The organism is Ruegeria sp. BG3 (genome assembly GCF_056538485.1).
Window position 1 is genome coordinate 55,354 of the sequence record NZ_JBQFTE010000007.1, and the last position, 53,637, is coordinate 108,990.

Below are 53,637 nucleotides of genomic sequence, written 5' to 3' on the forward strand. Positions count from 1 at the left end.
CGCCAAAAAAGCGATCGAGCGTAAAACCGGCGCTCGGGGGCTGCGTTCGATCCTCGAAGATATCCTGCTGGATACAATGTTCGAACTTCCGGGCCTCAAGAATGTGACCGAAGTGGTTGTAAACGAAGAGGCCGTGACCTCTGACTCTCAGCCCTTGATCATCTATGCGGATGCCGTGCCAGAGTCGGCGTCAGCTGGCTAAGGGGTAAGGGGGCGCTGCCCCCGCCGCCCTTCAGGCGCCTCCCCCGAGGTATTTCCAGCCAGATGAACAGGGGATCCTTTACTTCATCTGGCCATAAAAATCCCGGAGCGCGAGGCAGAGCCTCGCAAAAATCTCATGACATTCAAATTCTTGGAGAAATGAGCCGTGTCCGCAATCAAGCGTATCTCTTCAGGTGGTGAATTCGAGGGCAAGGTCGGCTATTGTCGCGCCGTGGTAGCCGGAGGGTGGGTTCACGTTTCCGGCACTGTTGGGCAGGGTGAGAGCGTTGTCGAGCAATGCAGATCAGCACTGGACGTTATCGGAAAGGCCTTGGAGGAAGCTGGTGCAGGTTTCGCCGATGTTGTTCGCGTGACCTACATGCTGCCCGACCGGACAGAGTTTGCGCCTTGCTGGCCGGTATTGTCCGAGGTTTTTGGAGCCAATCCTCCAGCCGCGACGATGATTGAATGCGGTTTGATCGACCCCAAATACCGGATCGAGATCGAAGTGACCGCTTTATTGCCGCAGTGACGCAGTCACGCGGCGGGTACTGGACCTTGGCGCGCCTTTGGGTCATACCTTCTCGGGACCGAATTGCCGGAGGCAGATCATGGGCATCCTGAACACTCTTTTGCGGGCTGTAACTTGGTGGAATGGGGCAACCCTGAACACGCAGATTTTCACTGCGCGTAAAGGTGTTAAAGTTGGTGAGGACAATGAAGGCAACGTCTTCTATAGAACCGCCGATGACAGCAAACGCTGGGTGATATTCAATGGTGAGGCTGAAGCCAGCAGGGTTGATCCAGATTGGCATGGTTGGCTTCACCGCACCTGGGATGAGCCGCCGACAGACAAACCGTTGGCGCACAAGGCCTGGGAAAAACCGCATCAGGAGAACCTGACAGGTACCGCGCTTGCTTACACCCCTGCGGGGTCCTTGCATCGTGCGGAGCCTGTTGAGCGTAAGGACTACGAGGCCTGGAGCCCGGAATAAGACGAGGCGAGCGATGTCGACCCACAACTGGACCGAAGTATTCGTCGGCGGTGCCGTCTTGGCCTGTGCCGTCGCGTTTGGTGTTTATGCCAGCCAATCCACTGGCCTGTCGCAAGGCGGTACCGGATATGAGCTCGGCGCGTCCTTCCGGTCGCTGGAAGGGGTCAACGTTGGCACCGATGTGCGCCTTGCAGGCGTCAAAATCGGGACCGTAACCGATGTAACCCTGAACCCTGAGACCTACCGCGCTGATACGACTTTTTCGGTCGCGGATGGTGTTCTCGTGCCAGACGACAGCGCCATCGTGATTTCTTCCGAGGGGCTGTTGGGAGGTAATTTTGTTGAGGTTATGCCCGGGGGTTCTCCGTTCTATTTTGAGCCGGGTGATCAGATCGAAGATACGCAAGGCGCGGTCAGCCTGATCTCGTTGCTGGTGAAGTTCGTCGCCGGAGACGGCAGCGAATGATGCGTGCTTTGGCATTTGCCTTGGCGCTGGCCGCGACATCCGCGACGGCGCAGCAAACGGTTCAGTCCGGACCCGGCGCGATGTTGCGCGGCCTGGATAAGGTTAGTGGCCAGACCGTGGATGTTGAGCTGCAGACTGGTCAGACACAGGCCGTCTTTGGTCTGGATGTCGCTTTGGGGGATTGCCGCTATCCCGTCGATAACCCGACCGGGGATGCGTTTGCCTTCCTGACCATATGGGAACAGGGCAAGGCGGAGCAGTTGTTCGACGGCTGGATGATCGCGACCTCTCCGGCACTGAACGCCTTGGATCATTCGCGTTATGACGTTTGGGTGATCCGCTGTATCACCCCATCGGCGGACTGAGGCACTTCAGCTGCAAAGTCAGCGCTATCGCCAATCGCTTCTTCCAGCGCTTTTCTGTAGTCACTGCGGGGGATTTCGATCGCGCCGAGTGAGGCCAGATGGGCGGTCAGAAACTGCGTGTCGAACAGCTGAAAACCGGTCTGTCGCAGGCGGTCCACCAGATAAGCCAGCGCGATTTTCGAGGCGTCAGTGCGTCGTGAGAACATGCTCTCGCCAAAGAACGCTGCGCCCAGAGCAACTCCGAAAACGCCTCCGACAAGCTGGTCATCCTCCCATACTTCCAGAGAATGCGCTTGGCCTGCGTTGTACACCTGTCGATACAAGTCGCGCAGCTCGGCGTTGATCCATGTGTCCGTACGATCGGCACACCCGTCGACGACGCCTTCGAAATCCTGATTGATCGAGATGGAAAAGCCGCATCTGCGTATCCGCCGTGCAAGGCTGCGCGAGATGTGGAAACCGTCTAGCGGGAAAACCCCGCGGAATTTGGGGTCGACCCAGAACAGGTCCGGGTCATCTCGATGTTCGGCCATCGGGAAGATGCCGATCGAATAGCCATGCAACAAAAGTTCTGGTGACAGGCTCATGAGAAGCATCCAAGGGCCGGGCGGCGCGCGCCTACCGGCCCTGTGGGGTTAGTCGGCCATATTCTCCGCAAGCCAATGCTCCAGCCAGTGGATATTGTAGTCGCCGCTATGGATGTCCGGCTCCTGCAGCAGCGCGTGGAACAGAGGCACTGTGGTGTCGATACCGTCAACGATCAACTCACCCAAGGCGCGTTCCAGGCGGGCCAGAGCCTCAGCCCGGTCGCGGCCCTGAACGATCAGTTTCGCAATCAGCGAGTCGTAATAGGGCGGGATCGAATAGCCATCATAGAGCGCCGAATCCATCCGCACTCCCAAACCGCCTGGCGCGTGATATGCGCTGATCTTACCGGGGCAGGGCGAGAAGTTGGGCAGCTTTTCGGCGTTGATCCGAACCTCAATGGCGTGGCCGTTGATCTCAAGATCATCCTGTCCGAACGACATCGGCAGGCCCGAGGCGACGCGGATTTGTTCGCGCACCAGATCGACGCCAAAGATGCCCTCGGTCACCGGGTGTTCCACCTGTAGGCGGGTGTTCATCTCGATGAAGTAGAACTCGCCTTTTTCGTACAGGAACTCGATGGTGCCCGCGCCGATATAGTTGATCTTGGCCACCGCGTCGGCGCAGATCTTGCCGATCTTGGCGCGTTCTTCGGGGGTGATGCAGGGGCCGGGGGCCTCTTCGAACACTTTCTGGTGACGGCGCTGTAGCGAGCAGTCGCGCTCACCCAGATGGACGGCATTGCCCTTGCCATCACCGAAGACCTGAATTTCGATATGGCGGGGCGTGGTCAGGTATTTCTCGATATAGACCTCGTCATTGCCAAAGGCGGCTTTGCCTTCGGCACGTGCGGTCATGAAGGCGCTCTCCATCTCATCCGCGCTCATCGCGACTTTCATGCCGCGACCGCCGCCACCGGCGGTGGCTTTGATGATAACAGGATAGCCGAACTCCTCACCGATACGCTTGGCGTCTTCCAGCGTCGGAACGCCACCGTCGGAGCCGGGAACACATGGCACACCCAGCGCCTTCATCGTGTCCTTTGCGGTGATCTTGTCGCCCATCACGCGGATATGTTCCGCAGTGGGGCCGATGAAGGTGATGTCGTGGTCTTCGACGATCTGCACAAACTCGGCATTCTCGGACAGGAAGCCATAGCCGGGATGGATCGCCTGAGCACCGGTGATCTCACAGGCCGAGATGATGGCGGGGACGGACAGATAGCTTTGCGGGCTGGGCGGGGGGCCGATGCAGACCGATTCGTCCGCCATGCGCACATGCATTGCGTCGCTGTCGGCGGTGGAGTGGACGGCGACCGTCTTAATCCCCATCTCGCGCGCGGCGCGGATGACGCGCAGGGCGATCTCGCCTCGGTTGGCAATCAGGATCTTGTCGAACATGGGCCCGCCTTACTCGATGATGACCAGAGGGGTGCCGAATTCCACAGCGTCGCCATCGCCGACCAGAATGCGTTTCACGGTGCCCGATTTGGGCGCGTGGATGTGGTTCATCGTCTTCATCGCTTCAACGATAAGCAGCGTGTCCCCTTCGGAAACAGACGCACCGACCGAAATGAAAGAAGGCGCGCCGGGCTCGGGCTGCATGTAAACCGTGCCGACCATGGGCGAGGTTACAGCGCCGGGATGGCTGGCCGGGTCTTCCACGTCTGCGGCCGGGGCTGCGGGGGCTGCTGCAGGGGCCGGCGCGGCAGCGACAGGAGCTGCAGCTGCGGCCGGAACGGCGACCTGAACCGGAGCGGCAACCGCCTGCGTTGCGCGGCTGACGCGCACGTTCAGGCTGTCTTCCTCGCCATATTCGCGTTTAACCTGCAACTCGGTCAGGTCATTTTCGCGCAGCAGTTCGGCCAAGGCTTTGATGAACGCCACATCCGCTTCGTGTTTGGTATCTGTCATGAGTATCCTCGAAGGTTCCCCTTTGGCCCGTCTATATTTGTGCGGGCTTCGATCTGATTACGCAGGGTTATAAGCCAAGCGAGCAGCCATGAAAAGCGCCGTTTAAGCCTGAAAACAGGGGGGTTGGATGGTTTGTGACAGGCGGTTGTGCCTACAGAGGCATACCGGAGAGCTTTGCGACCAGTTCGGGCAGTTTGCGCGCGCCGAATTTTTCCAGCAGCCGGGCGCGGTAGGCCTCGATCGTGCGGTAGCTCAGGCCGAGCTCCATTCCGATTTCCTTAGCAGACAGGCCGCGGCAGGATAGGATCGCCACTTCGCGCTCGCGCACGGTCAGTTCCACCAGCGGCCGCTCCTCCGAGATGTCGGAAAAGCTCCAGATTCCATGGCGAAACGGATCATCAGGTGTCAGTGAGCGTCCACGCGCGCGGCACCAGAACAGGTCTCCGTTCCGGCGGCGCATGACCCGTTCGTCGGTGTAGTAGCCTGTGTCGCGCATCACCTGCAGGCTGCGTTGCCCGATTCTCTCCCAATCCGCGACCGAGGGGTAGAGATGCAGCAAGGGCATGTTGTTGTACTCGGCTTCATCCCCGCCAAAGGTCCGCGCAAATTGCAAATTGCACCGTCTGATGATGCGGTTCTCCAATTCGACAAGGCCGATGGGTGCATATTCAAAAGCTGGATCGCTCATACCCGTATGGTGGCGGTAAATGCTGGAAATGAGAAGGGGCGAAGCGCGTCTGGCGGTGTAACCGAGGACCGGATGCTGTTAATCTTGTCAATTCAATCTGAAAACTGATGCATAACCTCAGGAAAATGATAGGATAAACTGAAAACACGGCCAACCAAAGATAGCTAAACGTGACTGAGGACCTTGACCATGCGGGATTTGCTGACCGGTAGTCGGATCCGCGAAAGACGGCAGATCGCGGGTCTGAGACAGGCAGAGCTTGCGCGTCAGGTGGGGATCTCGGCCTCTTATCTGAACCTGATCGAACACAACCGCCGCCGGATCGGGGGCAAATTGCTGGTCGATATTGCCGCGGCGCTGGCAGTTGAGCCCTCCGTGTTGACGCAAGGGATCGAAGCGACCTTGATATCGGCGTTGCGCGAAGCGGCGGCCGATGCGGTGGGCCAGCAGGCCGAGATTGAAACGCTTGAGGAATTCGCAGGCCGCTTTCCCGGTTGGTCCGGGGTTTTGGCGCAAATGCACCGACGTGTGGTGTCGTTGGAACGAACGGTTGCAACCCTGTCGGATCGGTTGACCCATGACCCGCATCTGGCGGCCTCGATGCACGAAGTGCTCTCGACCGCAGCGGCGATTCGGTCGACCGCAGCGATTCTGGCCGACCCGCAGGATATCGACGCCGAGTGGCAGGATCGGTTCCACCAGAACCTTCATCAGGATGCCGAGCGACTGGCCGACAGTTCAAAGGCGCTGGTGACCTACCTAGACGAAAGCGATACGTCGAAAGACCCGCGTGGCGCACCGCTGGAAGAGGTTGAGGTGTTTCTTGATGCGCGCGGCTATAGCTTTCCAGAACTCGACGCCGGGGAAGGGGCAGAGGTCATAGATCTAGAGGGTCTAAATACCTCGGCTGCACGTAACCTTGCAGGGGAATGGCTCAAGCAGAGTGAGGCTGACGCCAAGGCCATGCCGCTTGATGCCCTCAAAACCACGCTTGCAGATGGTGATCCGAACCCTCTGGAACTGGCCCAGCGATTCTCGGTCGATCTGCCGACAGTGTTCCGACGCCTAGCCAGCCTGCCCGAAAAGGTGCTGAACCGCCCAGTAGGGCTGGTGATCTGCGACGGCTCGGGCAGTATCCTGTTTCTGAAGCCTGTCCCCGGCCTGTCACTGCCACGCCATGGCGAGGCCTGCCCGCATTGGCCGCTGTTTTCTGCGCTGAACCGGCCTCTGGTTCCGATCAGACGGCAGGTCGCGCAGCAGGGGCGTGCTGCTGCAATGTTCGAATGTCATGCTTATGCCTGGCCGCACGGCGTGTCCGGATATGATCAGGAACCCTCATATCGCGCGGCCATGCTGATACAGCCTCTGGTCGAAGCCGAGCCGAACCCTGAGACGACACGCGTCGGTCCAAGCTGCCGGATTTGCCCAAGCGGTGATTGCGGTTCTCGTCGCGAGCCGTCAATTCTGAGCGAAGGCTTTTGACAGGTTCCCGAACAACCGCTTAATCTGGCGATGACTGGTTCCGGGGTGGAGGCCAGTCATCGGGAGGATATACACAAATGAGCCGTAAGGTTCTGTTAATTGAGGATGAGCCCAACATCGCCGAGGCCATCCGGTTCTTGCTGACTCGCGAGGGGTGGCAGGTCGAGACACATGGCGATGGTGCTGATGCGCTTCAGGTCATTCAGGGCGCGCAGCCTGATCTGGTGATTCTGGACGTAATGCTGCCGGGCAAGAGTGGGATGGACATTCTCCGCGATCTGCGCGCCTTGGACGACATGCAGGACCTGCCGGTTCTGATGCTGACAGCGCGCGGGCAGTCCAGAGATCGTGAGATGGCCGAGAATGCGGGCGTCAGCCGCTTCATGACCAAACCGTTTTCCAACGCCGAGGTGCTGACCGCTGTACGCGATCTGCATGCGCAGGCGACGCAGTTATGACGTCGCCCGAAGGTCAGGACCGCACGTCGCGCGGTACGCGGCCTTCGTTGTTTCTGGAACGGCAAAGCTATCGCCGGCGCAGGCTGGCGGATTCGGCTCGGTTGCTGCCATTTCTGGGCGGCGCGTTGCTGGTGCTGCCGCTGCTTTGGCCGGACGCCGAGTCTGAAACCGGCGGTGTGCCGCTGTCCTCAGCCATCTCCTACATATTCGCCTGCTGGATCGGTTTGATTTTGGTCAGCCTGTTTTTTGGCTTCGTCGCCCGGCGCACCGGCGCGGATGACAGCTCTGAGGCGGACGCAGGCTGATGGCAACGCTTAACGTCCTGATTCTGGTCTGTCTGGGCTATGTCGTTCTGCTGTTCGGCGTGGCATTTGCCGCAGACAGGATGGCGGCGGCCGGACGGGGCAAATGGCTGCGCTCCCCTTTGATCTACACGCTGTCCCTCTCGATCTACTGCACAGCCTGGACCTTTTACGGCGCGGTCGGCAATGCGGCGCGGTCGGGGTTGGAGTTCGTGACAATCTATCTCGGGCCGACGCTGGTGATGATCAGCTGGTGGTGGGGGCTGCGCAAACTGGTGCGGGTCGGGCGCAGCCAGCGCGTGACCTCGATCGCGGACCTGTTGTCCTCGCGCTATGGCAAGTCGAACACGCTGGCGGTGTGCGTCACGATTCTGGCCGTGATTGGCGGCACGCCCTATATAGCGCTGCAATTGCAGTCGATTACCCTGTCTTTCTCGATCTTTGCCGAGGCCGACCCCTCGGGCCTCTATCGCGAAGGCTCCAGCGTTTTCTGGGTGGCGGCTGGGCTGGCGATGTTTGCGATTCTGTTCGGCACCCGCAACCTGGACGCCAATGAGCGCCACCACGGCGTGGTCACCGCCATTGCGGTCGAGTCAGTCGTCAAGCTGTTTGCGCTGGTGGCTGTCGGTATCTTCGTGGTCTGGGGCGTTGCCGGTGGCTTTGGTCCGATGATGGAGCGGATCGACGCCTCCGAGATTGGCAAATGGCAAGTGGATGCCGGACGCTGGACGACCTTTATTTTCCTGTCCGGCGCCGCCTTTGTCTGTTTGCCGCGCATGTTCCAGGTGATGGTGGTCGAGAATGATGACGAGGGCCATTTGCGCACCGCCGCCTGGGCCTTTCCACTGTACTTGCTGCTGATGAGCTTGTTTGTCGTCCCCATTGCCGTTGTCGGGCTCGATATGTTGCCGGAGGGGTCCAACCCGGATCTGTTCGTTCTTACCGTACCGTTGTCTCAGGGCAAGGACGGTCTGGCGATGCTGTCCTTTATCGGAGGGTTCTCGTCAGCGACCTCGATGGTGATCGTAACCGCCATGGCCCTGTCGACGATGGTGTCGAACCACGTCGTGATGCCGATCTGGCTGAACACGCATGAGCGGGTCGGGTCCGTGCCAGGAGACGTGCGCAACATCGTACTGATGGCGCGGCGTATCTCGATCGCTGCGATCATGGCGCTGGGCTATTTTTACTACAGCCTGTCTGGCGGCGGTGCGGCGTTGGCCTCGATCGGGTTGGTGGCCTTTAGCGGTATTTCGCAAATCCTGCCCGCGATGGTCGGTGGATTGTTCTGGCGCGGAGCCACCAGAACCGGTGCCCTGGCAGGTTTGACCGTGGGTTTTGTTCTATGGATCTACACGCTGCTTATTCCCGGAATGGGGGCGGCGTGGATGCCCGAGAGTGTGCTACTGAACGGACCATTTGGCATTGCATGGTTGCGACCTCAGGCCTTGTTCGGGATCGAAGGCATCGACCCAATGGTGCATTCCGTGATGTGGTCGATTTCCTTGAATGCCGTGGTGTTCTGCGTCGCATCCCTGCTGAGCTTTCCCAGCCCGTTGGAGAGGCTTCAGGGCGCGCAATTCGTCAATGTCTTTGACCACTCGGTCGCGCCGCGCGGTTGGACCGGGTCGGTTGCGCAAAGTGAAGACTTGATGATCATGACCCAGCGCATTCTGGGCACATCGCCCGCCCAGGAATTATTCCAACGCGAGGCCGAGCTTCAGGGCGGGCGCTCGCCCTTGCCCGAGCCAACGCCCGGATTTCTGGCCCGACTCGAGAGAGAGCTCAGCGGCTCGGTCGGGGCGGCCACGGCGCATGCGATGATCGGACAGATCGTGGGCGGTGCCTCGGTTTCGGTCGAGGACCTCCTGGCCGTTGCCGACGAATCGGCGCAATTGCTGGAGTATTCCAGCCAGTTGGAAGAGAAATCTGCCGAACTTAGCCGAACAGCACGCCAGTTGCGCGATGCCAACGCCAAACTGACCCAAATATCCGCGCAGAAAGACAGTTTCCTCAGCCAGGTCAGTCATGAATTGCGCACGCCCATGACCTCGATCCGGGCGTTTTCCGAGATCATGCGCGACACCGAAGGGCTGAGCAGCCAAGAACAGACCCGCTATGCCGCCATCATTCACGACGAGGCGCTGCGCCTGACGCGCCTGCTGGATGATCTGCTCGACCTCAGCGTTCTCGAGAATGGGCAGGTCAAGTTGAACCTTGGCGACGATACGCTGCGTTCGGTTCTGGATCGGTCGATCTCCAGCGCGCTGGCGGGCACGGATCAGCGGCTCGTTGTGCGGCGCAGCAAGGCATCTGAGCGTATCCCCTTGCAAACTGATCTCGACCGCTTGGGTCAGGTGTTTATCAACCTCATCTCCAACGCGCGGAAATACTGTGATGCCGATGAGCCCGTTCTGACGATCTCGGCGCATGATGTGGGCGGGCAGCTGGTTGTGGACTTCATCGACAATGGCAGCGGGGTGCCGCCTGAGGCGCGGTCGATGATCTTTGAGAAATTTGCCCGGGTCGGAGGGGATAAGGCCGGCGGTGCCGGGCTGGGTTTGGCGATTTGCCGCGAGATCATGCACCGTTTGGGCGGTGATATCACATATCTGCCGGGGCAGGGCGGCGCGGCGTTCCGGGTCAGCCTGCCTTTGGCCTACCGACAAGCGGCGCAATAGTTCGGTTTAAAGAAGTTCGTAACCTCTGCCGGGTTACACCAAGACTCACGACAAGAAATCGGATGGTACCGAAGCCATGGCACACACGGCCGGCGCCGCTCTGGCGCGCAAATTGTCATTGGGGCAGAGGGATCTGGGGGATCGACCCCGCTCGATCCTGCGAGCGTTGCGTCTGGGCTTTGCGCGGGCCGCAGGTGAGCGTTTGAATCTTCCGCTGGCTGTTATCGGGGCAAAACAGGCGGATCGGGCGCAGGCCGGGCTTGCGGCTACATTGGCCGAGGATTGGTTGCTGTTGAAATTTGCGGGACCCGACGGGGCGGCAGCGGCCTGTCTGGATTTGAACTGTGTCTCGGCCATCGTACAGACCCAAACCATTGGTGAGGTTGCACCGGACGCGCCCACCGAGCGGGGCTTTACGGATACGGACGCCGCCATGGCCGCACCACTGGTCGAGGATGCGTTGCGCCGTGCTGTCGGTCTGGTCGATGCGGCAGATCAGCAGGGGCTGACAGGGTATGAGTATGCCTCAAGGGCGGTGGATTTGCGCGGTCTGACCTTGTCGCTGGTGGCAGATAGCTACCGCGTTTTTGACCTGACTGTGGAACTTGGAGGCGGGTTGCGTCAGGGCCAGATCACGATCGTGCTGCCTGATCCGCCCGCGCCCGATGAAGCCGAGATTGAGCTGGACGTCGATACGGGCCCTCGATTGGAGCAGTCATCAGGCGTTGTCCGGGCCGAGCTGAACGCCGTGGTGTGCCGGATGAGGTTGCCTTTGGCGCATCTGTCGGTGCTTGAGGTGGGCAACCTGTTGCCGCTGACCGGCGCGCGGTTGGACCGGACCGAGGTTCTGACGATCGAACGCACCCGCGCCTCGGTCGGGCGTCTTGGTCAGTCGGGCGGGATGCGCGCCGTTCGGCTGAATGAAAACGTACCGCTGCCCGCGCTGGACACGTTGGAGACCGCTGAATTCATAGAAAGCCGACCGGCCAGTGTCCGAGGTGACATGGCTGACACAGGCGTAGATATCCTGTCCGACCCTCTCGATCTGGTCGCGAGCCCCACAGGCGTCGATCCCCTCGACGACGAACTGAGCCTTGTTGAACCCGATCGAATGGTCGCGGAAATCTCGCAACTGGCGGGCCTCGATGTCCCGGAGGATGGGGAGGTTTGATCTAGTCTGACGTGTTGCGCAACTGATCCAGAGTGGGGCGAAGTTGATCCAACTGATACCCGGCATTGGTAGTGGCAGTCAGAATCTCATCTGTGCTCATCTGGTCGCATTGACCCAAAGCCCAAACAACCGAGCAGCGCGTGCCCGACGCGCAATATGCCAGAACCGGGCCAGAGCTATTTTCGGCCATATTGCGTTGCCGGGCGACATTCTCGGGTGTCATGGTCTGGTGGGTCAGTTCCAGCACCTCGTATTCCAGCCCGGCTGCGCGGACCGCGTCTCCGATGGCATCGGATTGCATGATCTCGGGGACCTCAGCATTGGGTCGGTTGCAGATAACCTTGACGAAGCCGGCCTCGGCAATGGCGGGCACGTCCTCGACAGTGATCTGCGGGGACACGGCGTAGCGGGGGGTTATTGGTCGAATCTCCATGCCCATTGATTAGGCCGGGTTGGCCGCCCTGTCCAGTTGCGCGCGCAGTCCCGGTGCCAGCCGCATCCCCGCCGCCATCGCAACCAGAAAGATGGCGCTGCTGGTCCCGCCATAGGACAGAGCTGCCATGGCTGGGCCGGGGCATAAGCCGACCAGCCCCCAGCCTGCGCCAAACAGGACCGAGCCGAGGATCAACCCTCGGTCAAGTTCCGGCCGAGCAGCTGCGGGAAAGCTGCCGCCGGTAATCGGACGGCGGGTCTTGGTCATGCGCCACGCGACCAACATGGGCAGAATCGCGCCGCCCATGACGAAGGCCAGTGTCGGGTCCCACGTGCCGAAGATATCCAGCCAGCCCTGAACCTTTTGGGTATCCGTCATCCCCGACAGCAACAGCCCCGCGCCAAACAACGCGCCTGATAGCAAAGCGATCAACAGCCGCATCAGATCACCCCCAAACCGTGGCGGAACAGGGCCAAAACCACCGCTCCGGCAGCGATATAGATGAGGGTCGCAACAATCCCGCGTAGAGAAAACCGAGAGATGCCGCAGACCCCATGACCCGATGTGCAACCGTTGGCCAACCGCGTGCCAATGCCAACGAGCAACCCGGCCACGACCAGAAGGCCCAGATTTTCTGTCAGGTGAGTTTGAGGCTGTTCGCTCATCAGACGGCTCATGATCAGCGGCATACCAATCAGCCCCACGACAAATGCCAGTTTCTCGCGCCTTGCCGGGCCGTCGATTAAACCTCCCAGAATGCCACTGGCCCCCATGATCCGGCCATTGCCAAGCAGGTAAAGCGCAGCGCCGCAGCCGATCAGGATGCCGCCACAAAGGCCCCATATCCAGTCCGGGTTCATTCTATGTCCATCCTATACTGTTGGCGCGGGTCACAGCTTGTTGATCGGCAACTTCAGGAAAACATCGCCCTGTTCGTCGGCCGGGGGCATCTGGCCCGCGCGCATATTGACCTGAAGCGACGGCAGAATCAGCCGGGGTTTGGAGAGTGTCGCGTCGCGCGCATCCCGCATTTCCACAAACTCTTCGATGCAGCGACCTTGCCCGATATGGATGTTCAGCGCTTTTTGCTCGCCCACCGTCGTCTCCCACGCATACTCATCCCGGCCCGGAGCCTTGTAGTCGTGCCCTACAAAAATGCGGGTCTCATCGGGCAGAGACAGGATTTTCTGTATTGAAGCAAAAAGGGTCTCGGACGAGCCGCCTGGGAAATCGCATCGTGCGGTGCCGAAGTCGGGCATGAACAAGGTGTCGCCGACAAAAGCGGCATCGCCGATCACATAGGTGAGGCAGGCCGGCGTATGACCGGGTGTGTGCAGCACATCGCCTCGCATCTGTCCGATGTGGAAACTGTCGCCCTCGCGGAAGAGGGCATCAAACTGGCTGCCATCGCGCTGGAACTCGGTCCCTTCGTTGAAGATTTTGCCAAAGGTTTCCTGCACCTCGACGATGTGATGTCCGATCCCGATTTTGCCGCCCAGTTCCTGCTGCAGATATGGCGCAGCCGAGAGGTGGTCTGCATGCACATGGCTTTCCAAAATCCACTCGGTCTTGAGGTCTTTGGCGTGTACATAAGCGATGATCTGGTCGGCAGAGCTTGTCCCCGTCCGGCCCGAGGCATGATCGAAATCCAAAACGCTATCGATAATCGCACAAGCGCGGCTGCTGTCTTCGTGGACGACGTACGAGACCGTAAAGGTCTGGTCGTCAAAGAACGCTTTCACTTTTGGCTTCATGGTTTCCTCCACTTAGAAGACATATAGGAAAAACAGAATGTGATACAAGAGTCAGTTCGGCTTTTGATGTCCGTCAAGGCACGACATATGAAATTTGCCTAAACTTTAACCCAGACGCGCAGATTTGCCGAACAGGCTATTTTAGCGGGCAATAAACCGCCATCGTTTCCGGTAGCATCTTCGTGTCGTATCCGCGTTACCTATATCGGGGATACTGACAATTGGGAGGATCACAATGACGACAGATAACCTCTATTTCGAAGCGCAAGAGCTAGAGCAAAAACTTCAGAACGCGTGTCTGGATACCCGATTGGCGCTGCAGCCCAGTTTCAGCAAGATCGTAGATCGCATGCGTCAGCAGGGGATGCATGTTCCGTCGCGCATGCGCCGACTGGATGCGGCCCTGTGCGAGGACGCGATGGAAGCGCGGTTTGACAATTTGCCGATCTGATCGGTTGGGTTATCCCAGCGATATGCCAAGGATGACCAGCATCAGTCCCATGACCGACAGAAACAACGCCCCCAAGTTCCAGGGCAGAACACCCTGAACAACAGCGCGTAATTCGTCATCTGAAAGGCCTGCTTTGCGGGCCTTCATGACGCGCAGAATACACCAGACCAGACCGACAAGACCGGCCACTGACAGGGCGGCGCCGCCCCAGGTGATGATTTCGAACATGGTTGCCTGCCTCTGCTGGTGCCGTGTTTTTGCGCTTAGCGGATCAGCGCCCTGCCGACAAGCCCGCCCATGGGATTGGGTGCTTGCGACCCGGGCATCGGCGATGTATCCGGCACCATGCCCGATGTCTCAGCATCGCAATTCAGCCTCTGGGAGAGACTTACATGGAAGACATGACCGAAGATCAGGCCGCCGCCAACTATCGCGTGACAGCAGGCGAGCTGCGCCAGTTCATCGAACGGATCGAGCGTCTGGATGCCGAAAAGAAAGATCTGGCCGAGCAGCAGAAAGAGGTCATGGCCGAAGCGAAAGCGCGCGGTTACGACACCAAGGTCATGCGCAAACTGGTCGCTCTGCGCAAGCGTGACAAGGATGATATAGCCGAAGAAGAGGCGGTTCTCGAAATGTATAAGGAAGCGCTGGGTATGTAATGCAATGCAGCCCGTGTCAGGGCTGCAGTACCCTTACGCCCGGCATGGCGCGTAGTGCCGCGAGATCCTGTTCGTAGATCTCGGAAAACGCGCTGACCACATCGGAATTCCAACCCGAAATCTCAAGCTCTTCTTCGATCTGCGCCGGGTCGGCATGTTCATCAAACAGATGGGTCAGACTATCCCGCAGCATGTCCCGATCCTGCCACGCTATTTGTTCCAACAGTTGCGTCAGCTCTGCACGGCCCGCGTCCGTCAGCACAGAAGCAAGGAACGCGTATTCATGTTGCAGGGCCGCCTTGTCGGGTAGTCTGGCAAGCGTTCTGAGGATATCGCCCCAGACAAGCGGAGTGTCCTCATTCGCCCAGAGCGTGATCTGAACGTTCGGAGCTCTTTCTCGCAGGTCGTGGACCATGGTCAGCCAGTTCAGGTTGCTCAGGTCTGTGTTCCCCAGAACGGCTTTCCGCCGCTCTGCGGGCAGTGACATCAGCAATTTCGAGATGAAGCTCGCCGGGTTGACCAGCGCGAAACACAGCTCGATTTGATCCGCCTCTAGAACACGGTCCAGGAACGCAATCCGCTCGGCCGCATTTGGATAGAACTGCCCGTGCAGAATCGCGGCGCGTCTGGGGCCAAAAACCTTGTCGCTCGACAGGACAACGCGATCGCAGGTGTTGCGGTCGGGAAGAACCTCATTCAAGCCCATCAGGACATCTGGCAGAGGCACTCCGGTCGTCATGGAATCCGAGGCGACTTTCACGAACTGCCGCCCCTGCGCGAGGTCCAAAGGGATGACCCGCTGTTGGCTTAGAACCGCGGTGTTCGCCATTAGGGTTTCGATCAACCGGTCATCGTCGGTAAAGGCCACGCCTGCGTGGATAACAACCTGCATCTTCGTCCTGTTCTTGCCGGGCTCCTTGCTCCGGTGTTACAGCCTGCGCCTTCATCGGTAAATGCCGTAACTGACAAGCGGTTTGTTGGCTGCTGGAGTCATCGCAAATAAATCGAGGCGTGCCACCTGTCCGCAGAGGCTGGCTTGAAATACGGCTGCGCCTAGTGCGGCACCCTTTTGGCAAATCCCGGCAAGATGACCTATCCAGTCAAAACCTGCCGCTCGTAAATAGGGGAGGGGGCCTCGGCCAACGGATCATCCTCGGGCGGGCAGAGCAATACCGCGAAAACAATCAGCGCCGCCAACAGTGCCGTCTTCATTTCTACCAAAGCCCTTGATTTCATCACGCGTCCCTTCGCCTTGTAAGCCTCATTACCCATTCAACGCATCAGCTCCGAATTTCCGTCGAAAGATTTTTGCAGGTTTTTGTCTTTTTCCGCTTGCAGGCTCGCGCGGGAATTTATACATCCCTCCTCACTCAAAGGTGCGGGCGTAGCTCAGGGGTAGAGCATAACCTTGCCAAGGTTAGGGTCGGGCGTTCGAATCGCCTCGCCCGCTCCATTGAGTTAAGGTCTGCGGACCAACATATGTATCTGATGCGGGCGTAGCTCAGGGGTAGAGCATAACCTTGCCAAGGTTAGGGTCGGGCGTTCGAATCGCCTCGCCCGCTCCAGATACAAACCTTCCCAACTGGTCGATTTGGATTTGAACACGGTGCCTAAGCGTCTGTGTTTTGCTGTGGCCCGGATGTCTTTCGCTACCGGGCCGATTCTGCCGCTTCAAGAGTGCAGGTTCAGATCAAAACGCTTTGAACGTCATCGTGGTCAAGGATCGTTCGATGTTTGGAATCACCAGCAGGTGTTCGTTGATGAAATGGCCCACATCCTCGGTTTCGGGGATATAGAGCTTTAGCAGCAGGTCGTATTCGCCGCTTGTGGAATAAAGTTCCGAGTGAATCTCGCGCAGGGCGATCTCTTCGGCGACCTTGTAGGTGGTGCCGGGTTTGCAGCGGATTTGGATGAAAACGCAGGTGGACATGTGCCGGGCCTTTTGACTTGAGTTTCCGGCAGGCTGGCATGGCCCGGACCTGTGTGCAATCCCCTGCAACAGTTTGAAGCGATTGCGCTGCGGCCTCTGGATCAACCCGCCCAACCCCGTCTATAAGCTCCCTCGAAGCAAAAGGAATTCGCCCATGCGCAGCGCAAAGATCAGCCGTCAGACCGCCGAGACCGAGATCTCGGTCGAGGTCAATCTGGATGGCACCGGCCAGTATGACAACCAGACCGGCGTTGGCTTCTTTGACCATATGCTGGATCAGTTGGCGCGTCATTCGCTGATCGACATGACGATCCGCGCCAAGGGCGACTATCACATCGACGACCACCACACGGTCGAAGACACCGGCATCGCGCTAGGTCAGGCTCTGACGCAGGCATTGGGCGACAAGAAAGGCATCCGCCGCTACGGCGAGTGTCACTTGCCCATGGACGACGCGCAGGTGCGTTGTGCGCTGGACCTGTCCGCGCGCCCGTTCCTGATCTGGAACGTGGACCTGCCGACCCAGAAGATCGGCACCTTCGACACTGAGCTGGTGCGCGAGTTCTTTCAGGCGCTCAGCACCCATGGCGGCATCACGCTGCACATTGATCAACTGCACGGTTTCAACAGCCACCACATCGCAGAGGCTGCCTTCAAGGCCGTTGCCCGCGCATTGCGGGATGCGGTCGAAACCGACCCGCGCAAGGCGGATGCGATTCCGTCAACGAAGGGCGCGTTGTAGGCGTAACCCGAAAAGTGGGCACCGGTTTTCGGACAAGTTGCGCACAGAAAGGACTCAAATGCTCACCGCGATCATCGACTACGAGAGCGGCAACCTGCACTCGGCTGAGAAAGCCTTTCAGCGCATGGCGAAAGAGCTGGACGCGGGTGAGGTCGTTGTAACCTCGGACGCGGATGTCGTTGCGCGCGCGGACCGGCTGGTGCTACCCGGGGACGGAGCTTTTCCGGCCTGCGCCGCCGAGCTGCGTGGCCACAAAGGCATCTATGACGCGATGGTTGAGGCGGTTGAACAGAAAGGCCGCCCTTTCCTTGGTATCTGCGTTGGGATGCAGTTGATGGCCTCGAAAGGCCATGAATATACCGAAACCGATGGTTTGGGTTGGGTCGCGGGGGACGTGCTGCGGATCGAGCCTTCAGACGCCTCGCTCAAGGTGCCGCATATGGGCTGGAACGATCTGGTTTTGGATAGTGATCACCCGGTGTTTAACGGGGTAAAGTCCGGCGATCACGTCTATTTCGTCCACTCCTACCATTTCCGCGTCGCGGACCCGGCCCAGCGGCTGGCTTATGTGGATTATGGGCAGGATGTCACGGCCGTGATTGGCCGTGACACGATGCTTGGGATGCAATTCCACCCCGAGAAAAGCCAAGATGTTGGCCTGCGCATGATCGGCAACTTCCTGACTTGGGCGCCCTAGGGCGTTACTGAATGCGGGTCCAGGTCTGCCCCCGGCAGACCAATCCGCCTGCGACACAGCCTTTGACCGTCAGCTGGTTCTGGCTGTCCAATGTCATCTTCGAGTTGTAGGTCTTGTCGCGATCCGGGGCCCAGATCTTGCCGTTGTCATAGCTGCCACTGCCTTCTGCGACCATATCCCAGATGATCTGTTTGCCCAGGTTTTCATAGTCCAGAATCTGATCGCCGTTGCCATCAAAGGCGCTGTCGATGGTGCCGCAAATTGCGCTGCCGCATTCGCTGATCGACACGTGCAGGTACCCACCTGTGTCGCCGGGTTGTGTTTTCCACAGCCCATCCGCCGGATCTGCCGCCATCGCGCCTGTGGCCAGCGATGCAAAAGCAATCGAAAGTGCAAGTTTCTTCATGATAACCTCCCTGATTTGGGTTCACTCTGGCCCGGTGTCGGGCTTCGGGCAAGATTGACTTTGCGTCGCTAACCCGCTTGTGCGATACGCCGCCCGTGTAACATTCAGATAAGGCCGCCCGACATGATCCTGTATCCCGCCATCGACCTGAAAGACGGCAACGCTGTTCGCCTGCTGCGCGGAGAAATGGACAAAGCCACCGTTTTCAACGAGGACCCGGCCGCGCAGGCCCGTGCCTTTGTTGATGCAGGGTGCGAATGGCTGCACCTTGTCGACTTGAACGGTGCCTTCGCGGGCGAGCCGGTCAACGCCGCTCCGGTCGAGGCGATCCTGAAGGCCTGCGACGTGCCCGCCCAGTTGGGCGGCGGTATCCGGGACATGGCCACCATCGAGACTTGGATCGAAAAGGGTTTGGCGCGGGTCATTCTTGGCACCGTTGCTGTCGAAAACCCCAATCTGGTGCGTGAGGCCGCAAAAGCCTTCCCCGGTAAGGTCGCAGTGGGTATCGACGCCCGAAACGGCATGGTTGCCACCAAGGGCTGGGCCGAGGAAACTGACGTGCAGGTCACCGATCTGGCCCGCAGTTTCGAAGATGCTGGCGTTGCGGCGATCATCTATACCGACATCAACCGCGACGGCGCAATGCAGGGCCCGAATATCGAAGCCACAGCCGCACTGGCCCAAGCCGTCTCCATTCCGGTCATTGCCTCGGGTGGCGTCAGCTCATTGAGCGATCTCATCGCCCTGCGCGATTGCGGAGTTGAGCTGAACGGCGCGATCTCGGGAAGGGCGCTGTATGATGGCGCGATTGACCTGGCCGAGGCCATTCGCGCCTTGAACTAAATGTCCTACTGCGCGGCAGCCGAGGTCAGTTTCTTCAACGCACCGCGCATTTTCTCGATCACGGGCGAGTTTTCGACCTCGTCAAGTTCATCCATCGTCTCTTTTGGGTCTTCATAGGCCAGCCAGACCTGCCCGTTCGCATCCTCATAGGCCTGCACTTTTAGCGGCAGGAACAGGCCTGCACGCGGGTCGATCTGCATCGCGGGTGTCCCGAGGGCTGGGTTACCGAAGATCAGCACCTGATTGGGCGGAATCGGCGTGCCGACTTTTTCGGCACCGGCTGCGTGGTCGATGCGCGCGAAGACCGTTGCGCCTGCGTTGCCCACAGCGGCTTCGAGTGCGTCCAGCGCCTCGGGCACAGATTTTGCGGTTTCTACTTTGATGATATCGTCAGCCATTGCGGCAACTGCTCCTGTAAAAAGGAAAGTGGTGGTCAGAATAAGGTTTCGCATCTTATTGATCTCCTGATGAATTTGGGGACAGTTTTCACAGGTTTGAGAAGGGTGACAATCACAAGTCTGGCATCGGCGGGGCTTTGCCGGTAAGGGTGCGGGCAACAAAGGAAAGCGCATGCTGAAAACCCGTATCATTCCCTGTTTGGATGTCGCCGATGGCCGTGTGGTCAAAGGTGTGAATTTCGTGGGTCTGCGCGACGCAGGCGACCCGGTGGAATCGGCCAAGGCCTATGACTCCGCTGGCGCAGATGAGATCTGTTTTCTGGACATTCATGCAACGCATGAGAACCGCGGTACCATGTTCGATGTAGTTCAGCGCACGGCCGAGCAGTGCTTTGTTCCTCTGACCGTGGGTGGCGGCGTGCGTACCAAGGATGACGTGCGTGCCTTGCTTCTGGCGGGGGCGGACAAGGTCAGCTTCAATTCGGCCGCTGTCGCCAACCCGGATGTCATTGCCGAGGCGGCAGACCAGTTCGGCAGCCAATGCATCGTCTGCGCCATCGACGCCAAAACCGTCAGCCCCGGCAAATGGGAGATTTTCACCCATGGCGGCCGCAAGCCCACTGGCATAGACGCGGTCGAGTTCGCGAAAACAGTAGTTGCTAAAGGTGCCGGAGAAATCCTGCTGACCTCGATGGATCGGGACGGAACCAAGTCAGGGTTCAACCTGCCGCTGACCCGCGCAATTAGCGATGCGGTGGATGTGCCTGTGATCGCATCGGGTGGGGTTGGCAATCTGGACCATCTGGTCGAAGGCGTCACAAAAGGTGGAGCGAGCGCCGTACTGGCCGCCTCGATCTTCCATTTTGGCGAATACACCATCCGCGAGGCCAAGGAACACATGGCCGCCGCCGGTATCCCGATGAGGCTGACATGAGCATCTTGCACGATCTGGCCGCCACAATCGAGGCGCGCAAAGGGGCGGACCCAGAAAGCAGCTGGACGGCAAAGCTGCTGGCCAAGGGCCCTGAAAAATGCGCAGAGAAATTCGGCGAGGAGGCCGTTGAGGCCATCATCGAAGCCGTCAAGAATGACAAAGTCGGGCTGACGGCCGAGGCCGCCGACGTGCTGTATCACCTTCTGGTCATGCTGGCCTCGCGCGACGTTGCGCTGGACGATGTGCTGGCGGAGTTGGCGCGGCGTCAGGGCCTTAGCGGTATCGCCGAAAAGGCCGCTCGCCCAAAAAGTTAAGCTCAGTCTTCCGTCCGCGCCGAAGCGGTTCTATGATCATGTTTCACGGTCTATCGGGCGAGGGACATCACAATGATCAGAGCTTTGGCCTGCGTTCTGGCCCTCGTGACTTTGGGCGCCTGTGCGGCCCCGCCGCCGTCCACCGGGGATGAAGTTCAGCGTCTTGCTTCGGAAATCCAAAGCCTCGGCCCCGATATTGATCCGGCTGAGGCCAACCGGGCCGCCCGCATTGCGTATTCTTACACCGCGCAGCTGGTGCAGGAATACGAGATCACCGATCCTCCGTTGATCCACAATGCCAAGGTCAACAAGGGCCTGCGCCCGCGTGGGTTATGCTGGCACTGGGCCGAAGATATCGAGCGGCGGTTGAAGCAAGAGAACTTCCAAACGCTGGACATGCATCGCGCCATCGCCAATGCCGACAATCCGCTGCGAATCGACCACAGCACAGCCATTATCAGCGCGCGCGGCGAGTCGCTCTATGATGGCGTGGTTTTGGACCCGTGGCGTTATGGCGGGGTTCTTTTCTGGTCTCCGCTGCAGGAAGACACAAGATATGACTGGGTCCCGCGCGAGGTTGTCCTGGAAAAGCGCAGGCAAGAGCAGGTGGCCCGCCTCAAACCCTACCCGGCGCAGTGACGCTATAGCTTGGAAGAAATGATGCCGGTGCTGAAGCCGCCCATGCGCAGTTCTCCGAACAGGCGCTGATATTCGATCTTGGGGCATCGATTCATCACCACATCCACGCCGCGCGCCTCAGCTTTGGCGGCGGCCTCTGCGTGTTCAACACCGATTTGCATCCAGATGGTGCGCAGGGATGGGAATACCTCCAGCGCCTCATCCACGATCGGAGGCACAGCCTCAGAGCGCCGGAAGATATCCACCATATCAACATCTTCCGTGATGTCTGACAGGCTGGCGCGTACGGTTTGGCCGAACAACTGCTTTCCCGCATGGCCGGGATTGACCGGGATCACGGTAAAACCTTTCAGCGACAGATAGCGGGCGACGTAGAAACTCGGCCGCACCTCGTTCATGGACACCCCGACCACGGCAACGGTCTTGGTGCGCTTCAGAATGGATCTCAGGAACTCATCAGAATAGTCAACCATGCCGCTACCCTATGCGACGGCTGAAAAAGAAAAAAGCGCCCAAGAAACCTTGGGCGCCAGTTGTTGGAACGAGGGACAGTGAAATGACCCGCGGCAGTTCCGTTCCGCGGTCACTGTGACATTTAGGCATGTTTTGGTTAAAAAAAAGAGGGGGCGCGCATTTTTGTGATGACTTTTCACAAATGGCGGAAAGTAGCCTATTCTCGATACAGAATCTCAGGCCAGTTCCCTTCGGCCTGATGGATGTATTCCAACTGATCCTCACGCCATTTCCGCTCAATTTCAGGCGAAAACGTCAAGTATAGGCGCCCATCTACCACCTGCCAGGCCCCCGGATCGGTTCCCTTGAGGATGCCCTGTGCCATCGCGTAGGAACAATACCCCCCGAATTGAGGGGCAAAGGCGCGCGGATTCGACTCAAACAGCGCGCGGTTTTCGAGGGACGCGAAATGCCATTCGGCTCCCTTCCACGTCACTGAAATCTCGGGGCGGCCCTGCACGGGTATGTCGCCCTGAAAATAAGACACTGGATCATATCCCGCCATCGCAGCCCCCTCGGGCGCGAAATACACGGGCATGGGCTGCGCAAAAGCGGCAGAAGCGAGAAGAGTGGCGCTCAGCGCGCCAATGAGAGCGTGGCGGATTGGCATAGGTATAACGGAATCATGGACTCAGCGTCTCAATCTGCAACGTTTTGCGCTGCAAGACACCCCAGATGACGCGGTTGTGAACACCCCGAAGAGCGAGGATCAGTCAAAGATATCCTCGATCACATCCCAGGCCTCATCCATCACGCGCGAAAACAGTGTTTTCTTCTTTTTCTTGCGCTTGGATTTCGGCGGGGCGGTATGGGATACCGCATGTTTTCTGGGCGCGCTTTCGGTCACCTTGCGCTTGGGCAACATCTTGAGGTCATGCAAGGGCGCGCCGCAACTGGAGCAGCTCAGCTCATGCCGCTGCTTTCCCTTCAGGACAAGCGCCGCTCGGGTCCCGCAATAACAGCAGGTGGCGATTTTCGATGGGCCAGAAATGACGCGCTCCTATCCTGTGTACCGTGAGGCATATAGGGCAATCGCCGCCGCATTTGAGACGTTCAAAGATCCGAAACCACCGGCTGCGTCAATTTTCACCAGTTTGTCCACGGTTTCCTTGGTCTTTTGCCGCAATCCGGGGCCTTCTGCACCCAGCACCAGCGCCACCGGACGATTACGGTGATCCCCTATGGCGGCCTCGATCGTATCCTCGGCCTCGCCATCGAGACCCAGCACCAGAAAGCCCATGCCCTGCAACTCAACAATCGCGTCGGCCAGATTGCGGACCCGCAGATAGGGCTGACGCTCCAAAGCACCGCTTGCGGTTTTGGCCAGTGCCCCGGTTTCAGGCGCGGAATGGTGCCGAGTCCCGATCACAGCGCTGGCGCCCAGTACCTCGGCCGAGCGCAGAATCGCCCCGACATTGTGCGGGTCTGTCACCCGATCCAGCAAAATCACACGTGGGTGTTCGCGCCCGATACAGTTTTCGGCCAACCCGCCCCATTCCAGCGGCTTCACCTCAAGGGCGGCACCCTGATGGACTGATCCCTGATCAATCGGAGCGTTGAACTTCCGTGGATCGACCATCTCGGCCTCGGTGCCCGCAAAATCAATGGCTTCTGCCAGCTTGTCACGGGCATTTCGGGTCACAATCAGGCGCAATTTTTGCCGTTTCGGGTTCATCAGCGCATCGCGCACAGCGTGCAGACCAAACAGCCAAACCGTTTCCGAAGCGGCTGCTTTGCGCGCCTGTTCCTTTTCCACGACCCACTTGGGTTTCTTCATTTTATTGGCCTCCGGGCCGGGCGTTCGTTTTCCTGCGTCAAAGCGGTATTTTCCTGTTGACGCTCCTTTGGTGCGCTAGTAATCACGCCTCCACGTCAGGTGCAACGCCTGACAGTGGGCGACAGGCCGCAAGGTGTGGCAGGGGACTGTAACTCCCTCGCGGAGACGCACGCCTGGTTCGATTCCAGGGTCGCCCACCACTTTATCTAGCAAAAAATTATGGCAAATCTATCAGCGTAGACTGAGAAGCACTTCGATATCGCGGCGGCTCAACCGACGCAGAAGCGCCCTGTCTTCAGCCAGAAGAGACTCACCGCTTTCGATCTGTTTCTCAAGAAACGCGGCGATTTCGCTTGTTGGCTGATAATAAAGGTCGATCTGCTGTTTACTCAGATCTTCAACCAACTTCCGTAGGAGTTGTTTTTGCTTCTCCGAATCAAGATCTTTGCGCTTGTCTTCCAGCATGGCCGCTCGCTTCGTTTGTTCACATCCAAATTGTAGGACAGTGAGGGCGTTTGACAAAGTCGTACCGCGCGGCTTCTACGCAAGCCAGAGTTGGGTCGGTAAGCGTGACATCTTGCCAAAAAAGACGGGGCGCGCTGGAAACAAAGCGCGCCCCTATCTCAGGGAGGAGAAACCGATCTCGCGTTCGAAACACACCATGAACGCTAACTCGTTACAGTGTTGACTGTGGCGACTTTCGATTTTGCGTTCAGTGATGTTGTTCACAAAGCGCGCAAAATTTTCAAACCTGCCAGCCTTTGCAGTCATGAATAGCGTACTTGACTCTCGTTCCACAAGATTGGCCCAAATCAACCATTCATGCAGGAACAACATATTGTTTTTGCTTGAAAGTGGTGCCCCCACACGGACTCGAACCGCGGACCTACTGATTACAAATCAGTTGCTCTACCAGCTGAGCTATAGGGGCACTTTTTTAACTTGGTCCCTTGGTGCAGAGCCGGATCTTTTTCTCATTCAGATCAAGCCACAAAAGGCTAAGTATTAAAAGTTAAGACGCGACCTTGAACATTTTAGCCATGTTCACGGGGCAACGGCCAACTGGATGAGCAGGCGTATATGGCAAAATTTTTTGGCCCGCAACCCGCTAATTTACTCAGTTTGCAACGTTGTTCATACACTCCGATTTTAACTGGGGGCAGCCAATGGAACCGTTGGCATCCTTCCGTCGTAGCTTGATCGCATCGGGTCGAAAAATATAGGCTTTCGCCAAAAAACGGATGCTTGGCTCAAAGCGCCAATACGAGGTTCGCAATTGCCGCAACGAGGATAGCTGTGAAGGTCAGGACCATCCCGATCTGACGCAGAATCACGATCTGCGGGCTGCGGCCAAAGCCGTATGCGTGTAATAGGCGGCCGCTTAGCAGACAGAGCCCCAAGAGGTTCAGCATCAGCGCCCCGGCACCCTGAAGCTCGACCATGGTGATCAGCAGCAGGGCAAAGGGCGTGTATTCGATGAAGTTGGAATGCGTCCGGATCACCTTGAGCATGTCCGGCTTGCCACCATCGCCATAGGAGACCTTGTCACTGCGCCGCTGGCTGATGACCATGAAGCTCAGCACAATGTAAAGGATCGCCAACAAAGAGGCGTAGATTGGGGTGATGGACAGCATCGTGTTCCTCCTGAGTATGAAAAAGGCCGCCCGGTTCCCCGAGCGGCCCTTGTGCTTTTGAAAACTAAACTGGTTATTCCAGTTCGACCAGCAGGTCCTTTGCGTCAATTTGGCCGCCGGGCTGGACATGGATGGCAGAAACCACCGCGTCGCGTTCGGCGTGGATGCCGGTTTCCATCTTCATCGCCTCAATGGTCAGCAGCAGATCGCCTTCCTTGACTTCTTGGCCTGCGGTGACAGCAACGGTCGCCACAACACCTGGCATCGGCGCGCCGATATGGTTGGCATTGCCGACCTCGGCCTTCGGGCGGGCCTGTGTGGTGGCCGTTACAAGGCGGTTGGGCACTCGAATGACACGGGGCTGGCCGTTGAGTTCGAAGAACACTTTGACCTCGCCTTTCTCGTCGGTTTCACCAATGGCCTGACAACGGATTTCCAGCGTCTTGCCCGGATCAATCTCGGCCGTGATCTCTTCGCCTGGCTCCATGCCGTAGAAGAAGGTGCGGGTCGGCAGTGTACGCACCGGTCCATAGGTGCGGTGACGGCCCATATAGTCGAGGAACACTTTCGGATACATCAGGTAGCCGTTCAGATCCTCGTCATCGACCTCTTTGCCGTCCAGCTGCTTGGACAAGTCGGCGCGGGTGGCCTCGAGATCCACGGCGGGTACGTTCTTGCCCGGACGCTCGGTATTGGGGGCCTCATCCTTGAGGACCTTCTGAAGGATTGCAGGCGGGAAACCACCGGGAGGCTGGCCCAGGTTGCCGCGCATCATATCCACGACCGAGTCGGGGAAGGCCACATCGGTTGTAGGGCTTTCCACTTCCTCACGTGTCAGGCCCTGGCTGACCATCATAAGCGCCATGTCACCGACAACCTTGGAGGACGGCGTCACCTTCACGATGTCACCGAACATCTGGTTCACGTCAGCATAGGTCTGCGCGACCTCGTGCCAGCGCTCTTCCAGCCCCAGAGAACGCGCTTGCGCCTTGAGGTTAGTAAACTGGCCGCCGGGCATCTCGTGCAGATACACCTCAGAGGCTGGGGCCTGCAGGCTGGATTCAAAGGCCGCGTACTGGCCACGCACAGCCTCGAAGTAATCGCTGATCTCACGGATCGACTTGATGTCCAGACCGGTATCCCGCTCGGTATGGCGCAGCGCTTCGACCACGGTGCCCAGCGTCGCCTGAGACGTGTTGCCCGAGAAGCTGTCCATCGCGCAATCTACCGCGTCGACGCCCGCCTCGGACGCCGCCAGAATGGTGGCGCTGGCGATGCCTGCGGTGTCATGCGTGTGGAAGTGGATCGGCAGGCCGACCTCTTCCTTCAGCGCGCGGATCAGAATCTTGGCCGAGGCTGGTTTCAACAGACCTGCCATATCTTTCAGGCCAAGAATATGCGCCCCTGCATCGCGCAGCTCTTTCGCCATGCCGACATAGTATTTCAGATCGTATTTCGAGCGATCCGGGTCCAGAATATCGCCAGTATAGCAAACAGTGCCTTCACAGATCTTGCCGCTTTCAACGGCCGCATCCATCGCCACGCGCATGTTTTCAACCCAGTTGAGCGAGTCGAACACGCGGAACACATCGATCCCTTGCGAGGCCTGACGCACGAACTCCCGCACCACATTGTCTGGGTAGTTGGTATAGCCAACACCGTTAGCGCCGCGAAGCAGCATCTGCGTCATCAGGTTCGGCATCCCCTCGCGCAGGTCACGCAGGCGCTGCCACGGGCATTCCTGCAGGAACCGGTAAGCGACGTCGAACGTCGCGCCACCCCAGCATTCCACCGAGAACAGCTGCGGCAGGTTCGCGGCATAGCTGGGCGCGACCTTGATCATGTCGATCGAGCGCATCCGTGTCGCCAGCAGCGACTGGTGACCATCCCGCATGGTGGTGTCGGTGATCAGCAGCTGACGCTGGGCCTTCATCCAGTCGGCCACGGCCTGCGGGCCCTTTTGCTCCAGCAGGTTGCGGGTCCCCATCTGGGGTTCGGCTTTCTGGGCAGGAGCCTTGGCTTCTTTCAGATCGGCACGCGGCTCGGGGCGATCCTTAGTTTCGGGATGGCCGTTGACGGTGATATCCGCGATATAGGTCAGAACCTTGGTGCCCCGGTCGCGGCGCTTTTTAAAGGCGAACAGGTCTGGCGTCTCGTCGATGAACTTGGTGGTGTATTCATTCGACAGGAAGGTCGGGTGCTTCAGCAAGTTTTCCACGAAAGCGATGTTGGTAGAGACGCCGCGCACGCGGAATTCACGCAGGGCGCGGTCCATCCGGGCAATCGCCTTTTCGGGCGTCGGTGCCCAAGCGGTGACCTTCGTCAGCAGCGAGTCATAGTAGCGCGTGATTACGCCGCCCGCATAAGCGGTGCCGCCGTCCAGACGGATGCCCATGCCTGTGGCCGAGCGATAGGCGGTGATGCGGCCATAGTCCGGGATGAAGTTGTTCAGCGGGTCTTCGGTGGTCACACGGGTCTGCAGCGCGTGGCCGTTCAGGCGGATCTCATCCTGATTGGCTTTGCCAGTGGCCTCGGCCAGCGTCTTACCTTCAGCGATCAGGATCTGAGCCTGCACGATGTCGATGCCGGTAACCTCTTCGGTGACGGTGTGTTCCACCTGAACGCGAGGGTTCACTTCGATGAAGTAGAACTTGCCGGTGTTCATATCCATCAGGAACTCGACGGTGCCCGCGCATTCATAGTTCACATGGGCGCAGATACGGCGGCCCAGTTCACAAATCTCGGCGCGTTGTTCTTCGGTCAGATACGGGGCAGGGGCGCGTTCAACGACCTTCTGGTTCCGGCGTTGGACCGAGCAGTCACGTTCATACAGGTGGTAGATCTCACCGTGCTTATCGCCGAGGATCTGAACTTCGACGTGACGGGCACGGGTGATCATCTTTTCCAGATAGCCTTCGCCGTTGCCAAATGCGGCCTCGGCTTCGCGGCGGCCTTCCAGAACTTTCTCTTCCAGCTCATCCTCGGACAGAATCGGGCGCATGCCGCGTCCACCGCCGCCCCAGCTGGCCTTCAGCATCAATGGGTAGCCAATCTCGGCCGCCTCTTTCTTGATCGCGGCCATGTCATCGCCCAGAACTTCGGTGGCGGGGATAACCGGCACGTCAGCGGCAATGGCAACCTTTCGGGCACTGGCCTTGTCGCCCAGGGCGCGCATGGTTTCGGCCCTAGGGCCGATGAAGGTGATGCCGTTCTGAACACAGGCATCCACGAAGTCCGGGTTCTCGGACAACAGGCCGTAGCCGGGATGGATCGCGTCCGCACCCGATTCCTTGGCAACGCGGATGATCTCGTCAATCGACAGATATGCCGCGACAGGGCCAAGACCTTCGCCAATTCGGTAGGCTTCGTCCGCCTTGAAGCGGTGCAGGCCTAACTTGTCTTCTTCGGCAAAGACCGCAACGGTGCGTTTACCCATCTCGTTGGCTGCGCGCATCACGCGAATGGCAATCTCGCCGCGATTGGCGATCAGGATCTTCTTGAAATCGGTCATTTTGGGTCCCGGTCTTGGTGTTTCGGCCGTGTTCATAGGCGGAGAATACGCGCAGGTGTATCAGTGGTTCTGGGTATAACCGGCATGTTAACGCTCGCAAACGGCCATTGTTCGCGCGTTTCTTGTAGCGTTGCTGCGCCGCAGCATCAATCTTCGTGATGAATCGTCTTGATTTGGGTCAGGTCGGCAAGGCCCATCTGTCCCATATTTGCGAGCATATCCTGCCTTAACAGGTCAATCACGTGAGCCGGTCCTTTGGGGCCAAGTGCTGCCAGCCCATACAAAAAGGCACGTCCAAGCATGACGAAATCGGCCCCTTTGGACAAAGCGCGAAGGATGTCCAACCCGCCTTCGATACCGCTGTCGAAGATCAGAGGCAGGCTGGTGGCACTGCGAATCTCGGGCAGAACTTCGATGCTGGCGGGGGCACCGTCAAATTGACGCCCTCCGTGGTTTGAGACCCAAAGCGCATCCACCCCGGCTTGTTCAAGCATTTCGGCATCGTCGGGGCGCATGATCCCCTTGATCACGAAAGGCCCGTCCCACTGATCGCGCAATCGTTTGACGTATTCCATGTCCGGTGACGTCCGCAGCAAGTACCCGACATGGGCCGTGAGCGGCATCGATTTTGTGTTGTCGATATATTTGTCCAACGTGCGCATTTTGGGCATGCCCTGTCGCAGCATCCCAAACGCCCAAGCCGGGCGCTGCGCGACTTGGGCCAGCAATCTCGGCGTCAGCCTTGGCGGATGGGTCAGCCCTGAGCGTGTCTGACGCTCTCTTCGGGACGCGACAGGAACATCTGCCGTCAGGACTAACGTTTTAAATCCTACCTGTCGGGCGCGGGCTAGAAAATCTGCTCGAATCTCTGGGTCCCTAGGCGGGTAAAGCTGGAACCAGGCGTTTTCACCCAGATGAGGGGCCAGATCCTCCGGGGATTGGCTGGCCACCGTTGACAGTGTGTAGGGCAGAGAGGCCTGCGCAGCCGCACGCGCCAAAATGCCTTCTGCGTCCGGCCAGATCAGGCCCGACATGCCGATCGGCGCGATTCCGAAAGGAAGTGGGCAGTCCCGCCCCAAGAAGCGCGTGCTAGTGTCGTATTCCAGTTCACCCTTTAGAATCGAGGGGAGTAGTCGCACTGAATCCAGCGCTGTTCGGTTTCGGAGCATGGCCGTTTCGGTCCCTGTTCCGCTTTCGGTATACTCCCAGACAAAATGCGGAAGCCGTCGTCGGGCGCGGCGTTTCAGGTCGGCGATGCCGGGATAGGTGCTGTGCAGGTCCATGGCGTTTGATCCGACCTACACTGCGATTCGGCAAGGGGATCACGCCGCGTCAGGCCTATGTTTGAGCGATTTTGGCCCCGGACGTTCAGCCGCCGAGTCGGCATGACCATTTGCAACGCCCACCTGATTTCGACCGTTGTCCTTGGCTGAATAGAGGGCATCATCGGCCGCTCGCATCAAGTCTTGCGGCATCGTCCCATGTGCAGGGTAATGCGCTACCCCGACCGAGATCGTGATCCGCGGCAGGGATTTGTCGCCATATCTGACCGAGACGGCCTCGACCGCTTGGCGCAGAGTTTCAGCCCGTGTCACCGCATCATCAGGCGTGTTGTCGGGGAGAATCAGCATGAATTCTTCGCCACCGATGCGGCAGGCGATCTCATCGCGGTCGCACCCCTGTTCCAAGGCGGCGCCCACGGCGCGCAGAACCATATCACCCGCGTCATGCCCATGTGTATCGTTGAATTTCTTGAAATGGTCCACATCGACTGCAACTAGGCTGAGCGGTGCTCCGGTCTGCTGGCTGCGGCTGATTCCCCGGCGGAGGCTGTCGGTCATGTGGCGTCGGTTGAACAATCCTGTCAGAGGATCGCGCACTGATTGGTCATGCAATTGATCACGCATCCGCACATTGGCAATCGCCATGCTGATCTGTTCCGCGCAGAGCTGCGCCAGTTTCTTGCTGGCGTGAAAGGCCTCACACTTCCCCTCGTGTGCGCGCAGGTGCAACAGGCCGACCGTTTCGCCATGAGCGAGAATCGGAAAACAGAAATAGGCCCGCCCGTCATGGGGTTCGGCATGCTCGCAGACAAAATCAATCTCGGAGGCGCCAAATTCATAGGTCCGCCCACGGCGCAGGCCCCAACAACCCTCGGGGTGGATATGTGCCTTGTGGGTGCCGCCATTCCAGCTGGCGCACCCGTCCAGGACATCGCGCGAGTTGGAATAGACGTAAACGCTGCCCTCAGCCTCGGGTAGGATGTGGGTCATGAAACGTGAGACCATGTCGAACAGCTCATCCAGCGAGCGGCTGGATTGCAGCCATTCATTCAACTCGCCCAGCAGTCGGACCTCGCGCGCGAGGCGCAGTTGGTCATCCATCAACTCTCGTTCTTTCTGCGCGCGCACGTGCAGCACGCCCAACTGCCTGCGATTGTTGCGATGCACGATCAGGATCACCGCCGACAAGGCCAGCAGGACCACGGCACTGATCGCGATAAGAGACATTCGAACCCGATCAATGAACAGGTTCCTCACATCCGTGATGTCGGAATAGAACTCAATCGCGCCGAGGAATTTTCCGCTTTGAATCACAGGCGTATAAATTTCGGCGACGTGGCGGGTGTTGCTGTCCAGATTCTCCAACTGGTCGGCGTTCAGCGCGTCCACCTCGGCGATGGGCTTTTCCTCATGCTTGTAGAACAGGTTGCCCATGGCCACCACGTCCTTGAAATACGGTTTGGTATTCACCGAGCCGATATCGCCGTCCCGCGTGGACCAGAAAACCTCACCCGAGGAATCGAACAGTTTGAAGCGGTAGATATCCGAGGTTTCAGGCAGCAAGCTTAGAAAAGCCTCATCATGTTGGCTTAGGATATGCCGTTCAAAGCTGGTCTTGACGTCAAAAAGCTGGCTTTCCACTTTCTTTTCAAGGCGTAGGGCGTGATGGCGCAGATCCGATTCCAGCATCCGATCCACAAGCGGGGCAGGCAGAGTATATATCCCCCAACCGGCCAAAGCTGTCAGCGCGACCAACGTTGCCGTGCTGACAAAGACCTTTAGCTTGCCCATAAGGCGTTCTTTTGCCGTCTGTTCCATACCCGCGTTCTCCCACAAGGTGCGGAGCAGCATCGACGGGAGGTTTTGACAGAGTGTTAACTTCGTTGCATGTGGGGGCGTGAAAATGATTAAGATTTGTATGACCCCGAAGGAAAATTCTCGCGAACAAGCCGTGAACAAACCCTTTTCCTTTTGGCCCACCCAGCGTAGTTTGCCAATATGAGCAGTTTTGACGAAATGGACGCCTTCGAGGGCGCATCGCTATCAGCGCGGGCCATGGCCGCGCGGCCCATGCCCTATCTGGATGGTCTCAATCCCGCGCAGCGCGAAGCGGTTGAGCAACTGGACGGTCCGGTGCTAATGCTTGCGGGCGCGGGAACAGGTAAGACCAAAGCTCTGACCACACGGATTGCGCATCTTCTGACCACTGCCAAGGCGCGTCCGAACGAGATTCTAGCTGTGACCTTTACCAACAAGGCCGCGCGCGAGATGAAAGAGCGGGTGGGCCGTCTTCTTGGTCAGCCCGCCGAAGGGATGCCATGGTTGGGAACCTTCCACGCGATCTGTGTAAAGCTGCTGCGTCGCCACGCTGAGCTTGTCGATCTGAAGTCGAATTTCACCATTTTGGACAGTGATGATCAGCTGCGTTTGCTCAAGCAGCTTGTGCGGGTCGCCAACATAGATGACAAACGCTGGCCTGCGCGGATGCTGGCCGGAATCATCGACGACTGGAAGAACCGCGCTTTGACGCCTGACAAAGTGCCGGTTGCGGATGCCGGGGCTTATAACAACAAGGGTGTGGAGCTATACGCCCAGTATCAGACCCGCCTGCGCGAGTTGAATGCCGTGGATTTCGGTGACCTGCTGCTACACATGGTGACGATTTTCCAAACCCATCAGGACGTGCTGGAGCAATACCAGCGCTGGTTCCGCTACATCCTTGTGGATGAATATCAGGATACCAACGTCGCCCAGTACCTCTGGCTGCGTCTGCTGGCCGGAGGGCATAAGAACATCTGTTGCGTGGGCGATGACGACCAGTCGATCTATGGTTGGCGCGGTGCCGAGGTAGGCAACATCCTGCGGTTCGAAAAGGACTTTCCCGGCGCCTTCGTAGTGCGGTTGGAACAGAACTACCGCTCGACCCCACATATTCTGGCGGCTGCGTCGAATGTGATCCGTGGCAATGAAGGCCGTCTGGGCAAGGAGCTTTGGACCGATGCCGAGGACGGGGAAAAGGTTCGGCTGATCGGCCATTGGGATGGTGAGGAAGAGGCGCGCTGGATCGGGGAAGAGATCGACGCGATGCAGGGCGGCACGCGAGGTGTGCGTCCGATGAACCTCGACCAGATCGCTATACTGGTTCGCGCCTCACACCAGATGCGCGCGTTTGAGGATCGGTTTCTGACGATTGGTCTGCCTTACAAGGTGATTGGCGGCCCTCGTTTTTATGAGCGGATGGAGATTCGCGATGCCATGGCCTATTTCCGGCTGGTGGTCAGCCCTGAGGACGATCTGGCGTTCGAGCGGATCGTGAACACTCCCAAACGCGGTCTTGGTGACAAGGCGCAGCAGACGATTCAGGTTGTTGCGCGCCAAAACGGGGTGTCTCTGGTCGAAGGGGCACGGATCGCAGTTGAGAGCCAGTTGATCAAGGGTAAGGGCGGTAAGGCGCTACGTGAATTGATCGACGGGCTGGCGAGGTGGAATGCGCTGACGCGCGGGCCTCGGATCGAGGTCGATGACGACTCGGTCATTGACGACGGGGTGTCGCCTATTCGCTACGGCGCGCCTGAACACACGCATATCGAGCTGGCGCAGATCATCTTGGACGAATCCGGCTATACCGGGCATTGGCAAAACGACAAGACGCCCGAGGCCCCGGGCCGGTTGGAAAACCTCAAGGAACTGGTGAATCAGCTGGACAATTTCGAGAACCTGCAAGGGTTTTTGGAGCATGTCAGTCTGGTGATGGACAATGAACAAGAGGGCGACGGGGCGAAGGTCTCGATCATGACCCTGCACGCGGCAAAGGGGTTGGAGTTTCCTGCCGTGTTCCTGCCGGGGTGGGAGGACGGTTTGTTCCCCTCGCAACGCTCCATGGACGAATCGGGCCTCAAGGGCCTCGAGGAAGAACGGCGGTTGGCCTATGTGGGCATTACCCGCGCTGAGGAGGTCTGCACGATTTCTTTCGCGGCGAACCGGCGGGTGTTCGGGCAATGGCAAAACGCTATGCCATCACGGTTCATCGACGAATTGCCTGAGGACCATGTGGAGGTTCTGACGCCTCCGGGGCTGTTTGGCGGCGGGCAACCAGCCGCGACAATCGAAACACGCGCGGCTGAGGCGAATGTCTATAACTCTCCGGGCTGGAAGCGGATGCAGGCACGGCAGGGCCAGTATGGGATGTCCCAGCCGAAAGAAAGCCGGAATACCGTGATTGACGCCACTGCGATTGCCAGTTTCACCTTGGGTGAGCGGGTGTTTCACCAGAAATTTGGCTACGGCGCGGTTACCGGCATCGAAGGCGACAAGGTCGAGGTCGATTTCGACAAAGCAGGCGTGAAAAAGGTCGTTTCCCGTTTCCTGACGACCAAAGACGACGTTCCGTTCTGACCGCTAGAGACCTTCGACCAGCACCAGATTGGCCTTCGCTGTCTTGCGTCTGATCTTGGCCAGCTCGATATAGTCTGGGTCGTCTTTCCACGCTCGGGCTGCGGCCATGTCCGGGAACTCCATCAGCACGATACCTTCTTCTGCCCAACTGCCTTCGACGATCTCGACGGGTTTTGAAGAAATGGTCAGCAGGCGCCCGCCGTGCCGGTCAAAGATGGGCATGAAACCTTCAAGATACTTCTGATACCCGTCCGTGTCGTGAATGGAAATTTGGGCGATGAAATAGGCGGCCATGACGCACTCCTGAAAAAACGTAACTGCGCCGATCTTATTCCGTTTGCCCAAAATGCAAAAACGGCGGTTTCCCAGGGAGGAGGAAGGGAAACCGCCGTTCTTTTCTACATCGGGGCAGGGAGGAGGAGAGCCCCGATGTATCTGAACCCGGGTTTGAGCCCGGTATGAGGAAGACGCGGCGACGTCAGGGAGGAGGAAGACGTCACCGCGCGCTTTCAACACCGGGCAGGGAGGAGGAGAGCCCGGTGTGTCTAGGTCCGGCGTCGCAAGGCCGGTATTAGGTGCGGCGACGTCAGGGAGGAGGAGAGACGTCGCCGCTGATTACAGACCCTAAAGGGAGGAGGAAGGGTCTGATCTCGTGTGTTCCTCTGCGCTTAACGCGCTGTGAAGTCGTCAGCCGCCTGACGGGCCAGGCCGCGGATCATTGCGCGGCTCAGGCCGAGATCGGCTAGCTCGCGGTTGGACAGCGCGGACAGCTCACTTACCGTCTGGCGGTACAGGCGGTAGCGGGCAAAACGTGTCTTTGCGACCTCGATCATGGTGGTAATACCGCCAAAGTGAGTGCCTTTAAGTGCCGGTGTGTTTGTTGCCATTGCCATCTTGTTATTCCGTTCATTCTTGTCTTGCTGACCGGTGCCAGCGTTTGCTTGAGGATGAAAATAAGTGAATGCTGCGATTGCACAATAGCCCGCAACGTCAATGCTGCTATGCAGCAAATGCATGGATATCAGAGCCTTGTCAGTCGCGGTTTGAAATCACCCATGATTTTTTGGGGTTTGCGGGACCTTGGGCGCTAAGTCTTGGTCGAGCAAAGATTCCGTCTCATCATTCGACTTGCCCGGAGTTTGAGCGCAACTGCGAAAGTTTGTGCGTTTGATGGACGCTTTGTTTCAACTCGATCACGGGAAAGCGATCTTGGGTCCTGGCTTGGGAATTCGTGGGAGCAGATCAAAACGGCCACATTCCACGCTGTTTCCTTCTGTATGATTCTTTGTTTTTTGCGTTGCTGATGGGTCTCAGTCGGCAAAATTTCCAAGAATTTGAAATTTTTTTGGGAAATCATGGGTGATCGCGGGAGGTTCTTGGGGTCACCATATATAGCTATTGATTGACTTTGGATGTCGATATGAGGTGTGTGAGTTCTGAATTTGGCTCAAAATTCCCCTTGTTTTCATGGCTCACATCAGACCGTGCCCAAAAATTCCTATTGATTTCCATGAATTCCCATGTCATCCCTAATGCATCCGATGAGGACGAGGCAGCAGGGGCAGCAAACGACCCCAACCAAAAATAATCAGGTTTCATACAGGCATCTCGCTTTCATCACTCAAGAGATCCGGCGCGCGGGCGAGCAGACATCCCCCCAGGTGGCGCGTGCAGCTGGACATCCCGCACAGCGGGCCAATGCGGCGGGTTGATCAGTGGCAGCAGATCAACTCGCCGTTTTTCATCCGGGGGAACGTGAAATTCAAGTGGGGCGCAAGCGAAAGGGACAGTCGTCTTGGCGCGCAGGTTTAGAGGTGAAAGCCACCATAAGGTGGACACGAAGGGCAGGGTCTCGATCCCGGCCTCGTTTCGCCGTGTGCTTGAATCGTCTGATCCCAATTGGCAACCCGGTGACAATCCAGAGCTTGTGATTGTATATGGCGACCACCGCCGCAAATACCTTGAATGCTATACCATGCAGGCGATTGATGAGGTCGACGACAAGATCGACGCGCTGCCGCGAGGCTCGATGGAGCGTAAGATGCTTCAGCGTATGTTCCATGGTCAGTCCTTTCCCACCAATGTAGATGAAACCGGCCGTCTGGTTTTACCGGCCAAGCTGCGCAACAAGATCGACCTTGAGAATGAGGCCTTCTTCATAGCCGCCGGCGACACCTTCCAGATCTGGAAGCCCGAGACCTATGAGGTCGAGGAACTGGCCAAGGCTGAGGAATGGATGGACGATCTGCCGGATGATTTCGACCCGATGGTCTATCTCGATGGCGTTAGGGACGCGTAACGGCATGTCCGGCGCGGTCTCCTCATCTTCTAACCCACATATTCCTGTCCTGCTGCGCCCTTTGCTGGCGGCGGTGTCTCCGGTGGCGGGCACTTGGCTGGACGGCACATTCGGCGCAGGCGGCTATACACGGGGTCTGCTTGAGGCAGGGGCCGAGAAAGTGATCGGCGTGGATCGCGATCCGCTGGCGTTTGAGATGGCCGCAGACTGGGCGGGTGACTATGGCGACCGGCTGGTGATGCAGCCCGGAGTGTTCTCGCGCATGGATGAATATGCGCAGGATCTTGATGGGGTTGTACTGGACCTCGGGGTTTCGTCCATGCAACTGGATCTGGCCGAGCGCGGCTTCTCCTTCATGAAAGACGGCCCGCTCGACATGCGCATGAGCCAGGAGGGTGAAAGCGCCGCCGATTTGGTCAACACCGCGACCGAGGCGCAACTGGCTGACATCCTGTTCCACTACGGTGAGGAGCGTGCAAGTCGACGTATCGCCAAGGCGATTGTCAAAGCCCGCGCCGAGGAGCCGATCACCACGACCTTGCGTTTGGCCGAGATCATCGAAGCCTGCCTGCCGCGCCCCAAGCCGGGACAATCGCACCCTGCGACGCGCAGTTTTCAGGGCCTGCGGATTGCAGTGAACGCCGAATATGATGAGTTGTTTAAAGGTCTTATGGCCGCCGAGCGGGCTTTGAAGCCCGGCGGGCAACTGGCCGTTGTGACCTTTCATTCCATCGAAGACCGCATGGTTAAACGGTTCTTCCAATCTCGGGCCGGTAAGACGGGTCGTGCCAACCGGTACGCGCCCGAGATGGAACAGGAACTGCCGCAGTTCACGCTCAAGACCCGCAAGGCCGTCGGGCCGGATGAGCAGGAATTGCAGGAAAACCCGCGTGCGCGCTCGGCCAAGCTGCGTGTCGCGATCCGTACCGAGGCTCCGGCGGGGGAAATTGAGGCCCGCGCCATCGGGATGCCGCAACTTGGGGGAAGGGCAAGATGAAGAGTATTCTATATGTGTTGACCGCTCTGTCCGTTTTCGGATTGGCCTTGTGGGCCTATCAGGAGAACTACCGGACCCAGCAAGTTGTAAAGGAAATGCAGGCGCTTCAGGGTGAGATCGGCGTGGCGCAGGTTAAGCTGGCGGTTCTGAACGCCGAATGGGCCTATCTGAACCGCCCTGATCGTTTGCGTGAGTTGGCTGATTTGAATTTCGAACGCATGGGCCTGTTGCCCTTGCGGGCCGAGCAATTTGGACGTGCGGACCAGATCGCCTATGCCGAGGACCCCGACCTGCCGGTTGTTGACCCGATCGAGCTGCAGGCGATCACCGATATTCAGGCTTTGGGTGAGGTGCAGATTCCATGACCCGTACCCCCCTGCGCCCTCTGGCCCGCGTTCTGGATGCCCGCGCGAAGGGCGAAAACCCAAAGGTCATCGAGCGCGAGAATATCCGCCAACGCCATGAAAAGATGAAAGACCGCGCCCGTGCTCGTGCCGAGGGGCGTCTTTTGGTTTTGGGCCTGTTCTTCTTTTGCGCCTTCTCGGTTGTGGGTGTCCGCATGGGCATGCTGGCCACATCCGAGGCGCAAGAGCCGTTGGCCAGCGCGCCCGGTGCTTCGATTGCCATGCAACGCGCCAATATCGTTGATCGCGAAGGGCGTATACTGGCGACCAATCTGGACACTTATTCCGTCTACGCGCAGCCGCCTTTGATGATTGATCCGATTGCGGCAGCCGATCAACTGGTCGCGATCTTTCCGGATCTGGACAAAGAGCGTCTGGTCAAGGACTTCACCGGTAAACGCAAGTTCCTGTGGATTAAGAAACGCATCTCGCCCGAGCAGAAGCAGGCGGTGCATGACATCGGCGATCCGGGCATCCTGTTCGGGCCACGCGAAATGCGCCTCTACCCGAATGGGAAGCTGGCGGCGCATATTCTTGGCGGCTCGGGTTTTGGCCGCGAAGGTGTGAGCGCGGCCGAGGTAATCGGTGTTGCTGGGGTTGAAAAGAAGTTCGACGACTACCTGCGAGACCCGGCCAACGGCAGTAAGCCGCTGCAACTGTCGCTCGACCTGACCATTCAGGCAGCGGTCGAGCAGGTGTTGTATGGCGGGATGAAGATCATGAACGCCAAAGGCGCCTCGGCGGTTCTGATGAATGCGCATACGGGCGAGGTAATCTCTGCCGCGTCTTTGCCGTCCTTTGACCCCAATGACCGTCCGCGCCCGCCGACATCGGGCTTTGATCCCTCGGACAGCCCTCTGTTCAATCGTTACGTGCAGGGTGTCTATGAACTTGGATCGGTCTTCAAAATCTTCACCGCCGCTCAGGCGGTGCAGCTTGGCTTGGTGAATTCTGACACCATCATCGACACCTCCGGTCCGATGAAGATCGGCCGTTTCCCAATTGGTGAGTTCAACGGCAAGAACTATGGTAAGATCAGCGTGGCGGATGTGATCGTCCACAGCTCGAACCGCGGGACTGGACGGTTGGCTTTGCAAATCGGTTCGAAACGCCAGCAAAGCTTTCTGGAAACGCTGGGCATGTTCGAACCCACCCCGTTCGAGATTGTTGAAGCCGCTGGCGGTGCGCCCCTCAAGCCCAAGAAATGGGGTGAGTTGAGCACGGTCACTATCTCTTACGGCCACGGTCTGTCGACCAGCCCGATGCATCTGGCGGCGGGGTATGCGGCGATTGCCAATGGAGGGCACTATGTCAGCCCGACGATCCTGCGTCGCAATGGCCCTCAATACGGCCCACGTGTGATGTCGGAGAACACAGCGCGTCAGGCGCAGAAGATGTTGCGCAAAGTGGTGACGGACGGCACGGCCAGTTTTGCCGAGGTCAAAGGCTATGATGTAGCGGGCAAGACCGGTACCGCTGATAAACCCAAACCGCGTGGCGGGTACTATGATGACAAGGTGATCGCCACCTTCGCGACCATCTTCCCGGCCTACGACCCGAAATATGTGCTTATCGTCACTTTGGATGAACCCTCCATTCTGGCTTATGGAGAAAAGCGCCGGACTGCGGGCTGGACGGCAGTGCCCGTGGCGGCGGAGTTGATCGGCCGTGTCGCGCCGTTGTTGGGCTTGCGTCCCCGGCTTGAGCCTGAGGCGGGCGCTGCTATAACCCTGACCTCGAATTAGGGTGCCAGAGAACAGGTGGGTCATGGGCGCAAGAACAAAGAAACTCAGCCAACTGGCCCTGACAGCGCGCGGAGGCGCGAATCCCGACATCACCGGGCTGGCCGTCGATAGCCGCGAGGTCAAAGACGGTTTCCTGTTTGCAGCGCTTCCCGGTACGCGTGTCCACGGGGGTGAGTTTATCCAATTCGCTCTGCGCATGGGCGCTGCTGCTATTCTGACCGACGCTGAAGGCGCGCAGATCGCCGACGCCGAACTGGCCGCATCCGATGCTGCCTTGGTTGTGGTTGAAGACCCGCGCCAAGCGTTGGCCGGCTCAGCCGCGCTTTGGTTCGCTGCGCAACCGCAGACCATCGTGGCGGTGACCGGAACCAATGGTAAAACCTCGGTTGCCACATTCGTTCGCCAGATCTGGGCTGAGCTTGGCCACGCCGCCGTCAATCTCGGCACCACCGGGGTCGAAGGCGCATGGACCGCGCCGCTGGCCCATACCACGCCCGAACCAATCACCTTGCATCGCTGTCTGTCCGAGGCTGCCGAGAACGGCGTGACCCATGCAGCGATGGAGGCGTCCTCGCATGGGCTGGAACAGCGGCGTCTTGACGGAGTGCATCTGACCGCTGCTGGGTTCTCGAACTTCACGCAGGATCATCTGGACTATCACGAGACCTTCGAGGCGTATTTCGCGGCCAAAATGGGCCTTTTCGACCGGGTATTGCCTGAGGACGGCACCGCAGTCATCAACCTGAGCGACCCGAAGGGCGCGCAGGTGCGCAAGATCACTGAGGCGCGGGGGCAGTCTGTGCTGACTGTTGGGCTGGGTGAGGCTGACCTGTGCTTGATGAACCAAAGGTTTGACTCGACCGGGCAGGATTTGCGGTTCTCGTGGCAGGGCAAGACCTTCCAGACGCGCCTGAACCTGATCGGAGGGTTCCAGGCCGAAAACATCCTGCTGGCCTGTGGACTGGTCATCGCAGCAGGCGACGATCCTGAGCGGGTTTTTGAAACCCTACCGCATCTGACAACGGTCCGGGGTCGCATGCAATTGGCCGCAACCCGCGACAATGGCGCGGCGGTATTTGTGGACTACGCCCATACGCCGGATGCGGTCGCCACGGCTTTGAAAGCGTTGCGCCCGCATGTGATGGGACGTCTGATCGCGATCGTTGGCGCCGGCGGAGATCGCGACGCAACCAAGCGCCCGCTGATGGGAAAGGCCGCCGCCAACCACGCGGATATCGTCTTTGTCACTGACGACAACCCGCGCAGCGAAGACCCGGCCTCTATCCGCGCCGCCGTGATGGACGGTGCGCCAGAGGCGACCGAAGTAGGTGATCGCGCCGAGGCTATTCTGCGGGGTATTGACGCTTTGCAACCCGGCGATGCGCTGCTGATTGCAGGCAAAGGTCATGAAACAGGTCAGATCGTAGGTGATCAGGTGCTACCTTTTGATGATGTGGAACAAGCGAGCATTTCCGTGGCTGCCCTAGACGGGAGGGTCGCATGACACTCTGGACTGCGGCAGAGGCCGCCGCCGCGACCGGAGGGCGCGCCACCAGTGATTGGACTGTGGATGGCGTGTCGATTGATACGCGGACTTTGCAACCGGGCGACCTGTTTGTCGCGTTGAAGGCCGCGCGCGACGGCCATGATTTTGTAGCTCAGGCGCTGGAGAATGGCGCTGGAGCAGCTTTGGTGTCTTGCGTCCCTGAAGGGTTGTCCGAAGATGCGCCTTTGCTGATTGTCGACGAAGTGCAATCCGGGCTGGAAGCACTCGGACAGGCCGCTCGTGCCCGGACCGAGGCGCGTGTGCTGGGCGTGACAGGGAGTGTTGGCAAGACCTCAACCAAGGAAATGCTGGCCACCATTCTGGAAACGCAGGGCAAAACCCATGCCAGTGTCGCCAGCTACAACAACCATTGGGGTGTGCCTCTGACATTGGCACGGATGCCGCAAGACACTGAATTCGCGGTGATTGAGATCGGGATGAACCATCAGGGCGAGATTGCTCCGTTGGCCCGTCAGGCGCGCCCGCATGTGGGTTTGGTGACGACGGTGGCCGCTGTGCACCTTGAAGCGTTCGAGTCCGTTGCAGGGATCGCTCATGAGAAAGCGGCTATTTTTGAAGGGTTGGAGCCTGGTGGTGCAGCCATCGTGAATGCCGATATCGAACATGCGGGGATATTGCGCCAGACAGCACAAGGCCTTGGCGCTGGAATCGTTGAGTTCGGTCGGCAGGCTGCAAACTACAAGCTGACCGAAGTGACGGCTGGACCAGACTCCGTTCAAGCACGGGCTGAAGTTGGTGACACCCTGTTTACCTTCGACGTCCAATCGGCAGGCACTCATTTTGCGATGAATGCGCTGGGCGCGTTGGCTGCTTGTGTTGAGATGGGTGTTGACCTGGATCAGGCAATAGACGGTCTGCGTCAATGGTCGCCAGTCAAGGGGCGCGGGGTTCGGGAGACTCTGCCGCTGGCGATTGGCGGTCAGATCGAATTATTGGACGACAGTTACAATGCCAACCCGACCTCGATGGAGGCTGCGCTGGACGTGTTGGCCGCCTCGAACGGAACGCGCCGTATCGCCTTTTTGGGCGATATGAAGGAGTTGGGTGCACAAGAGGTGGCAATGCATGCTGGCATGGCCGAAGTGAGCGCGATGACGCAGGTTGATCAGGTTCACTGTATTGGCCCGTTGATGAAAGCGCTGCATGAGGCTTTGCCGGGTACAAAGAGGGGCCTGTGGTTCGAAACCAGCGCCGAGATGGCGGAACACCTGCCGGAATTGATCGAAAGTGGCGATACCGTGCTGGCGAAAGGCTCGCTCAGCATGGCGTTGGCCCGGATTGTTGACGGTCTGCGGAAAATGGGGCAAGGGGGCGCGCTTGACGGGTAACGCGCCCGTGCGCCTCGTGTGAGAAAGGTACTGTAATGCTGTATTGGTTGACCGCCCTGTCGGACGGAGGGGATTTCTGGAACCTCTTCCGCTATATCACGTTCCGCGCGGGTGGGGCCTTTTTGACGGCGCTGATCTTTGGGTTTCTGTTTGGCAAACCTCTGATCAACGTACTGCGCCGCAGGCAGGGCAAAGGCCAACCGATCCGTGATGACGGTCCCGAGGGCCATTTTTCCAAGGCCGGAACGCCGACCATGGGGGGCTTGCTGATCGTAGGGGCGCTGGTCACGTCGACGTTGCTCTGGGCACGCTGGGACAATCCTTACGTCTGGATGGTGCTGTTCGTGACGCTGGCTTACGCGGCGATCGGGTTTGCCGATGACTATGCCAAGGTGTCCAAGCAGAACACCAAAGGCGTGTCCGGCAAAATGCGCTTGGCGCTGGGGATCATCATCGCCGTGTTGGCCGCCTTCTGGGCGTCTTTGCATCATCCGGAGGCTTTGCAGAACCAATTGGCTGTGCCGATTTTTAAGGATACGCTGGTCAATCTGGGGATCCTCTACATCCCGTTTGCCGTTATCGTGATTGTGGGTTCTGCCAATGCTGTAAACCTGACCGATGGGCTTGACGGTTTGGCCATCATGCCCGCGATGATTGCGGCCACGACGCTGGGCATTATCGCTTATGCGGTGGGTCGCGTCGACTTTACTGAGTATCTAGATGTGCACTACGTGCCCGGAACGGGCGAGATTCTGATCTTTACCTCTGCCCTGTTCGGCGGTGGCCTTGGCTTCCTGTGGTATAACGCGCCGCCTGCGGCTGTGTTCATGGGCGATACCGGATCGCTGGCTCTGGGTGGTGCGCTGGGCGCGATCGCCGTGGCGACCAAGCACGAGTTGGTGCTGGCCGTGGTTGGCGGCCTGTTTGTGGTCGAGGCGCTGAGTGTGATCATTCAGGTTCTCTATTTCAAGCGCACCGGTAAGCGCGTGTTCCTGATGGCTCCGATCCATCATCACTATGAAAAGAAAGGCTGGGCGGAACCCACCATCGTGATCCGGTTCTGGATCATTTCGCTGATCCTCGCGATGATTGGGTTGGCGACACTGAAAGTCCGGTAGCCCTCCCGCCGGGTTCAGAGGGCCTGCGGCCCTCTTGCCACCTGTTGGGCCCGGCTCGCGCTGACGCGCGAGCCTGAAAGCGCCCTTGCCATTGGGATTTTCTTCGGTGCAGTGTGGCGCGCATTCAAGTTGAAAGAAGGGGGGCGGCATGATCCCGGTCAAAGGTTTCTCAGGGCAGAAGGTCGCCGTTTTGGGCCTTGGCCGGTCGGGTTTGGCGACGGCGCGTGCGTTGCGTGCTGGTGGGGCGGAGGCGATCTGCTGGGATGACAATCCAGCCGCGCGCGAGACTGCTGAAGGTGAGGGGTTTCAATGCCTTGATCTGCGCCGCCACGGGGCGTTTGATGAGATCGCCACGCTGATCGTCTCACCCGGTATTCCGCATCTTTATCCTCAACCGAACCCGGTGGTCGCCGCCGCGTTGGAGGCCGGCGTGCCGGTGGACAACGATATCGGCCTGTTTTTTCGATCCTTTGCGGGGCCGGAGTGGAACAACTACGACACACCGCCGCGTGTGATCGCGGTGACAGGATCGAACGGTAAATCGACCACGGCGGCCCTGATCCATCACATCCTGTCCGAGGCGGGGCGTGAGGCACAGTTGGCGGGCAATATCGGGCGTGGTGTGTTGGATATAGACCCCGGAGGCGATGGATCGGTCGTCGTGCTGGAGCTATCGAGCTATCAGACCGAGCTGGCCCGCGCATTGACGCCTGATGTAGCTGTTTTCACTAACCTATCGCCGGACCATCTGGATCGCCACGGCGGAATGGGTGGCTATTTCGCCGCCAAGAGACGACTCTTTGCCGAGGGCGGGCCAGACCGTGCTGTGATTGGCATTGATGAAGCCGAAGGCGCATTCCTGGCGGGGCAATTGGCCGAGGGTCCGGCGGATGACCGGGTGATCCGCATCTCGGTTGAGCGCAAACTGACCGGTCCGGGGTGGCAGGTCTTTGCCCGCAAGGGCTTCCTTGCGGAGTATCGCAAAGGGCGGCAGACCGGGTCGATCGACCTGCGAGGCATCAAGGGATTACCGGGGTCGCACAACCACCAGAACGCCTGTGCTGCCTATGCCGCTTGCCGGTCTCTGGGTCTGGCGCCGCGCGTGATCGAGGATGCCTTGCACAGCTATCCGGGCCTGCCGCATCGCAGTCAGATCATCGCCGAAGCGGGTGGGGTGACTTTCGTGAACGATTCCAAGGCGACGAATGTGGACAGTGCGGTGAAAGCTCTGAGTGCGTTCAAGAAGATCCGCTGGATTTGCGGCGGGTTGGAGAAAGAAGGCGGTATCGACGCCCTCAATGGTGCCTCAAATCAAGTGATCAAGGCCTATGTGATTGGGCGCGAGGCGGCGGGCTTTGCCATGCAGCTAGAGGTCGAGGCGCAGGTCTGCACCACAATGGCCGCTGCCGTTGAGCAGGCCATAGCCGACAGCGAGGCTGGGGAGACCGTCTTGCTGGCCCCTGCAGCCGCCAGTTTCGACCAATATGACAATTTTGAGCAGCGCGGGGATGACTTCGTGGCGCAGGTTCAAAAACACCTTAATGCCTAGCCTGTTTGCAATTCCTTGCCGATTGGGCGACAGTTTGCGGGTATCGGCTTGAAGCCGTTTAAGAATTTGCTTTTCTGCTCGGAAATTCAAAAAGAGGTCATGAATATGCCTAACCCGAAATCCCTTCTGATCGTCCCGGCTCTGCTGCTGGCTGGGGCTTGCACGAATACAGGCGCAAACTACGTGCCCGTTATTGATGGCCCGGTTGGCCCCAACTACCAGTCAGACCTGCTGCAATGTCAGCAATTGGCGGCCTCGCAAGCGGCGGTTGATGGGTCGACGGCGGGTAACGCGGCGATTGGTGCGGCCGGTGCTGCGGCAACTACGGCGATCATTCAGGACAGCAGCGACAATCTGGGTCGCGCTGCTGCGGCGGGTGCTTTGATCGGGGCCGGGGCTGACGTAATCGCGAAGAACCAGAACAAGGAAGTCATTGTGCGCAACTGCATGCGCGGACGCGGTTATAACGTCGTCGGCTAAGGCCGCGCAATTGATCGTGTCGGCTGAGGCCGCGCAGTTGGTCGTGTCGGCTAACGCGCGGAAATGGCCTTTCCGGCGGCGTGGCCCGAGGACCACGCCCACTGGAAGTTGTAGCCGCCAAGCCAACCGGTGACGTCTACAGCTTCACCAATCGCATAGAGGCCGGGGACATCCCTGGCCTCCATCGTTTTTGACGACAGGTCATCTGTGTCGATTCCACCCAGAGTGACCTCAGCAGTGCGATACCCTTCGGTCCCCGAGGGGGTCAGCTGCCAATCGGACAGCGCCGAGACTAGGTCGTTCAGCGCCGTGTCCGATTGGTCGGCAAGGTTGCCCTTCATTGGGATATGTTGGGCGAGGTGATCCACCAACCGCGATGGCAAGTGCCGCGCGAGTTCGGTGGTCAGCGCCTTGCGCCCTCCGGCTTGTCGCTGATCGCGCAAAAGATCGAACAAGGGCAGATCCGGGATCAGATTGACGCGGATCGCTTCTCCCTTATGCCAATATGACGAGAGTTGCAGCACGGATGGTCCGCTGAGGCCGCGATGGGTGAACAGGAGTGCTTCGTCAAAACTGGTGCGGTCGTTGGAGAGACGTGCGGGCAGAGAGACGCCAGACAGATCCTTGAACCTCCCGTCCGAGAAGGTGAACGGAACCAGCGCAGCGCGGGTTTCGGTGACGCGCAGATTGAATTGCTGCGCGATGTCATAGGCCAGACCTGTCGCACCCATTTTGGGAATCGACTTGCCGCCAGTTGCCAGCACGAGATTGCGGCAGGTCAGGCTGTGCCGCGCACCTTCGCGATCGACCTCCAGCGCAAACCCGGCTTCGGTCTTGCGCAGCGCTTTGACCTCGGTCCGTAGCCATAAGTCAGCCCCTGCGCGGGTCATCTCATCCAGCAGCATCTGAACGATCTGCTTCGAGGAATCGTCACAAAACAACTGCCCCAGCGTTTTCTCATGCCATGCGATGCCGTGACGCCCGACCAGATCGATGAAATCCCATTGCGTATAGCGCGCCAAGGCGGATTTGCAGAAATGCGGGTTTTGCGACAGGAAATTGGCAGGCCCCGCATACATATTGGTGAAGTTGCAACGCCCGCCGCCCGAGATGCGTATTTTCTCGCCCGGCGCTTTCGCGTGGTCGATCACCAACACGCGCCCGCCGCAATGCGCTGCGCACATCATGCCAGCTGCTCCGGCACCAAGGATGATCGTATTGTAAGTCATGCGCTGCGCATGGCGCGGATTAGCCCGGATGGCAAGCTCTGGTAAGACACCTGCGCAAAAATACAGCGTGTACAAAGGCCAGCTTCTGTCAGGAGAAAGGCGCAGTTTCCGCAGCCGAGAGCGCCTGAACAGCAACAGATTCGTGTAATTTGATTCAGTGTGAGGTCTGCCATCTGTTACATTGGCCTATGTAACGGTAGAAAAGTGCCAAGTTCCGAGTTGTTTCCCGTATTACGGAGTGTATCCAAACCATGCCGACCAATGTTTTCGGCGCGTTCCGAACCGATACTGATCTGTCTGCGAATGACGTTACCTTCGATCCAACAGGCGTTGTCTTCGAGATTTCGGCCTACAGCCAGATCACCATCGAGGATGGGGCCGATGCTACAATCATCGATGGTGATGATCAGAACAACGAGTTTCCAAACGATCCAACGCAGACCTTCAACGGCAATGTGATCTTCTGGGACTTTACCATCGAAGTCACTGACGGCACCAATACCTACCAGATCGGTATCTTCGACTATGACATCGACGGCAATGGAAACTCGAACGTCATCAACGCGGAATCCGGGTTCTTCATTGGGTTTCTTGATGGCTCTGTTCCACCGCTGAACACACCTCTGACCGTCAACGGGGTTATCGACAACGGCCCCGATATAGATGTTGATACGGTTGTGCCGTGTTTCGTTTCGGGCACTTTGATCGACACGCCTGATGGCGCGAGATTGATTGACGATCTGACCCCAGGTGATTTGGTTCTCACTCAGGACAACGGCGCTCAACCGATCCGATGGATCGGCAAGCAGAGCCTCGACAAAATCGATCTGACGCTGAAACCCAAGCTAAGGCCGATCCATATCGCGCAAGGTGCTTTGGGACAGGGCGTTCCTGCGCGTGATCTGTATGTCTCGCCACAACACCGCATGCTGGTCAGGTCAGCCATTGCTGAGCGCATGTTCGCCAAAGATGAGGTCTTTGTCCCGGCCTGCAAACTGCTCGATCTGCCTGGCATTTCAGTGCAGACGGGAGGCGCGACGGTTACGTATATCCATCTTCTCCTTGACCGCCATGAGGTCATCTTTGCCGAGGGCGCGCCGACGGAAAGCCTGTTCACGGGTCCCGAAGCGCTTAGGGCGATCGGGAAGGATGGGGTCGAAGAATTGCGGCAAATTTTCCCGCAACTCTTTGTCAGTAGCCACCAACCAGAACCCGCACGTCTGGTCCCTAGACGTGGGCGCCAAATGCGCAATCTGGTGCAGCGTCACGTGAAAAACGGTAAGCCAGTGGTTCAAAGAAAGGCTCGGGCTAGCAGGGGCGGATGACATCTCGTTAAGGCGCGGTTTTTCGTTTGCACGGCTCATTTCCCTAGCCCAAACGCCAATTTCACTGTAGACTCTCAAACAGATCCCGAAAACGGGACGCGAGTGAGGCAGTAAGTGGCGGTATCTCATGACTGAGATGGTGTATGGCGCGGTTCAGGACCAGCGCGGGGAACCGATTCTACCAAAGTGGTGGCGGACGATTGATCGCTGGACAATGTCTTGCGTTCTGATCCTGTTTGTCATCGGATTGTTGTTGGGGCTGGCCTCATCGCCGCCTCTGGCCGGGCGTAACGGGTTTGATCCGTTCCACTATGTTGAACGGCAGGCGCTCTTCGGCGGATTGGCGCTGATCGCGATGTTGCTGACCTCGATGATGTCTCCGACGCTGGTGCGGCGTTTGGCGGTGCTGGGTTTTCTGGGGGCCTTCGTGGCGTTGGCGTTCCTGCCGGTCTTCGGGACGGATTTCGGAAAAGGCGCTGTGCGCTGGTACTCGCTGGGCTTCGCCTCATTGCAACCGTCCGAGTTTCTCAAGCCTGGATTTGTGGTCGTTGCGGCTTGGCTGCTGGCGGCCTCGCAAGAGATCAATGGCCCTCCGGGGCGGTTGTGGTCGTTTGCGCTGTGTATGGCGATTGTTGGCATGCTGGTGATGCAGCCTGATTTCGGGCAAGCCTGCCTGATCCTATTTGGCTGGGGCGTGATGTATTTCGTGGCCGGAGCGCCGATGCTTTTGCTGGTTGGCATGGCCGGAGTGGTCGTTCTGGGCGGAATGTTCGCCTATTCCAACTCGGACCACTTTGCACGCCGCATCGATGGATTTTTGAACCAGGAGGTCGATCCGACCACTCAGCTTGGCTACGCCACCAACGCCATCCGTGAGGGCGGTTTGTTTGGTGTTGGCGTGGGGGAGGGGCAGGTCAAATGGTCTCTGCCTGATGCGCATACGGATTTCATCATCGCTGTGGCGGCCGAGGAATATGGTCTGATCCTGGTGCTGATCATCATCGCGCTTTATTCGATCATCGTTGTGCGCTCGCTGATGCGCCTGATGCGTGAGCGGGATATGTTCATCCGTCTGGCTGGCACTGGCTTGGCCTGCATGTTTGGCGTTCAGGCGATGATCAATATGGGTGTGGCCGTGCGCCTGTTGCCTGCAAAGGGCATGACACTGCCCTTCGTCAGCTATGGCGGCTCATCCCTGATCGCGGGTGGTATTGCGGTCGGCATGTTGCTGGCCTTCACACGCTCACGTCCCCAAGGTGAGCTGGGTGATATTCTGCGCGGACGAGGCTGATGAGCAAACCTTACCTGTTGATTGCGGCTGGCGGCACCGGGGGCCACATGTTCCCGGCGCAGGCTCTGGCTGAGGCGATGTTGCAAAAAGGCTGGCGCGTGCGCCTGTCGACCGATCCCAGGGGCGCTCGCTATACCGGAGGCTTCCCGCACACGACCGAGATTGTCGAGGCGTCCTCGGCAACCTTCGCACGCGGCGGTCTGGCCGCAAAAGCGATGGTGGGGCCGAAGATTGCGGGCGGTGTGACAAGCATGGCCATGCAAATGCTGCGCGACCGTCCGGATGTGGTTGTAGGCTTTGGCGGCTACCCGTCGATCCCGGCGCTGGGCGCGGCAACGCTGCTGAAACTGCCGCGTATGATCCATGAACAGAACGGCGTTTTGGGGCGTGTGAACCAGCTCTTCGCCACACGCGTGGCCCAAGTGGCCTGCGGTGTTTGGCCGACCGATCTGCCCGAAGGGTCCAGCGGCATTCACACTGGTAATCCGGTCCGGGCCTCGGTGCTGGAGCGGGCCGGTGCGCCCTATATCCCGCCCGGTGAGTATCCGATGTCGGTTCTGGTGATGGGCGGCAGTCAGGGTGCGCGGATTCTCAGCGATGTGGTGCCCGAGGCAATTGCCGCTCTCCCGGAATTTCTACGCGGTTTTATCCGCGTCTCGCATCAGGCTCGCGATGAGGATGGTGAGCGTGTCACGGCCTTCTACGCCGATCACGGTATTCGCGCTGATGTGCAACCGTTCTTTGACGACGTTCCGCGCCGCATGTCGGATGCGCAGCTTGTCATCAGCCGTTCGGGCGCATCAAGCGTGGCCGACATCTCAGTCATCGGTCGCCCGTCGATCCTGATCCCTTTCGCCGCCGCCGCAGGGGACCACCAAACCGCCAATGCTCGAGGGCTGGTGCAGGCAGGCGGGGCAATCATGATCCCCGAAAAGGCGCTTGACGTTCCCTCACTGACCGAGCAAATGACCACGGTTTTGACCAACCCCGAAGCCGCACAGAAAATGGCCCATGCCGCCCTCTCGACAGGAGCCCCCGACGCCACCGAGCGGCTGGTCGCCCTTGTTGAGCAACTGGCGCAGAAGGAGACCACATGAACCCCGCAACCAAACTGCCGCAGGACGTAGGACCGATCCATTTCGTTGGGATCGGAGGGATCGGGATGTCGGGGATCGCCGAGGTGTTGCTGAACCTTGGCTACCGGGTGCAGGGGTCGGACCTGAAGGCCTCAAAAATCACGGACCGTCTGGCATCTTTGGGGGCCGAGATTTTTGTGGGCCAAGAGGCCGAAAACTTGCAGAACGCCGCCGTGGTCGTCACCTCGACCGCGATCAAGCCGGGCAACCCGGAACTGGACGAAGCGCGCGCGCAAGGTCTGCCGGTTGTCCGTCGCGCTGACATGCTGGCGGAACTGATGCGCCTGCGCTCGAACATCGCTATCGCCGGGACGCATGGCAAAACCACAACGACCACAATGATGGCCGAGCTGATGGTGGCCGGAGATTTCGACCCTACGGTCATCAATGGCGGCATCATCCACGCCTATGGCTCCAACGCGCGCATGGGGCAGGGCGAATGGATGGTGGTCGAGGCCGACGAATCCGACGGCTCGTTCAACCGTCTGCCCGCAACCATCGCCATCGTCACGAATATCGACCCCGAGCATATGGAGCATTGGGGTGATTTCGATACGCTGCGCGACGGGTTCTATGAGTTCGTATCGAACCTGCCCTTCTATGGTCTGGCGGTGTGCTGCACGGATCATGCCGAAGTGCAGGCGCTGGTCGGCCGCATCACCGACCGCCGCGTGCGCACCTATGGCTTCAACGCGCAGGCCGATGTGCGGGCCGAGAACCTGACCTACAAGGGCGGCGTCGCGCATTTCGATATCCATCTGCAATATGAGGACAAGGTGATCGAAGGTTGCACCCTGCCGATGCCGGGTGACCACAATGTCTCGAACGCGTTGTCCGCTGTTGCGGTGGCGCGGCACTTGGGCATGAAAGCATCCGAAATCCGCGAGGCTTTGGCGAATTTCGGTGGCGTCAACCGCCGCTTCACCAAGGTCGGAGAGGTCGACGGTGTCACCATCATCGACGATTACGGCCACCACCCGGTCGAAATCGCCGCCGTCTTGAAAGCCGCTCGCCAAGCGACCGAGGGCCGCGTGATCGCCGTTCACCAACCGCACCGCTATTCGCGTCTGTCCAACCTGTTCGACGATTTCTGCACCTGCTTCAACGACGCTGACGTGGTCGCCATCGCTGATATCTTCGCCGCCGGAGAAGACCCGATCGAAGGTGCTTCGCGCGATGATCTGGTGCAGGGCCTCATCCGTCACGGCCACCGCCATGCGCGGGCCTTGTTGGACGAAAACGATCTGGAGCGTCTGGTCCGCGAACAAGCCCGCCCCGGTGACATGGTCGTGTGTCTAGGCGCCGGGACGATCAGTGCATGGGCGAACGGGTTGCCGGAACGGTTGCAAAGGAAACAGGCTGTTTGACGGCTGATCTTATTTGCTGCACAACCTGAAGGTGTGCGACCTATTGCCAAGACCACGTCCCAGGAGGGGACAATGGACTATTCGACCATGTTTGCCGCCCTTTGGGTGATTAGCGCCACCATCGTGGCTTTGCTGCCGATGCGACTGCAATTCCCTCCGGGGATTGTCCTGTTGACCTGCGCGCCTGGAATGATCATCTGGCTGGGTTATGACCATGGATGGGTCTGGTCGGTTCTGGCCTTGGGAGGTTTCGTCTCGATGTTTCGCAACCCGATCCGCTATTACTGGCGCAAATGGGTGCGCGGGGAGGTGATGGAATGACCCTCTCTCTTGCCCTCGCAGCCCTGTGGGGCCTTGTTGCGAACCTGCTGGCGATGATCCCCAGCAAGGACAACCACTGGACCCGCGCCTACATCTTGATCGCGGTCGGTATCCCTCTCCTTGGATATGTCACCTACGAGAACGGCCCATGGGTAGGGCTGATAGTCCTCGTGATGGGTATGTCGATCTTGCGCTGGCCGGTGATCTATCTGGGGCGGTGGCTGCGTCGGCGAATTTGACCGTTTTACGGCGGTTACATGTTGCCAACTCCCTCTGAATCCGCGAGTTAGCAGCTATGACTGTTCTTCCTGTGCCTCGTGGCAAACTGTCCGAAAACCGAAGTCTCAGCGACCTGACATGGTTGCGTGTAGGCGGTCCGGCTGACTTTTTGTTCCAACCTGCGGATGTTGAAGATCTGCAGGGCTTTTTGCGCGAGCTACCCGATGATGTCGTGATCTTTCCGATGGGAGTCGGCTCGAACCTCATTGTGCGCGATGGCGGTTTGCGCGCGGTGGTGATCCGGCTGGGCCGGGGCTTCAACGGGATTGAGATCGAGGGCACTACTGTCACCGCAGGTGCTGCGGCGTTGGATGCGCATGTGGCACGTAGAGCGGCGGATGCTGGTGTGGATCTGACCTTTTTGCGCACGATTCCGGGGTCAATCGGTGGGGCCGTGCGCATGAACGCAGGGTGTTATGGTAGCTACACGGCGGATGTTCTGAAAAAGGCCACTATCGTCACACGGCAGGGTGAGTTGATGGACCTTGGCCCCGAGGACCTGAACTTTCGCTACCGTCAATCCGACCTGCCTGATGGCGCGGTGCTGATCTCGGCAAGTTTCGAAGGCCCCGAAGGTGACCC

General features: G+C 58.9%; 60 protein-coding genes and 4 tRNA genes (2 of these 64 cut by a window edge). 38 read left to right on the plus strand and 26 right to left on the minus strand.

Annotated elements, in window-relative coordinates; genetic code table 11:
* From clpX to ACR0AI_RS12145, 5 genes are all read left to right on the plus strand, one after another.
* A protein-coding gene (gene clpX / locus ACR0AI_RS12125) for an ATP-dependent Clp protease ATP-binding subunit ClpX (protein ID WP_170374874.1) crosses the window boundary here: on the plus strand, positions 1–202 show its 3' end. The gene continues 1,067 nt to the left of window position 1, outside the view; the window shows 202 of its 1,269 coding nt (coding positions 1,068–1,269); the start codon falls outside the window, past its left edge; its stop codon occupies positions 200–202.
* Between the two features lie 165 nt (positions 203–367).
* Entirely contained in the window at positions 368–733 is a 366-nt protein-coding gene (locus ACR0AI_RS12130) for a RidA family protein (protein ID WP_480674578.1), read from the plus strand.
* Between the two features lie 79 nt (positions 734–812).
* The gene (locus tag ACR0AI_RS12135) at positions 813–1,196 is read left to right on the plus strand and encodes an NADH:ubiquinone oxidoreductase subunit NDUFA12 (protein WP_480674576.1); all 384 of its coding nucleotides are present in this window, start codon (positions 813–815) and stop codon (positions 1,194–1,196) included.
* 13 nt (positions 1,197–1,209) lie between these two features.
* Positions 1,210–1,662 carry an outer membrane lipid asymmetry maintenance protein MlaD gene (mlaD, locus tag ACR0AI_RS12140; RefSeq protein WP_480674575.1) on the plus strand — a complete coding sequence of 151 codons (453 nt, stop codon included), beginning with the start codon at positions 1,210–1,212 and terminating at the stop codon, positions 1,660–1,662.
* Positions 1,659–2,027, plus strand: coding sequence for a DUF2155 domain-containing protein (locus tag ACR0AI_RS12145; protein ID WP_480674573.1), 369 nt, complete (start codon positions 1,659–1,661; stop codon positions 2,025–2,027). The genes mlaD and ACR0AI_RS12145 overlap by 4 nt, the downstream gene beginning before the upstream one ends.
* Here the strand turns inward: ACR0AI_RS12145 and aat are convergent.
* From aat to ACR0AI_RS12165, 4 genes are all read right to left on the minus strand, one after another.
* Positions 1,982–2,614, minus strand: a complete 633-nt coding sequence (gene aat / locus ACR0AI_RS12150; RefSeq protein WP_480674571.1) for a leucyl/phenylalanyl-tRNA--protein transferase — start codon at positions 2,612–2,614, stop codon at positions 1,982–1,984. The genes ACR0AI_RS12145 and aat overlap by 46 nt on opposite strands.
* A 48-nt stretch (positions 2,615–2,662) precedes the next feature.
* Complete coding sequence (gene accC, locus ACR0AI_RS12155; protein ID WP_170460778.1) at positions 2,663–4,012, minus strand: acetyl-CoA carboxylase biotin carboxylase subunit; 1,350 nt, start codon at positions 4,010–4,012, stop codon at positions 2,663–2,665.
* 9 nt (positions 4,013–4,021) lie between these two features.
* Positions 4,022–4,525 carry an acetyl-CoA carboxylase biotin carboxyl carrier protein gene (gene accB, locus ACR0AI_RS12160; RefSeq protein WP_480674568.1) on the minus strand — a complete coding sequence of 168 codons (504 nt, stop codon included), beginning with the start codon at positions 4,523–4,525 and terminating at the stop codon, positions 4,022–4,024.
* Positions 4,526–4,676: 151 nt separating this feature from the next.
* A complete protein-coding gene (locus tag ACR0AI_RS12165) occupies positions 4,677–5,213 on the minus strand; it encodes a LuxR C-terminal-related transcriptional regulator (protein WP_170460784.1) in 537 nt (178 codons plus the stop codon).
* A 189-nt stretch (positions 5,214–5,402) separates the two neighbouring features.
* On the opposite strand from ACR0AI_RS12165, the gene ACR0AI_RS12170 reads away from it, so the two are divergent.
* The 5 genes from ACR0AI_RS12170 to ACR0AI_RS12190 all read left to right on the plus strand — a co-directional run bounded on the left by ACR0AI_RS12170 (position 5,403) and on the right by ACR0AI_RS12190 (position 11,307).
* On the plus strand, positions 5,403–6,695 hold the full coding sequence (locus tag ACR0AI_RS12170; RefSeq protein WP_480564510.1) for a helix-turn-helix domain-containing protein: 1,293 nt from the start codon (positions 5,403–5,405) through the stop codon (positions 6,693–6,695).
* A 77-nt stretch (positions 6,696–6,772) separates the two neighbouring features.
* A complete protein-coding gene (locus ACR0AI_RS12175; protein WP_170468096.1) occupies positions 6,773–7,153 on the plus strand; it encodes a response regulator in 381 nt (126 codons plus the stop codon).
* The gene (locus ACR0AI_RS12180) at positions 7,150–7,458 is read left to right on the plus strand and encodes a hypothetical protein (RefSeq protein WP_480564512.1); all 309 of its coding nucleotides are present in this window, start codon (positions 7,150–7,152) and stop codon (positions 7,456–7,458) included. The genes ACR0AI_RS12175 and ACR0AI_RS12180 overlap by 4 nt, the downstream gene beginning before the upstream one ends.
* Positions 7,458–10,136, plus strand: coding sequence for an ATP-binding protein (locus tag ACR0AI_RS12185; RefSeq protein WP_480674566.1), 2,679 nt, complete (start codon positions 7,458–7,460; stop codon positions 10,134–10,136). The genes ACR0AI_RS12180 and ACR0AI_RS12185 overlap by 1 nt, the downstream gene beginning before the upstream one ends.
* A gap of 76 nt (positions 10,137–10,212) precedes the next feature.
* Positions 10,213–11,307 (plus strand): FliM/FliN family flagellar motor switch protein, encoded by a 1,095-nt coding sequence (locus ACR0AI_RS12190; protein ID WP_480674565.1) that lies wholly within the window; start codon positions 10,213–10,215, stop codon positions 11,305–11,307.
* A 1-nt stretch (position 11,308) separates the two neighbouring features.
* Here ACR0AI_RS12190 and ACR0AI_RS12195 read toward each other — a convergent pair whose 3' ends face one another.
* From ACR0AI_RS12195 to ACR0AI_RS12210, 4 genes are read right to left on the minus strand one after another with little or no spacing between them, the layout of a single operon-like run.
* On the minus strand, positions 11,309–11,740 hold the full coding sequence (locus ACR0AI_RS12195) for a protein tyrosine phosphatase family protein (protein ID WP_480674563.1): 432 nt from the start codon (positions 11,738–11,740) through the stop codon (positions 11,309–11,311).
* Between the two features lie 9 nt (positions 11,741–11,749).
* Positions 11,750–12,181, minus strand: coding sequence for a DUF6691 family protein (locus ACR0AI_RS12200; protein WP_480674561.1), 432 nt, complete (start codon positions 12,179–12,181; stop codon positions 11,750–11,752).
* Complete coding sequence (locus ACR0AI_RS12205) at positions 12,181–12,600, minus strand: YeeE/YedE thiosulfate transporter family protein (RefSeq protein ID WP_170691783.1); 420 nt, start codon at positions 12,598–12,600, stop codon at positions 12,181–12,183. Before ACR0AI_RS12205 ends, ACR0AI_RS12200 begins: the two co-directional genes overlap by 1 nt.
* Positions 12,601–12,630: 30 nt before the next feature.
* A complete protein-coding gene (locus ACR0AI_RS12210) occupies positions 12,631–13,494 on the minus strand; it encodes an MBL fold metallo-hydrolase (protein WP_480674559.1) in 864 nt (287 codons plus the stop codon).
* Between the two features lie 235 nt (positions 13,495–13,729).
* Here ACR0AI_RS12210 and ACR0AI_RS12215 point away from each other — a divergent pair, with 235 nt between their 5' ends.
* On the plus strand, positions 13,730–13,945 hold the full coding sequence (locus ACR0AI_RS12215) for a hypothetical protein (RefSeq protein WP_170468079.1): 216 nt from the start codon (positions 13,730–13,732) through the stop codon (positions 13,943–13,945).
* Positions 13,946–13,954: 9 nt separating this feature from the next.
* On the opposite strand, the gene ACR0AI_RS12220 is transcribed toward ACR0AI_RS12215, so the two are convergent.
* Positions 13,955–14,173, minus strand: coding sequence for a hypothetical protein (locus ACR0AI_RS12220; RefSeq protein ID WP_170374911.1), 219 nt, complete (start codon positions 14,171–14,173; stop codon positions 13,955–13,957).
* A gap of 164 nt (positions 14,174–14,337) precedes the next feature.
* Here ACR0AI_RS12220 and ACR0AI_RS12225 point away from each other — a divergent pair, with 164 nt between their 5' ends.
* Positions 14,338–14,604, plus strand: coding sequence for a DUF2312 domain-containing protein (locus ACR0AI_RS12225; RefSeq protein ID WP_170374913.1), 267 nt, complete (start codon positions 14,338–14,340; stop codon positions 14,602–14,604).
* A 16-nt stretch (positions 14,605–14,620) separates the two neighbouring features.
* Here the strand turns inward: ACR0AI_RS12225 and ACR0AI_RS12230 are convergent, their stop codons facing one another.
* The gene (locus ACR0AI_RS12230; protein WP_480674556.1) at positions 14,621–15,496 is read right to left on the minus strand and encodes a hypothetical protein; all 876 of its coding nucleotides are present in this window, start codon (positions 15,494–15,496) and stop codon (positions 14,621–14,623) included.
* 486 nt (positions 15,497–15,982) lie between these two features.
* On the opposite strand from ACR0AI_RS12230, the gene ACR0AI_RS12235 reads away from it, so the two are divergent.
* Positions 15,983–16,057, plus strand: a tRNA-Gly gene (locus ACR0AI_RS12235).
* A 37-nt stretch (positions 16,058–16,094) separates the two neighbouring features.
* Positions 16,095–16,169, plus strand: a tRNA-Gly gene (locus ACR0AI_RS12240).
* A gap of 125 nt (positions 16,170–16,294) precedes the next feature.
* On the opposite strand, the gene ACR0AI_RS12245 is transcribed toward ACR0AI_RS12240, so the two are convergent.
* A complete protein-coding gene (locus tag ACR0AI_RS12245) occupies positions 16,295–16,534 on the minus strand; it encodes an Lrp/AsnC family transcriptional regulator (protein WP_050602861.1) in 240 nt (79 codons plus the stop codon).
* Positions 16,535–16,688: 154 nt separating this feature from the next.
* Between ACR0AI_RS12245 and hisB the strand changes: the two genes are divergently transcribed.
* Both hisB and hisH read left to right on the plus strand, forming a co-directional pair.
* Positions 16,689–17,276, plus strand: a complete 588-nt coding sequence (gene hisB, locus ACR0AI_RS12250) for an imidazoleglycerol-phosphate dehydratase HisB (RefSeq protein WP_170374919.1) — start codon at positions 16,689–16,691, stop codon at positions 17,274–17,276.
* A gap of 58 nt (positions 17,277–17,334) precedes the next feature.
* The gene (hisH, locus tag ACR0AI_RS12255; protein ID WP_480674554.1) at positions 17,335–17,973 is read left to right on the plus strand and encodes an imidazole glycerol phosphate synthase subunit HisH; all 639 of its coding nucleotides are present in this window, start codon (positions 17,335–17,337) and stop codon (positions 17,971–17,973) included.
* A 4-nt stretch (positions 17,974–17,977) separates the two neighbouring features.
* Here hisH and ACR0AI_RS12260 read toward each other — a convergent pair whose 3' ends face one another.
* Positions 17,978–18,379 (minus strand): DUF2147 domain-containing protein, encoded by a 402-nt coding sequence (locus ACR0AI_RS12260; protein WP_170374923.1) that lies wholly within the window; start codon positions 18,377–18,379, stop codon positions 17,978–17,980.
* A gap of 123 nt (positions 18,380–18,502) precedes the next feature.
* Between ACR0AI_RS12260 and hisA the strand changes: the two genes are divergently transcribed.
* On the plus strand, positions 18,503–19,222 hold the full coding sequence (gene hisA, locus ACR0AI_RS12265) for a 1-(5-phosphoribosyl)-5-[(5-phosphoribosylamino)methylideneamino]imidazole-4-carboxamide isomerase (RefSeq protein ID WP_480674552.1): 720 nt from the start codon (positions 18,503–18,505) through the stop codon (positions 19,220–19,222).
* 5 nt (positions 19,223–19,227) lie between these two features.
* Here the strand turns inward: hisA and ACR0AI_RS12270 are convergent, their stop codons facing one another.
* The gene (locus tag ACR0AI_RS12270) at positions 19,228–19,674 is read right to left on the minus strand and encodes a DUF302 domain-containing protein (protein ID WP_480674550.1); all 447 of its coding nucleotides are present in this window, start codon (positions 19,672–19,674) and stop codon (positions 19,228–19,230) included.
* 118 nt (positions 19,675–19,792) lie between these two features.
* On the opposite strand from ACR0AI_RS12270, the gene hisF reads away from it, so the two are divergent.
* The 3 genes from hisF (at position 19,793) to ACR0AI_RS12285 (ending at position 21,507) form a co-directional block, all read left to right on the plus strand.
* On the plus strand, positions 19,793–20,554 hold the full coding sequence (hisF, locus tag ACR0AI_RS12275) for an imidazole glycerol phosphate synthase subunit HisF (RefSeq protein ID WP_480674548.1): 762 nt from the start codon (positions 19,793–19,795) through the stop codon (positions 20,552–20,554).
* The gene (locus ACR0AI_RS12280) at positions 20,551–20,868 is read left to right on the plus strand and encodes a phosphoribosyl-ATP diphosphatase (protein ID WP_480674546.1); all 318 of its coding nucleotides are present in this window, start codon (positions 20,551–20,553) and stop codon (positions 20,866–20,868) included. Before hisF ends, ACR0AI_RS12280 begins: the two co-directional genes overlap by 4 nt.
* A gap of 72 nt (positions 20,869–20,940) precedes the next feature.
* On the plus strand, positions 20,941–21,507 hold the full coding sequence (locus ACR0AI_RS12285; RefSeq protein WP_170468060.1) for a hypothetical protein: 567 nt from the start codon (positions 20,941–20,943) through the stop codon (positions 21,505–21,507).
* 2 nt (positions 21,508–21,509) lie between these two features.
* Here ACR0AI_RS12285 and ACR0AI_RS12290 read toward each other — a convergent pair whose 3' ends face one another.
* The 4 genes from ACR0AI_RS12290 to rlmB all read right to left on the minus strand — a co-directional run bounded on the left by ACR0AI_RS12290 (position 21,510) and on the right by rlmB (position 23,797).
* Positions 21,510–21,980, minus strand: coding sequence for a CoA-binding protein (locus ACR0AI_RS12290; protein WP_480674544.1), 471 nt, complete (start codon positions 21,978–21,980; stop codon positions 21,510–21,512).
* A gap of 197 nt (positions 21,981–22,177) precedes the next feature.
* Positions 22,178–22,630 (minus strand): YHS domain-containing (seleno)protein, encoded by a 453-nt coding sequence (locus tag ACR0AI_RS12295; protein ID WP_480701336.1) that lies wholly within the window; start codon positions 22,628–22,630, stop codon positions 22,178–22,180.
* Between the two features lie 99 nt (positions 22,631–22,729).
* A complete protein-coding gene (locus ACR0AI_RS12300; protein ID WP_170480654.1) occupies positions 22,730–23,011 on the minus strand; it encodes a hypothetical protein in 282 nt (93 codons plus the stop codon).
* A gap of 9 nt (positions 23,012–23,020) precedes the next feature.
* On the minus strand, positions 23,021–23,797 hold the full coding sequence (gene rlmB / locus ACR0AI_RS12305; RefSeq protein ID WP_480674542.1) for a 23S rRNA (guanosine(2251)-2'-O)-methyltransferase RlmB: 777 nt from the start codon (positions 23,795–23,797) through the stop codon (positions 23,021–23,023).
* A 116-nt stretch (positions 23,798–23,913) separates the two neighbouring features.
* Here rlmB and ACR0AI_RS12310 point away from each other — a divergent pair.
* Positions 23,914–23,997 (plus strand) — tRNA-Tyr (locus ACR0AI_RS12310).
* Positions 23,998–24,028: 31 nt separating this feature from the next.
* On the opposite strand, the gene ACR0AI_RS12315 is transcribed toward ACR0AI_RS12310, so the two are convergent.
* The 6 genes from ACR0AI_RS12315 to ACR0AI_RS12340 all read right to left on the minus strand — a co-directional run bounded on the left by ACR0AI_RS12315 (position 24,029) and on the right by ACR0AI_RS12340 (position 32,043).
* Entirely contained in the window at positions 24,029–24,262 is a 234-nt protein-coding gene (locus ACR0AI_RS12315) for a hypothetical protein (protein WP_480674540.1), read from the minus strand.
* Positions 24,263–24,652: 390 nt separating this feature from the next.
* Positions 24,653–24,728: transfer RNA gene (locus ACR0AI_RS12320), tRNA-Thr, on the minus strand.
* Between the two features lie 319 nt (positions 24,729–25,047).
* The gene (locus ACR0AI_RS12325; RefSeq protein WP_480674538.1) at positions 25,048–25,431 is read right to left on the minus strand and encodes an MAPEG family protein; all 384 of its coding nucleotides are present in this window, start codon (positions 25,429–25,431) and stop codon (positions 25,048–25,050) included.
* Between the two features lie 73 nt (positions 25,432–25,504).
* Entirely contained in the window at positions 25,505–28,942 is a 3,438-nt protein-coding gene (locus ACR0AI_RS12330) for a pyruvate carboxylase (RefSeq protein WP_480674536.1), read from the minus strand.
* 146 nt (positions 28,943–29,088) lie between these two features.
* On the minus strand, positions 29,089–30,225 hold the full coding sequence (locus ACR0AI_RS12335; protein ID WP_480674533.1) for an alpha-hydroxy acid oxidase: 1,137 nt from the start codon (positions 30,223–30,225) through the stop codon (positions 29,089–29,091).
* Positions 30,226–30,264: 39 nt separating this feature from the next.
* Entirely contained in the window at positions 30,265–32,043 is a 1,779-nt protein-coding gene (locus ACR0AI_RS12340) for a sensor domain-containing diguanylate cyclase (RefSeq protein WP_480674531.1), read from the minus strand.
* Between the two features lie 180 nt (positions 32,044–32,223).
* Here ACR0AI_RS12340 and ACR0AI_RS12345 point away from each other — a divergent pair, with 180 nt between their 5' ends.
* A complete protein-coding gene (locus ACR0AI_RS12345) occupies positions 32,224–34,620 on the plus strand; it encodes an ATP-dependent helicase (protein WP_480674529.1) in 2,397 nt (798 codons plus the stop codon).
* 3 nt (positions 34,621–34,623) lie between these two features.
* On the opposite strand, the gene ACR0AI_RS12350 is transcribed toward ACR0AI_RS12345, so the two are convergent.
* Both ACR0AI_RS12350 and ACR0AI_RS12355 read right to left on the minus strand, forming a co-directional pair.
* Positions 34,624–34,914, minus strand: coding sequence for a DUF1330 domain-containing protein (locus tag ACR0AI_RS12350; protein ID WP_170637194.1), 291 nt, complete (start codon positions 34,912–34,914; stop codon positions 34,624–34,626).
* A gap of 374 nt (positions 34,915–35,288) precedes the next feature.
* Positions 35,289–35,636, minus strand: a complete 348-nt coding sequence (locus ACR0AI_RS12355; protein WP_480537961.1) for a DUF1127 domain-containing protein — start codon at positions 35,634–35,636, stop codon at positions 35,289–35,291.
* 779 nt (positions 35,637–36,415) lie between these two features.
* On the opposite strand from ACR0AI_RS12355, the gene mraZ reads away from it, so the two are divergent.
* The 9 genes from mraZ to ACR0AI_RS12400 all read left to right on the plus strand — a co-directional run bounded on the left by mraZ (position 36,416) and on the right by ACR0AI_RS12400 (position 46,107).
* A complete protein-coding gene (gene mraZ, locus ACR0AI_RS12360; RefSeq protein WP_480701338.1) occupies positions 36,416–36,919 on the plus strand; it encodes a division/cell wall cluster transcriptional repressor MraZ in 504 nt (167 codons plus the stop codon).
* Positions 36,920–36,923: 4 nt separating this feature from the next.
* A complete protein-coding gene (gene rsmH / locus ACR0AI_RS12365; RefSeq protein ID WP_480674665.1) occupies positions 36,924–37,916 on the plus strand; it encodes a 16S rRNA (cytosine(1402)-N(4))-methyltransferase RsmH in 993 nt (330 codons plus the stop codon).
* Entirely contained in the window at positions 37,913–38,281 is a 369-nt protein-coding gene (gene ftsL, locus ACR0AI_RS12370) for a cell division protein FtsL (protein ID WP_170460904.1), read from the plus strand. Before rsmH ends, ftsL begins: the two co-directional genes overlap by 4 nt.
* Complete coding sequence (locus ACR0AI_RS12375; protein ID WP_480674524.1) at positions 38,278–40,065, plus strand: peptidoglycan D,D-transpeptidase FtsI family protein; 1,788 nt, start codon at positions 38,278–38,280, stop codon at positions 40,063–40,065. Before ftsL ends, ACR0AI_RS12375 begins: the two co-directional genes overlap by 4 nt.
* A gap of 22 nt (positions 40,066–40,087) precedes the next feature.
* On the plus strand, positions 40,088–41,569 hold the full coding sequence (locus tag ACR0AI_RS12380; protein WP_480674522.1) for a UDP-N-acetylmuramoyl-L-alanyl-D-glutamate--2,6-diaminopimelate ligase: 1,482 nt from the start codon (positions 40,088–40,090) through the stop codon (positions 41,567–41,569).
* A complete protein-coding gene (locus tag ACR0AI_RS12385; protein ID WP_480674520.1) occupies positions 41,566–42,960 on the plus strand; it encodes a UDP-N-acetylmuramoyl-tripeptide--D-alanyl-D-alanine ligase in 1,395 nt (464 codons plus the stop codon). Before ACR0AI_RS12380 ends, ACR0AI_RS12385 begins: the two co-directional genes overlap by 4 nt.
* A 35-nt stretch (positions 42,961–42,995) precedes the next feature.
* Positions 42,996–44,078: a phospho-N-acetylmuramoyl-pentapeptide-transferase gene (gene mraY, locus ACR0AI_RS12390; protein WP_170468019.1), complete on the plus strand. Its 1,083-nt coding sequence runs from the start codon at positions 42,996–42,998 to the stop codon at positions 44,076–44,078.
* A gap of 148 nt (positions 44,079–44,226) precedes the next feature.
* Complete coding sequence (murD, locus tag ACR0AI_RS12395; protein ID WP_480674518.1) at positions 44,227–45,627, plus strand: UDP-N-acetylmuramoyl-L-alanine--D-glutamate ligase; 1,401 nt, start codon at positions 44,227–44,229, stop codon at positions 45,625–45,627.
* A gap of 99 nt (positions 45,628–45,726) precedes the next feature.
* Positions 45,727–46,107: a glycine zipper family protein gene (locus ACR0AI_RS12400; protein ID WP_170374988.1), complete on the plus strand. Its 381-nt coding sequence runs from the start codon at positions 45,727–45,729 to the stop codon at positions 46,105–46,107.
* A gap of 50 nt (positions 46,108–46,157) precedes the next feature.
* Here ACR0AI_RS12400 and ACR0AI_RS12405 read toward each other — a convergent pair whose 3' ends face one another.
* Positions 46,158–47,336 carry a BaiN/RdsA family NAD(P)/FAD-dependent oxidoreductase gene (locus ACR0AI_RS12405; RefSeq protein ID WP_480674516.1) on the minus strand — a complete coding sequence of 393 codons (1,179 nt, stop codon included), beginning with the start codon at positions 47,334–47,336 and terminating at the stop codon, positions 46,158–46,160.
* A gap of 251 nt (positions 47,337–47,587) precedes the next feature.
* Here ACR0AI_RS12405 and ACR0AI_RS12410 point away from each other — a divergent pair, with 251 nt between their 5' ends.
* From ACR0AI_RS12410 to murB, 7 genes are all read left to right on the plus strand, one after another.
* The gene (locus ACR0AI_RS12410) at positions 47,588–48,661 is read left to right on the plus strand and encodes a Hint domain-containing protein (protein WP_480674514.1); all 1,074 of its coding nucleotides are present in this window, start codon (positions 47,588–47,590) and stop codon (positions 48,659–48,661) included.
* 127 nt (positions 48,662–48,788) lie between these two features.
* Complete coding sequence (ftsW, locus tag ACR0AI_RS12415) at positions 48,789–49,952, plus strand: putative lipid II flippase FtsW (RefSeq protein ID WP_170374992.1); 1,164 nt, start codon at positions 48,789–48,791, stop codon at positions 49,950–49,952.
* Positions 49,952–51,049 (plus strand): UDP-N-acetylglucosamine--N-acetylmuramyl-(pentapeptide) pyrophosphoryl-undecaprenol N-acetylglucosamine transferase, encoded by a 1,098-nt coding sequence (locus tag ACR0AI_RS12420; RefSeq protein ID WP_480674512.1) that lies wholly within the window; start codon positions 49,952–49,954, stop codon positions 51,047–51,049. Before ftsW ends, ACR0AI_RS12420 begins: the two co-directional genes overlap by 1 nt.
* Positions 51,046–52,455: a UDP-N-acetylmuramate--L-alanine ligase gene (gene murC, locus ACR0AI_RS12425; RefSeq protein WP_480674510.1), complete on the plus strand. Its 1,410-nt coding sequence runs from the start codon at positions 51,046–51,048 to the stop codon at positions 52,453–52,455. The genes ACR0AI_RS12420 and murC overlap by 4 nt, the downstream gene beginning before the upstream one ends.
* A 72-nt stretch (positions 52,456–52,527) precedes the next feature.
* Positions 52,528–52,776 carry a DUF2484 family protein gene (locus ACR0AI_RS12430; protein ID WP_480674508.1) on the plus strand — a complete coding sequence of 83 codons (249 nt, stop codon included), beginning with the start codon at positions 52,528–52,530 and terminating at the stop codon, positions 52,774–52,776.
* Positions 52,773–53,015: a DUF2484 family protein gene (locus ACR0AI_RS12435; RefSeq protein WP_170554216.1), complete on the plus strand. Its 243-nt coding sequence runs from the start codon at positions 52,773–52,775 to the stop codon at positions 53,013–53,015. Before ACR0AI_RS12430 ends, ACR0AI_RS12435 begins: the two co-directional genes overlap by 4 nt.
* Positions 53,016–53,071: 56 nt before the next feature.
* On the plus strand, positions 53,072–53,637 hold the 5' portion of the coding sequence (gene murB, locus ACR0AI_RS12440; protein WP_480674506.1) for a UDP-N-acetylmuramate dehydrogenase. The gene runs 361 nt beyond the window's last position; only the first 566 of its 927 coding nucleotides appear in the window; it begins with the start codon at positions 53,072–53,074; the stop codon falls past the right edge of the window.

What these genes read in the sequence shown, in the direction of transcription:
- ACR0AI_RS12135 (WP_480674576.1), top strand. Translation starts at nt 813, where the DNA reads ATGGGCATCCTGAACACTCTTTTGCGGGCTGTAACTTGGTGGAATGGG.
- mlaD (WP_480674575.1), top strand. Translation starts at nt 1,210, where the DNA reads ATGTCGACCCACAACTGGACCGAAGTATTCGTCGGCGGTGCCGTCTTG.
- ACR0AI_RS12145 (WP_480674573.1), top strand. Translation starts at nt 1,659, where the DNA reads ATGATGCGTGCTTTGGCATTTGCCTTGGCGCTGGCCGCGACATCCGCG.
- aat (WP_480674571.1), bottom strand. Translation starts at nt 2,614, where the DNA reads ATGAGCCTGTCACCAGAACTTTTGTTGCATGGCTATTCGATCGGCATC.
- accC (WP_170460778.1), bottom strand. Translation starts at nt 4,012, where the DNA reads ATGTTCGACAAGATCCTGATTGCCAACCGAGGCGAGATCGCCCTGCGC.
- accB (WP_480674568.1), bottom strand. Translation starts at nt 4,525, where the DNA reads ATGACAGATACCAAACACGAAGCGGATGTGGCGTTCATCAAAGCCTTG.
- ACR0AI_RS12165 (WP_170460784.1), bottom strand. Translation starts at nt 5,213, where the DNA reads ATGAGCGATCCAGCTTTTGAATATGCACCCATCGGCCTTGTCGAATTG.
- ACR0AI_RS12170 (WP_480564510.1), top strand. Translation starts at nt 5,403, where the DNA reads ATGCGGGATTTGCTGACCGGTAGTCGGATCCGCGAAAGACGGCAGATC.
- ACR0AI_RS12175 (WP_170468096.1), top strand. Translation starts at nt 6,773, where the DNA reads ATGAGCCGTAAGGTTCTGTTAATTGAGGATGAGCCCAACATCGCCGAG.
- ACR0AI_RS12180 (WP_480564512.1), top strand. Translation starts at nt 7,150, where the DNA reads ATGACGTCGCCCGAAGGTCAGGACCGCACGTCGCGCGGTACGCGGCCT.
- ACR0AI_RS12185 (WP_480674566.1), top strand. Translation starts at nt 7,458, where the DNA reads ATGGCAACGCTTAACGTCCTGATTCTGGTCTGTCTGGGCTATGTCGTT.
- ACR0AI_RS12190 (WP_480674565.1), top strand. Translation starts at nt 10,213, where the DNA reads ATGGCACACACGGCCGGCGCCGCTCTGGCGCGCAAATTGTCATTGGGG.
- ACR0AI_RS12195 (WP_480674563.1), bottom strand. Translation starts at nt 11,740, where the DNA reads ATGGAGATTCGACCAATAACCCCCCGCTACGCCGTGTCCCCGCAGATC.
- ACR0AI_RS12200 (WP_480674561.1), bottom strand. Translation starts at nt 12,181, where the DNA reads ATGCGGCTGTTGATCGCTTTGCTATCAGGCGCGTTGTTTGGCGCGGGG.
- ACR0AI_RS12205 (WP_170691783.1), bottom strand. Translation starts at nt 12,600, where the DNA reads ATGAACCCGGACTGGATATGGGGCCTTTGTGGCGGCATCCTGATCGGC.
- ACR0AI_RS12210 (WP_480674559.1), bottom strand. Translation starts at nt 13,494, where the DNA reads ATGAAGCCAAAAGTGAAAGCGTTCTTTGACGACCAGACCTTTACGGTC.
- ACR0AI_RS12215 (WP_170468079.1), top strand. Translation starts at nt 13,730, where the DNA reads ATGACGACAGATAACCTCTATTTCGAAGCGCAAGAGCTAGAGCAAAAA.
- ACR0AI_RS12220 (WP_170374911.1), bottom strand. Translation starts at nt 14,173, where the DNA reads ATGTTCGAAATCATCACCTGGGGCGGCGCCGCCCTGTCAGTGGCCGGT.
- ACR0AI_RS12225 (WP_170374913.1), top strand. Translation starts at nt 14,338, where the DNA reads ATGGAAGACATGACCGAAGATCAGGCCGCCGCCAACTATCGCGTGACA.
- ACR0AI_RS12230 (WP_480674556.1), bottom strand. Translation starts at nt 15,496, where the DNA reads ATGCAGGTTGTTATCCACGCAGGCGTGGCCTTTACCGACGATGACCGG.
- ACR0AI_RS12245 (WP_050602861.1), bottom strand. Translation starts at nt 16,534, where the DNA reads ATGTCCACCTGCGTTTTCATCCAAATCCGCTGCAAACCCGGCACCACC.
- hisB (WP_170374919.1), top strand. Translation starts at nt 16,689, where the DNA reads ATGCGCAGCGCAAAGATCAGCCGTCAGACCGCCGAGACCGAGATCTCG.
- hisH (WP_480674554.1), top strand. Translation starts at nt 17,335, where the DNA reads ATGCTCACCGCGATCATCGACTACGAGAGCGGCAACCTGCACTCGGCT.
- ACR0AI_RS12260 (WP_170374923.1), bottom strand. Translation starts at nt 18,379, where the DNA reads ATGAAGAAACTTGCACTTTCGATTGCTTTTGCATCGCTGGCCACAGGC.
- hisA (WP_480674552.1), top strand. Translation starts at nt 18,503, where the DNA reads ATGATCCTGTATCCCGCCATCGACCTGAAAGACGGCAACGCTGTTCGC.
- ACR0AI_RS12270 (WP_480674550.1), bottom strand. Translation starts at nt 19,674, where the DNA reads ATGCGAAACCTTATTCTGACCACCACTTTCCTTTTTACAGGAGCAGTT.
- hisF (WP_480674548.1), top strand. Translation starts at nt 19,793, where the DNA reads ATGCTGAAAACCCGTATCATTCCCTGTTTGGATGTCGCCGATGGCCGT.
- ACR0AI_RS12280 (WP_480674546.1), top strand. Translation starts at nt 20,551, where the DNA reads ATGAGCATCTTGCACGATCTGGCCGCCACAATCGAGGCGCGCAAAGGG.
- ACR0AI_RS12285 (WP_170468060.1), top strand. Translation starts at nt 20,941, where the DNA reads ATGATCAGAGCTTTGGCCTGCGTTCTGGCCCTCGTGACTTTGGGCGCC.
- ACR0AI_RS12290 (WP_480674544.1), bottom strand. Translation starts at nt 21,980, where the DNA reads ATGGTTGACTATTCTGATGAGTTCCTGAGATCCATTCTGAAGCGCACC.
- ACR0AI_RS12295 (WP_480701336.1), bottom strand. Translation starts at nt 22,630, where the DNA reads ATGCCAATCCGCCACGCTCTCATTGGCGCGCTGAGCGCCACTCTTCTC.
- rlmB (WP_480674542.1), bottom strand. Translation starts at nt 23,797, where the DNA reads ATGAAGAAACCCAAGTGGGTCGTGGAAAAGGAACAGGCGCGCAAAGCA.
- ACR0AI_RS12315 (WP_480674540.1), bottom strand. Translation starts at nt 24,262, where the DNA reads ATGCTGGAAGACAAGCGCAAAGATCTTGATTCGGAGAAGCAAAAACAA.
- ACR0AI_RS12325 (WP_480674538.1), bottom strand. Translation starts at nt 25,431, where the DNA reads ATGCTGTCCATCACCCCAATCTACGCCTCTTTGTTGGCGATCCTTTAC.
- ACR0AI_RS12330 (WP_480674536.1), bottom strand. Translation starts at nt 28,942, where the DNA reads ATGACCGATTTCAAGAAGATCCTGATCGCCAATCGCGGCGAGATTGCC.
- ACR0AI_RS12335 (WP_480674533.1), bottom strand. Translation starts at nt 30,225, where the DNA reads ATGGACCTGCACAGCACCTATCCCGGCATCGCCGACCTGAAACGCCGC.
- ACR0AI_RS12340 (WP_480674531.1), bottom strand. Translation starts at nt 32,043, where the DNA reads ATGGAACAGACGGCAAAAGAACGCCTTATGGGCAAGCTAAAGGTCTTT.
- ACR0AI_RS12345 (WP_480674529.1), top strand. Translation starts at nt 32,224, where the DNA reads ATGAGCAGTTTTGACGAAATGGACGCCTTCGAGGGCGCATCGCTATCA.
- ACR0AI_RS12350 (WP_170637194.1), bottom strand. Translation starts at nt 34,914, where the DNA reads ATGGCCGCCTATTTCATCGCCCAAATTTCCATTCACGACACGGACGGG.
- ACR0AI_RS12355 (WP_480537961.1), bottom strand. Translation starts at nt 35,636, where the DNA reads ATGCATTTGCTGCATAGCAGCATTGACGTTGCGGGCTATTGTGCAATC.
- rsmH (WP_480674665.1), top strand. Translation starts at nt 36,924, where the DNA reads ATGTCCGGCGCGGTCTCCTCATCTTCTAACCCACATATTCCTGTCCTG.
- ftsL (WP_170460904.1), top strand. Translation starts at nt 37,913, where the DNA reads ATGAAGAGTATTCTATATGTGTTGACCGCTCTGTCCGTTTTCGGATTG.
- ACR0AI_RS12375 (WP_480674524.1), top strand. Translation starts at nt 38,278, where the DNA reads ATGACCCGTACCCCCCTGCGCCCTCTGGCCCGCGTTCTGGATGCCCGC.
- ACR0AI_RS12380 (WP_480674522.1), top strand. Translation starts at nt 40,088, where the DNA reads ATGGGCGCAAGAACAAAGAAACTCAGCCAACTGGCCCTGACAGCGCGC.
- ACR0AI_RS12385 (WP_480674520.1), top strand. Translation starts at nt 41,566, where the DNA reads ATGACACTCTGGACTGCGGCAGAGGCCGCCGCCGCGACCGGAGGGCGC.
- mraY (WP_170468019.1), top strand. Translation starts at nt 42,996, where the DNA reads ATGCTGTATTGGTTGACCGCCCTGTCGGACGGAGGGGATTTCTGGAAC.
- murD (WP_480674518.1), top strand. Translation starts at nt 44,227, where the DNA reads ATGATCCCGGTCAAAGGTTTCTCAGGGCAGAAGGTCGCCGTTTTGGGC.
- ACR0AI_RS12400 (WP_170374988.1), top strand. Translation starts at nt 45,727, where the DNA reads ATGAATATGCCTAACCCGAAATCCCTTCTGATCGTCCCGGCTCTGCTG.
- ACR0AI_RS12405 (WP_480674516.1), bottom strand. Translation starts at nt 47,336, where the DNA reads ATGACTTACAATACGATCATCCTTGGTGCCGGAGCAGCTGGCATGATG.
- ACR0AI_RS12410 (WP_480674514.1), top strand. Translation starts at nt 47,588, where the DNA reads ATGCCGACCAATGTTTTCGGCGCGTTCCGAACCGATACTGATCTGTCT.
- ftsW (WP_170374992.1), top strand. Translation starts at nt 48,789, where the DNA reads ATGACTGAGATGGTGTATGGCGCGGTTCAGGACCAGCGCGGGGAACCG.
- ACR0AI_RS12420 (WP_480674512.1), top strand. Translation starts at nt 49,952, where the DNA reads ATGAGCAAACCTTACCTGTTGATTGCGGCTGGCGGCACCGGGGGCCAC.
- murC (WP_480674510.1), top strand. Translation starts at nt 51,046, where the DNA reads ATGAACCCCGCAACCAAACTGCCGCAGGACGTAGGACCGATCCATTTC.
- ACR0AI_RS12430 (WP_480674508.1), top strand. Translation starts at nt 52,528, where the DNA reads ATGGACTATTCGACCATGTTTGCCGCCCTTTGGGTGATTAGCGCCACC.
- ACR0AI_RS12435 (WP_170554216.1), top strand. Translation starts at nt 52,773, where the DNA reads ATGACCCTCTCTCTTGCCCTCGCAGCCCTGTGGGGCCTTGTTGCGAAC.